Consider the following 55,397-nt stretch of genomic DNA (forward strand, 5'->3'; position numbering starts at 1 on the left):
TCGTGGCAAAGGCAAAGTTTGAACGTAATAAACCGCATCTTAACGTTGGCACCATTGGTCACGTTGACCATGGCAAGACGACCCTGACTGCAGCGCTGACAAAAGTATGTCACGAAGCATACGGCACCGGCGAAGCGCGCGCATTCGACCAGATCGATAACGCCCCGGAAGAGCGTGCCCGCGGTATCACCATTGCTACCTCTCACGTGGAATATGATTCCCCGACCCGTCACTACGCACACGTAGACTGCCCGGGCCACGCGGATTATGTGAAGAACATGATCACCGGTGCGGCGCAGATGGACGGCGCGATTCTGGTGGTATCGGCTGCTGATGGCCCGATGCCGCAGACCCGCGAGCACATCCTGCTGTCCCGTCAGGTTGGCGTTCCCTACATTGTCGTGTTCCTGAACAAGGCCGACATGGTAGACGACGAAGAGCTGCTGGAACTGGTTGAGATGGAAGTGCGTGAGCTGCTGAGCGCCTACGACTTCCCGGGCGACGACACCCCGATCATCAAGGGTTCTGCTCTGAAGGCGCTGGAAGGCGACCAGTCCGAGATTGGCGCACCGGCGGTACAGAAGCTGGTAGAGACCCTGGACGAGTACATTCCTGAGCCGGAGCGTGCTATCGACGGTGCCTTCCTGATGCCGATCGAAGACGTATTCTCCATCTCTGGTCGCGGCACCGTGGTAACGGGTCGTGTAGAGCGTGGCATCGTGAAAGTGGGTGAGGAAGTGGAAATCGTCGGTATCAAGGATACCGTGAAGACCGTCTGCACCGGCGTTGAGATGTTCCGCAAGCTGCTGGACGAAGGTCGTGCAGGTGAGAACGTGGGCGTGTTGCTGCGTGGCACCAAGCGTGACGACGTTGAGCGTGGCCAGGTACTGTCCAAGCCGGGCACGATCAAGCCGCACACCGGCTTTGAAGCTGAAGTGTACGTGCTGAGCAAGGAAGAAGGCGGCCGTCATACCCCGTTCTTCAACGGCTACCGCCCGCAGTTCTACTTCCGTACGACGGACGTGACCGGTGCGTGTGATCTGCCAGAAGGCGTTGAGATGGTGATGCCGGGCGACAACGTGAAGATGACGGTCAAGCTGATTGCGCCGATCGCCATGGAAGAAGGCCTGCGCTTCGCGATTCGCGAAGGTGGCCGTACCGTGGGCGCCGGCGTCGTCGCCAAGATCATCGAGTAAGCAGATTCAGCTGCCGGCAAAGGGGCCGAGGTGTCGTTGCAATGCACCTCGGCCTGCTGCGTTTGGCAGAAACAGGTTACAGGCCAGTAGTTCAATTGGTAGAGCACCGGTCTCCAAAACCGGGGGTTGGGGGTTCGAGTCCCTCCTGGCCTGCCAAGTTTTCCCGACGCCATGGATAGATGGCAGGGTGTATCGGTCATGAGTGAAAAGACAGAAACGCAGTCGGGCTCTTCGCCAGCGCAGGTCATCAAGTGGGCTGTGGTGGCGGTATTGCTTGGTGTGGGTATATGGGGCAACACCTACTACGGCGAAGATGTGTCGCCGTTGTATCGTGCCCTTGGCGTGGTGGTGCTCGCGTTGCTGGCGGCGTTTGTCGCACTGCAGACAGAGCAGGGCCGTGCTTTCAACCAGCTGCGCAAAGATGCAATGGTGGAAATGCGCAAGGTCGTATGGCCGACACGTCAGGAGACCGTACAGACCACCCTTATCGTGCTGGCCTTCGTGGTGCTGGTGGCGATCATGCTTTTCTTTTTTGACTGGATACTCAACGGGCTTATTTCCCGGGTCATCGGCTAAGAGGTAGACATGGCGAAGCGTTGGTATGTGGTTCATGCCTATTCCGGCTTTGAAAAGCATGTGAAGCGGGCACTTGAAGAACGCATCAAGCTGCGCGGCATGGAAGATGATTTTGGTGACATCCTGGTGCCCACCGAAGAAGTGGTGGAGATCAAGGGTGGCCAGAAGCGCAAGTCCGAGCGGAAATTCTTCCCGGGCTATGTGCTGGTACAGATGGAAATGAACGACGGCACCTGGCACCTGATCAAGGAAACGCCAAAGGTGCTGGGCTTCATTGGCGGTACCCCGGACAAACCCTCGCCGATCACGGATCGGGAGGCAGATGCCATCCTGCGTCGTATGGATGACAGCACCGACAAGCCGAAGCCGAAGACATTGTTCGAGCCGGGTGAAGTGGTTCGTGTCACCGATGGCCCGTTTGCCGATTTCAACGGTGTTGTCGAAGAAGTGAATTATGAGAAGAGCCGTCTGCACGTTGCAGTACTGATCTTCGGTCGCTCTACCCCGGTAGAGCTGGAATTTGGTCAGGTCGAAAAGAGCTGATCATGGCAGGTGTCGTACGCCCGCGTGTCGGGTTGCGACTTAAGACAAACCTCAGGGGAGCCATAGCCGGACACACCGGTGAGGCGTTTGCACCCAAGGGAGTTGAACATGGCTAAGAAAATCCAGGCCTACATCAAGCTGCAGGTTGCAGCGGGTGCGGCCAATCCAAGCCCGCCGGTCGGCCCAGCACTGGGTCAGCACGGCGTGAACATCATGGAGTTCTGTAAGGCGTTCAACGCCCAGACCCAGGAAATCGAAAAAGGCGCTCCGGTGCCGGTCGTGATCACGGTATACAGTGATCGCAGCTTTACCTTTGTGATGAAGACGCCGCCGGCCTCTTTCCTGCTGAAAAAAGCAGCAGGTATCAAGAGTGGCTCTGGCGTGCCGAACAAGAACAAGGTGGGCAAGGTAACCCGTGCCCAGCTTGAAGATATCGCCAAGGCGAAAGAACCCGACCTGACTGCTGCTGATATGGATGCGGCAGTCCGGACTATTGCTGGCAGTGCCCGATCCATGGGTCTGGACGTGGAGGAATAAGCGATGACCAAGCTGTCCAAACGCGCCCGAGTGATCCGTGAAAAGATTGAGCCGGGCAAGCAGTACGCAATTGAAGAAGCAGTGACCCTGCTGGGTGAGCTGTCCAAGGTCAAGTTCAAGGAATCCATCGATGTTGCGGTGAACCTTGGCGTTGATCCGCGCAAATCCGACCAGAACGTGCGTGGCGCTTCGGTGCTGCCGCACGGCACCGGCAAGACCGTGCGTGTTGCGGTTTTCGCCCAGGGCGCCAACGCTGATGCCGCGCGTGAAGCGGGTGCTGATGTGGTGGGTTTTGACGATCTGGCCGAGCAGGTACAGGCTGGCGAGCTGAACTTTGATGTGGTCATCGCGACCCCGGACGCCATGCGCGTCGTGGGCAAGCTCGGCACCATCCTGGGTCCGCGTGGTCTGATGCCAAACCCGAAAGTGGGCACTGTAACGGCGGACGTGACCACAGCGGTCAAGAATGCCAAAGGTGGCCAGGTGCGTTACCGCACGGACAAGGGCGGCATCATTCACTGCATCGTTGGCCAGGTCGGTTTCGACGCCAACGCAGTGAAAGAGAACGTCGAGGCGCTGCTGGCTGATCTGAAAAAGATCAAGCCGTCTTCTGCCAAGGGTGTGTATGTGAAGAAAGTCACTCTGTCGACCACTATGGGTCCGGGGCTGGCAATCGATCAGGCCACTCTGATTCTGTAAGCAGTTTTTACTTCTTTGATCTCGGCGGCGCTTCCCAGGAAGCAAAGCCGGGGCGTCAAAGACCGCAGGTCGCGCTGGAAACAGCGGGGTAAAGGTGCAAGTCGCCTGCGCAGGCGCGGTAGTTCAAACCTGGAAACTCAGGGGCAGGCTTCCGCGATACCGACCGGGTAACCGGTCATGGCAACCCTGTCGACGCTGTTTCAGATGTCGGTGTTGATGGGTGAGTTTGTGAATCCAGGAGGTTGTATGCCTTTGAATCTGGAGGACAAACGCGCGATTGTTGCTTCGGTTAACGCTGTTGCCGCCGATGCACTTTCAGCAGTGATTGCCGACTATCGTGGTCTGACGGTTTCGGAAATGACCGAACTTCGTCAGAAAGCGCGTGAAACCGGTGTCTACGTACGTGTTGTGCGTAACACACTGGCGAAACGAGCCGTTGAAGGTACTGAGTATGAGTGCCTGAACGATGCGCTGGTTGGCCCTACGATCCTGGCGTTCTCCCAGGAAGATCCCGGTGCTGCGGCCCGGCTCTTCAAGGACTTCGCCAAAGATCACAAGCTGCTTGAAGTGAAGGCGCTGGCAGTGGGTGGTGTGGCTTATGGTGCGGCGGATCTCGACATCCTCGCCAAGCTGCCGACTCGCGACCAGGCTCTCTCTACGCTGCTGTCCGTTATGCAGGCACCGATTGCCAAGTTTGTTCGTACGGCTAATGAAGTCCCGAGCAAGTTTGTGCGCGTTGTGGCTGCAGTGAAGGATCAGAAACAGGAAGCTGCCTGAATATTTCAGGTTGCTGAACTATCGAAACCCGGTTTCACCCTCACCGAAAGGTGAATGAGGAGATTGAAAATGGCTTTGTCCAAAGAAGATATTCTGAATGCAGTTGCTGAAATGAGCGTTATGGATCTGGTCGAACTGATCAGCGCCATGGAAGAGAAATTCGGCGTGAGCGCTGCTGCAGCTGTTGCTGTTGCTGCTCCTGCTGCTGGCGGCGACGCTGGTGCAGCTGCTGAAGAGAAGACTGAGTTTGACGTTGTTCTGACTGGCTTCGGCGACAAGAAAGTCGGCGTGATCAAGGCAGTGCGCGAAACTACCGGCCTGGGCCTGAAAGAAGCCAAAGACCTGGTAGAAGGCGCTCCGGCTGCAGTCAAGGAAGGCGTGAACAAAGACGAAGCTGAAGCGATCAAGAAGAAGATCGAAGAAGCTGGTGGTACTGCAGAACTGAAGTAAGCGCTTATGCGCCAGTCTTTCCGGCACATTGGAGAGACGCCGGCTGGCAGCCGTCTGGGCTGCCAGCCTTTTGTCGTTTCTGAACGATATATGAATGCGTAACACCTGATCACGTATTGCGTGGTCACGTATTAAAGAGACATCGCCGGCGGGTGATGGGTCAAACAGCCGAGGAACGCAGATGGCATACTCATTTACTGAGAAAAAGCGGATCCGCAAGAATTTCGGCAAGCTTCCGCAGGTTATGGAGGTTCCGTACCTCCTGGCGATCCAGCTTGATTCGTACCGGACCTTTTTGCAGCACGATAAAGGTACCGAGGTTCGCGAAGCAACTGGTCTGGAAGCTGCCTTCAAGTCCGTATTCCCGATCTCCAGTTATTCGGGTAATGCGGCGCTCGAGTATGCCGGGTATGAACTCGGTAAGCCGGTGTTTGATGTCAAAGAGTGTATGCTCCGCGGCGCGACCTATGCGGCCCCCTTGCGGGTGCGCATCCGTCTGGTGATTTACGATAAAGAATCATCCGGCGCGATCAAGGACATCCGCGAGCAACAGGTCTACATGGGCGAAATTCCGCTCATGACCGAGAACGGTACCTTTGTCATCAATGGTACCGAGCGGGTCATCGTGTCCCAGCTGCACCGTTCCCCGGGCGTGTTCTTTGATCACGACAAGGGCAAGACGCACAGCTCCGGCAAGCTGCTCTATTCCGCACGCGTGATTCCTTACCGTGGCTCCTGGCTCGATTTCGAATTCGACCCGAAAGACATGGTGTTTGTCCGTATCGACCGTCGCCGCAAGCTGCCGGCCACGGTACTGCTGCGCGCGCTGGGCTATAACTCGGATGAGATTCTCGAGATGTTTTTCGAGACCAACGAGATTGCCCACGAGAACGGCATTTACCGCATGCGCCTGATCGCAGAGCGCCTGCGTGGTGAGACGGCAACGTTCGACATCCTGGCCGACGGCAAGGTTGTTGTGGAAGCCGGTCGCCGGATTACAGCCCGCCATATCCGCGAGCTGGAAAAAGCCAATATCGAATTCCTGGATATCCCCGGTGAGTATCTGTTCGGCAAGGTGCTGGCACGTTCAGCCATTGACGAAAAGACCGGCGAAGTACTGGTTGAGTGCAACACGGAAATTACCGCCGACGTGCTGGCCAAGCTGGAAGCCGCTGGCGTCAAGGCGTTCGAGACGTTGTACACCAACGATCTGGATCATGGCGCCTTCATTTCCGACACGCTGCGCACTGACGCGACCCGCAGTCAGCTCGAAGCGCTGGTGGAAATCTATCGCATGATGCGTCCCGGCGAGCCGCCGACCAAGGATGCTGCAGAGAACCTGTTCAAGAACCTGTTCTTCACCGAAGAGCGTTATGACCTGTCCGGCGTTGGCCGGATGAAGTTCAACCGTCGTCTGGGCCGCGAAGAAATTGAAGGCCCCGGCATCATGTATGACGGTCGTTACTTCAGCTTGCGCAATGACGAAGAAGGCAAGCGTTACTACGAACAGCTTGGCGATGGCGTTTCCGACATCGTGGATGTGATTCGTACGCTGGTCGATATCCGTAATGGTAACGGCATCGTCGATGACATCGACAACCTCGGTAACCGTCGTGTGCGGTCCGTCGGCGAGATGGCAGAGAACCAGTTCCGTGTTGGCCTGGTTCGGGTAGAGCGCGCCGTCAAGGAGCGTTTGAGCCTGGCAGAATCCGAAGGCCTGATGCCGCAGGATCTGATCAATGCCAAGCCGGTGGCGGCTGCCGTGAAAGAGTTCTTTGGCTCTTCGCAGCTGTCCCAGTTCATGGACCAGAACAACCCGCTATCTGAAGTGACCCACAAGCGCCGTGTATCGGCACTGGGCCCGGGCGGTCTGACCCGTGAGCGTGCCGGCTTTGAAGTCCGTGACGTGCATCCGACCCATTACGGCCGTGTCTGCCCGATTGAGACACCTGAAGGTCCGAACATCGGTCTGATCAACTCACTGGCGGCCTACGCGCGCACCAACCCTTACGGTTTCCTCGAGAGCCCGTACCGGAAAGTGGTGAACGGTCAGGTTACCGACGAGATCGAGTACCTGTCGGCGATTGAAGAAGCCGAATGCGTGATTGCGCAGGCGGATTCCAAGACCCAAAACGAACGCTTCATCGAGGAATTCGTCGCGGTACGTCACCGTAACGAATTTACCGTGATGCAGCCGGACCAGATTACCCACATGGATGTATCACCGCGTCAGGTGGTATCGGTTGCTGCGGCACTGATTCCGTTCCTGGAGCACGATGATGCAAACCGTGCGTTGATGGGTTCCAACATGCAGCGTCAGGCTGTGCCGACCCTGCGTGCCGACAAGCCGCTGGTAGGTACCGGTATCGAACGCCACGTAGCGCGGGACTCCGGCGTTTGTGTGGTGGCGCGTCGTGGTGGTGTGATCGACAAGGTCGATGCCAGCCGTATCATCGTCAAGGTATTTGATGACGAGATCGCCGAAGGCGAAGCCGGCGTTGATATCTACAACCTGACCAAGTACACCCGGTCAAACCAGAACACCTGTATCAACCAGCGTCCGCTGGTGAAGGTTGGTGACAAGGTAGCTCGCCAGGACATCATGGCGGACGGCCCGTCCATCGACATGGGTGAGCTGGCGCTGGGCCAGAACATGCGCGTCGCGTTCATGCCCTGGAACGGTTACAACTTCGAAGATTCCATCCTGATCTCCGAGCGGGTGGTGCGTGAAGATCGCTTTACCACGATCCACATTCAGGAACTGACCTGTGTGGCGCGTGACACCAAGCTGGGGCCGGAAGAGATCACCTCTGACATTCCCAACGTGGGTGAAGCGGCACTCTCCAAGCTGGATGAGTCCGGCATCGTGTACATCGGTGCGGAAGTGGGCGCTGGCGACATTCTGGTAGGCAAGGTCACGCCGAAAGGCGAGACCCAGCTGACGCCAGAAGAGAAGCTGCTGCGTGCCATCTTCGGTGAGAAGGCGTCGGATGTGAAAGACACATCCCTGCGTGTTTCCTCCGGCATCAAGGGCACGGTCATCGACGTTCAGGTCTTCACCCGTGATGGTGTCGACAAGGACGAGCGCGCCAAACAGATCGAACAGCAACAGCTGGATCAGTTCCGCAAGGATCTGAAAGACGAGTACCGGATTCTCGAGCAGGATTTGCTTGAGCGTCTGCGTCGCGAACTGAAAGGCAAGAAAGTCAACGGCGGTGCTGGCCAGAAGCGTGGCGCAGAGCTGACCGACGAGCTGCTGGACAGCCTCAAGCCGGAACAGTGGTTCGAGCTGCGCCCGGCGGACGACGATGTTGCCGAGCAGCTGGAGCGTGCCCAGCAATACCTTGAAGCGCACAAGAAAGAGCAGGAAGAGCGCTACAAGGACAAGCAGGGCAAGATCTCCGGTGGCGACGACCTCGCCCACGGCGTCCTCAAGATCGTCAAGGTCTACCTGGCGATCAAGCGTCGCATCCAGCCCGGCGACAAGATGGCCGGCCGTCACGGTAACAAGGGTGTGATCTCCGTCATCATGCCGGAAGAAGACATGCCGTACGACGAGCATGGCGTGCCGGTGGATGTGGTGCTGAACCCGCTGGGTGTACCGTCGCGGATGAACATTGGTCAGATTCTGGAAACGCACCTTGGCTGGGCGGCAAAAGGCCTGGGCGAGAAGATCGGACGCATGCTCGACGAGCAGAAGAAGATCAGTGAAGTGCGTGAGTTTCTGGAGCGTCTGTACAACCAGACCGGCGATGTTCATAACCCGGAAGAAATTGCCAGCTTCTCCGATGCGGAAATTATCGAACTGGCGCAGAACCTGCGCGCCGGCGTGCCGATGGCGACACCGGTATTCGATGGCGCCAAGGAGCCTGAGCTCAAGGCGCTGCTGGAACTGGCTGATCTTCACCCGTCAGGGCAGTCCGTCCTGTGGGATGGCCGGACCGGTGACAAGTTCGATCGCGCGGTAACGGTAGGCTACATGTACATGCTCAAGCTCAACCACCTGGTGGATGACAAGATGCATGCCCGTTCCACCGGCTCTTACAGCCTGGTTACCCAGCAGCCGCTGGGTGGTAAGGCGCAGTTCGGTGGTCAGCGCTTCGGTGAGATGGAAGTGTGGGCGCTTGAAGCATACGGCGCGGCCTACACGCTGCAGGAAATGCTCACGGTGAAATCTGACGACGTAAATGGCCGTACGCGCATTTACAAGAACATCGTCGATGGCGATCACCGTATGGATCCGGGTATGCCGGAATCCTTCAACGTATTGCTGAAGGAAATTCGTTCCCTCGGTATTAACATCGAGCTGGAAAATGAGTGATCCGGCTTTCCTGAACAACGGAAAGCCTGGGTCATCCAGCACCCGGATTAACGCATAGCGAGCAAATGCTCCTATTGGAGGACTGGCCTTGAAAGACTTGCTGAATCTCCTTAAAAGTCAGGGACAAGTCACGGAGTTTGACAAGCTCAAAATTGGACTGGCGCCGCCGGATCTTATCCGGTCCTGGTCCTTTGGCGAGGTGAAAAAGCCCGAGACGATCAACTACCGCACCTTTAAGCCGGAGCGGGATGGTCTGTTCTGTGCGCGCATTTTTGGTCCGATCAAGGACTACGAATGCCTGTGTGGTAAATACAAGCGCCTCAAGCATCGCGGTGTGATCTGCGAGAAATGTGGCGTTGAAGTGACGCTGTCCAAAGTGCGCCGCGAGCGCATGGGCCATATCGAACTGGCCAGCCCGGTAGCGCACATCTGGTTCCTCAAGTCACTGCCCAGCCGTATCGGTCTGATGCTGGACATGACCCTTCGCGACATCGAGCGCGTGCTGTATTTCGAATCCTTTGTCGTGGTTGAGCCCGGCATGACGGATCTGGAAAAAGGCCAGCTGCTGTCCGACGAAGAGTACTTCGAGAAGCTGGAAGAGTTTGGTGATGAATTCGACGCCCGCATGGGTGCTGAAGCCGTTCAGCAGTTGCTCGCAGATCTGGATCTGGAGCAGGACATTGCCGAGCTGCGTCAGGATATCGAAACCACCGGTTCCGATACCAAGCTGAAGAAGCTGTCCAAGCGACTGAAGCTGATGGAAGCCTTCCAGGCCTCCGGCAACCGTCCCGAGTGGATGGTCATGACCGTGCTGCCCGTGCTGCCGCCGGATCTGCGTCCGCTGGTGCCGCTGGACGGTGGTCGTTTCGCGACCTCGGATCTGAACGATCTGTATCGCCGCGTCATCAACCGGAACAACCGCCTCAAGCGCCTGCTGGATCTGTCTGCGCCGGATATCATCGTGCGGAACGAAAAGCGCATGCTGCAGGAGTCCGTGGATGCGCTGCTGGACAACGGTCGTCGTGGCCGCGCCATCACCGGCTCCAACAAGCGCCCGCTGAAGTCCCTGGCCGACATGATCAAGGGCAAGCAGGGTCGTTTCCGTCAGAACCTGCTCGGCAAGCGCGTCGACTATTCCGGCCGTTCCGTGATCGTGGTAGGTCCGACGCTCAAACTGCATGAAACCGGTCTGCCGAAGAAAATGGCGCTTGAGCTGTTCAAACCGTTCATCTTCGCGAAGCTGGAAGCGCGCGGTTTGGCGACGACCATCAAGGCTGCCAAGAAGATGGTGGAGCGCGAAACCGCAGAAGTGTGGGATATCCTCGCTGAAGTGATTCGCGAACACCCGGTGATGCTGAACCGGGCGCCCACGCTGCACCGTCTCGGTATCCAGGCGTTCGAACCGGTACTGATTGAAGGCAAGGCGATCCAGCTGCATCCGCTGGTCTGTGCGGCCTTCAACGCCGACTTTGACGGTGACCAGATGGCGGTACACGTACCGCTGACCCTGGAAGCCCAGCTCGAAGCCCGTGCACTGATGATGTCCACCAACAACATTCTGTCTCCGGCCAGTGGTGAACCCATCATCGTGCCGACCCAGGACGTTGTACTGGGCCTGTACTACATCAGCCGTGACCGCGTGAACGCACAGGGCGAAGGCATGACATTCGTGGATACCCGCGAAGTCAGCCGTGCACTGGGCAACAAGGCGGTGCACCTGCATGCGCGCATCAAGGTGCGTGTGTCCGAGAAAGTACGTGACCGTCATGGTGTCGTGACCGAGCGGACGTACATTGCGGACACCACGCCGGGCCGCTGCAAGCTGTGGGACATCGTGCCGGAAGGCATGGCGTTCGAATCAGTGAACCAGCCGATGACCAAGAAAGCGATTTCGCGCCTGTTGAACCAGTGCTATCGCATCCTGGGCACCAAGCACACCTGTATCTTTGCTGACCAGTTGATGTATCTCGGTTTCCGCGAGGCCACCTATTCCGGTTCCTCCGTGGGCATCGAAGACATGGTCATCCCGGACGAGAAGGTCACCATCCTGGCGTCTGCCGAAGAAGAGGTGCACGAGATCGAGGAGCAGTTCGCTTCCGGTCTGGTAACCCGCGGCGAGCGTTACAACAAGGTGGTCGATATCTGGTCCCGCACCAACGACCAGATCGCGAAAGCGATGATGGACAACCTGAAGTTCGAGACCGTGGTCAACCGCGATGGCGAAGACGAGCAGCAAAGCTCCTTCAACTCCATCTGGATGATGGCTGACTCCGGCGCCCGGGGCTCCCCGGCGCAGATTCGTCAGTTGGCCGGTATGCGTGGTCTGATGGCGAAGCCGGATGGCTCGATCATCGAGACGCCCATTACCTCCAACTTCCGTGAAGGTTTGAACGTACTCCAGTACTTCATCTCTACTCACGGTGCGCGGAAAGGTCTGGCGGATACGGCACTGAAAACGGCTAACTCCGGTTACCTGACCCGTCGTCTGGTTGACGTGGCACAGGATCTGGTGGTGACCGAGGAAGATTGCGGCACCGAGAACGGCGTTCTGATGACCCCGCTGATTGAAGGCGGTGACGTGGTCGAGCCACTGCGTGAGCGGGTGCTGGGTCGCGTTGTGGCACGGGATGTGGTCAAGGCCGGTGCAGACAATGTGCTGGTGCCTGCCGGCACGCTGCTGGACGAAAACTGGGTCGAGATCCTCGAAGCCAATGCGATTGATGAAGTGCTGGTGCGCTCACCGATTGCCTGTGACACGCGCTTCGGTGTCTGTGCCAAATGTTACGGCCGTGATCTGGCTCGCGGGCATCAGATCAACATCGGTGAAGCGGTCGGCGTTATTGCTGCCCAGTCCATCGGTGAGCCGGGTACCCAGCTGACCATGCGGACCTTCCACATCGGTGGTGCGGCGAGCCGGGCGTCTGCGGTGTCCAGCATCCAGATCAAGCATGGCGGTACCATTCGTCTGCATAACATCAAGACAGTGGCGCACAAGGACGGCCTGGTGGCGGTATCCCGTTCTGGCGAGTTGGCCGTGGCTGATGAGCTGGGTCGTGAGCGTGAGCGCTACAAGGTGCCCTACGGTGCGCTGATTACCGCGAAAGAAGGTGATGTCGTTGAAGGTGGTCAGGTCGCTGCGACCTGGGATCCGCATACACACCCGATCATCGCGGAAGTGAAAGGTAAGGTGCAGTTCGGTGATATGGAAGAAGGTATCACCGTGAACTACCAGACCGACGAGCTGACCGGCCTGACCACCATCGAGATGATCGACAGCAAGGATCGTCCGGCGGCGGGTAAGGACATGCGCCCGGTAATCCGTCTTCTGGATGCCAAGGGCAAGCCCGTGAACATGGCCAATACCGATACGCCGGCGCAGTACTTCCTGCCTTCCGGCTCCCTGACCAGCCTGCGGGATGGTGTGGATGTGGGTATGGGTGACGTTATTGCGCGGATTCCCCAAGAATCGTCCAAGACACGGGATATCACCGGTGGTCTGCCGCGGGTTGCTGACCTGTTCGAGGCGCGCCAGCCGAAAGAGGCGGCGATTCTGGCAGAGAAGAGCGGTGCAGTGTCCTTCGGCAAGGAAACCAAGGGCAAGGTGCGGCTGGTGATCACCCCGGATGACGGCGGTGATACCCACGAAGAGCTGATTCCGAAGTGGCGCCAGCTGAACGTCTTCGAAGGGGAGCATGTGGAGAAGGGCGAGGTGATCTCTGATGGCCCGCTGAATCCCCATGACATCCTGCGCCTGCTGGGTGAAACCGAACTGGCTCGTTACATCGTCAATGAAGTCCAGGAGGTTTACCGCCTCCAGGGTGTGAAGATCAACGACAAGCATATCGAAGTGATCATTCGCCAGATGTTGCGCAAGGTGGAAATCACCGAGCCGGGCGAATCGACCTTCATCAAGGGCGAGCAGGCAGAGCTGTCCCGTGTGCTGATCGAGATCGACCGCCTCAAGGGTAACGACAAGATGCTGCCCCGCTACGATCGACTGTTGCTGGGTATCACCAAGGCGTCCCTGGCCACCGAATCGTTCATCTCTGCGGCCTCCTTCCAGGAGACCACCCGGGTGTTGACCGAAGCGGCGGTGACCGGCAAGGAAGACGATTTGCGCGGTCTGAAGGAAAACGTGGTAGTGGGTCGTCTGATCCCGGCCGGTACCGGCTATGCCTACCACATGGAGCGTCGTCGTCTGCGCGAACTGGGGCGTGCCCCGGATGCGCCGACCATGGATGAAGTGGAACAGGCCCTTTCCGAGGCGCTCAGCTCCTCGGATGAGGGTTAAAAAAGCCCGGTTTCGACCGGAAACAGGAAGACCCGACCCCCGCTGCTTGACTTGCGGCGGGGTCGTTCCTAGAATTCGCCCCCTTTCCGGTGTCGGATTCCCCTGGGGCAGTCCGGTCATCGTCACAGAATTGTAAGCGTGGAGCGTTAGTTTTCATGGCAACCGTAAACCAGCTGGTGCGTAAACCGCGCAAGAGCAAGGTCGAAAAAAGCGATTCGGTCGCCCTTCAGGGCAGCCCTCAGCGTCGTGGCGTGTGCACTCGTGTATACACCACGACTCCCAAGAAGCCGAACTCAGCGCTCCGTAAGGTGTGCCGTGTGCGTCTGACCAACGGTTATGAAGTGACTTCCTACATTGGTGGTGAAGGTCATAACCTGCAGGAGCACTCGGTGGTACTGATTCGCGGCGGTCGGGTCAAGGATCTGCCTGGTGTGCGTTACCACACCGTGCGCGGCACCCTGGACACCGCCGGTGTGAACGGTCGCCAGCAGCGCCGTTCCAAGTACGGCGCCAAGCGCCCGAAAAAGTAATCCGATCCGGGTGTCGGTGACCGCTTTGCGGTAGTGCCGGCAGGTCAGATCACACCGGGGCTCCGGCCCCGTGCCGATAGCCGCAGCGCGCGCGAGTGCTCTGCGGCGTATTGGTAAGTAAAAGGGGCATTTGCCCCGTTCAGACTACCGTACCGGGGCTCGGGCTTTGCCTGAGCCGCTTTACGGCGGGATGAGTAAGGTCCGGGCGCCCGTTAACAAACAGGCGTGGCTGTCCCGGTTAACCCTGAAGCCTTCCCCGCCCTGCGGGGGTGTTAGAGGAACACATCCGATGCCTAGAAGACGCGTCGCAGCAAAACGTGACATTCTCCCTGATCCCAAGTTCGGGAGTCAGCTCCTGGCCAAGTTTATCAACCACGTCATGGAGTCCGGCAAGAAGTCGGTCGCCGAGAGCATCGTTTACGGTGCCCTGGCGGTGGTAGAAGAGCGCAAGAAATCCGAGCCGCTGGAATTCTTCGAGAAAGCGCTGGATTCCATTCGCCCGATGGTGGAAGTGAAATCCCGCCGTGTCGGTGGTGCAACGTACCAGGTGCCGGTAGAAGTGCGCCCGAGCCGTCGTACCGCACTGGCCATGCGCTGGCTGGTGGATTCCGCCCGCAAGCGTGGCGAGAAGAGCATGGCTGCTCGACTGGCCGGCGAGATTCTCGACGCTGCCGACGGTAAAGGCTCTGCGATCAAGAAGCGTGAAGATGTTCACCGTATGGCGGAAGCCAACAAGGCGTTCTCGCACTACCGTTTCTGATTGGCACCATCTTTGTAACCGGCCTGATGTCAGGCCGGTTTTTGAATTCGCAGCATGACGCGAGGATAGCAACGTGGCACGCAAGACTCCTCTGAACCGCTACAGAAATATCGGCATCAGCGCCCACATCGACGCTGGCAAGACCACCACCACCGAGCGGATCCTGTTCTACACAGGCGTATCCCACAAGATCGGTGAAGTGCATGATGGCGCGGCCACCATGGACTGGATGGAGCAGGAGCAGGAGCGGGGTATCACCATTACCTCCGCTGCGACGACCTGTTTCTGGAGTGGCATGGCCAAACAGTTTGACGAGCACCGTATCAACATCATCGATACCCCCGGGCACGTGGATTTCACGATTGAAGTGGAACGGTCCATGCGGGTACTGGATGGTGCTGTGATGGTGTACTGCGCTGTGGGTGGCGTTCAGCCCCAGTCAGAAACCGTATGGCGTCAGGCCAACAAGTATCAGGTGCCGCGTCTGGCGTTCGTCAACAAGATGGACCGTACCGGTGCCAACTTCCTGCGTGTCGTTGAGCAGATGAAAGCACGTCTGGGTGCTAACCCGGTCGTGATGCAGCTGCCCATCGGTTCGGAAGAGAACTTCAAGGGCATCGTTGATCTGGTAACCCTGGAAGCGGTGTACTGGAACGAAGACGACATGGGCGTCACGTTCGAGCTGAAGGCGCCGCCGGAAGACATGGCTGACCAGGTTGCTGAATACCGCGAAAAGCTGGTGGAAAGCGCAGCAGAAACCGACGAAGAGATGATGGAAAAATATCTCGGCGGCGAAGAGCTGACCCCGGAAGACATCTACAAGGCCCTGCGTGGTCGTGTACTGACGGGTGAAATCATTCCGGCTTTCTGCGGCACCGCTTTCAAGAACAAGGGCGTTCAGGCGCTTCTGGATGCCGTGGTGCGTTACATGCCGGCGCCGGACGATGTTGAATCCATCCGTGGTGAGTTGCTGAACGGCGAACCGGCCGAGCGTCATTCTGCGGACGACGAGCCCTTCGCGGCGCTGGCGTTCAAGATCGCCACCGACCCGTTCGTAGGCTCGCTGACCTTCATTCGCTGCTACTCCGGCGTACTGGCCTCTGGTGACACCGTGCTCAACGCCACCAAGGACAAGAAGGAGCGCGTTGGCCGTCTGCTGCAGATGCACGCCAACACCCGCGAAGAAATCAAGGAAGTGCGCGCTGGCGATATCTGCGCCTGTGTCGGCATGAAAGATGTGACCACGGGTGAAACCCTGTGTGCCCTCGACAAGCCGATCATCCTCGAGCGTATGGAATTCCCGGAACCGGTAATCTCGGTTGCGGTGGAGCCGAAAACAAAGTCAGACCAGGAAAAAATGGGCCTGGCGCTGGGCCGTCTGGCACAGGAAGATCCGTCTTTCCGTGTGCGCACCGACGAAGAGTCCGGCCAGACCATCATTTCCGGTATGGGCGAGCTGCACCTGGAAATCATCGTCGACCGCATGAAGCGCGAGTTCAGCGTTGAGGCCAATATCGGTCAGCCGCAGGTGGCTTACCGCGAAACCATCACCAAGTCTGTTGAGGCGGAAGGCAAGTTCGTCAAACAGTCTGGTGGCCGCGGTCAGTACGGTCACGTGCGCGTACGCTTCGAGCCGCTGGGTCTGGATGCAGAAGAAGATTTCGTCTTCGTCGAGCAGATCCACGGTGGTGTGGTGCCGAAGGAATACTTCAACGCCATCGAGAAGGGTGTGCGTGAGCAGCTGCAGTCAGGTGTTCTGGCTGGCTTCCCGGTCCTGGGTGTGAAGGCGACACTGTACGACGGGTCCTACCACGAGGTGGATTCCAACGAAAACGCCTTCCGTATGGCGGGCGGTCTGGCAGTGCGCGAAGGCGCGCGTCAGGCAGGTATCGTGCTGCTTGAGCCGATGATGAAGGTCGAAGTGGAAACGCCGGAAGACTACATGGGCGATATCATGGGTGACCTGAACCGTCGTCGCGGTATTGTCCAGGGTATGGAAGACATGTACGGCGGCAGCAAGCAGATCCGCGCCGAAGTACCGTTGGCTGAAATGTTCGGTTATTCCACATCGCTGCGTTCTGCGTCCCAGGGGCGTGCAACCTACAGCATGGAATTCGTCCGTTACGCGGAAGCCCCCAATAACGTCGCAGAACAGGTCATCAAGAACCGGGGTTGATCCCGGTTCCTGAGAGTCAATCGAGTTTAAAGCGAAAAGATCAAGAGGATACAGATCGTGGCAAAGGCAAAGTTTGAACGTAATAAACCGCATCTTAACGTTGGCACCATTGGTCACGTTGACCATGGCAAGACGACCCTGACTGCAGCGCTGACAAAAGTATGTCACGAAGCATACGGCACCGGCGAAGCGCGCGCATTCGACCAGATCGATAACGCCCCGGAAGAGCGTGCCCGCGGTATCACCATTGCTACCTCTCACGTGGAATATGATTCCCCGACCCGTCACTACGCACACGTAGACTGCCCGGGCCACGCGGATTATGTGAAGAACATGATCACCGGTGCGGCGCAGATGGACGGCGCGATTCTGGTGGTATCGGCTGCTGATGGCCCGATGCCGCAGACCCGCGAGCACATCCTGCTGTCCCGTCAGGTTGGCGTTCCCTACATTGTCGTGTTCCTGAACAAGGCCGACATGGTAGACGACGAAGAGCTGCTGGAACTGGTTGAGATGGAAGTGCGTGAGCTGCTGAGCGCCTACGACTTCCCGGGCGACGACACCCCGATCATCAAGGGTTCTGCTCTGAAGGCGCTGGAAGGCGACCAGTCCGAGATTGGCGCACCGGCGGTACAGAAGCTGGTAGAGACCCTGGACGAGTACATTCCTGAGCCGGAGCGTGCTATCGACGGTGCCTTCCTGATGCCGATCGAAGACGTATTCTCCATCTCTGGTCGCGGCACCGTGGTAACGGGTCGTGTAGAGCGTGGCATCGTGAAAGTGGGTGAGGAAGTGGAAATCGTCGGTATCAAGGATACCGTGAAGACCGTCTGCACCGGCGTTGAGATGTTCCGCAAGCTGCTGGACGAAGGTCGTGCAGGTGAGAACGTGGGCGTGTTGCTGCGTGGCACCAAGCGTGACGACGTTGAGCGTGGCCAGGTACTGTCCAAGCCGGGCACGATCAAGCCGCACACCGGCTTTGAAGCTGAAGTGTACGTGCTGAGCAAGGAAGAAGGCGGCCGTCATACCCCGTTCTTCAACGGCTACCGCCCGCAGTTCTACTTCCGTACGACGGACGTGACCGGTGCGTGTGATCTGCCAGAAGGCGTTGAGATGGTGATGCCGGGCGACAACGTGAAGATGACGGTCAAGCTGATTGCGCCGATCGCCATGGAAGAAGGCCTGCGCTTCGCGATTCGCGAAGGTGGCCGTACCGTGGGCGCCGGCGTCGTCGCCAAGATCGTCGAATAAGGCAAAATATAGCGAAAGTTTGGCCGGGGCCTTGCCCCGGCCTTTCTTTCTCTATACAATTCGCGCCCTCTCGTCGGGACTTCTGCAGCAAGAAGCAGGTTCCGGGCCGATATAAAGGCACCTTTCAGGTATGGGAAAGGCGAGACCAACCGGGGCATTGTTCCCGGGACTGATTTGCCACTCACCGCCTCCTGAATGGAAGGGCGGGTGGGTTTTTTGCCATCTGAAGCATGGTTTGAACAGTCTGGAGCTAGTTAGCTATGGCTAACCAAAGAATCCGAATCCGTCTCAAGGCGTTTGATCATCGTCTGATTGATCAGTCTGCCCAGGAGATCGTGGATACGGCAAAGCGGACCGGTGCACAGGTTCAGGGTCCTATTCCTCTGCCTACGCGGAAGGAAAAGTTTACGGTTCTGGTCTCACCGCATGTGAACAAGGATGCGCGGGATCAGTACGAGATTCGCACCCACAAGCGCCTGGTGGATATCGTCGAGCCTACGGACAAGACCGTAGACGCGTTGATGAAACTGGATCTGGCTGCTGGTGTTGACGTGCAGATCAGCCTGGGATGACGGCACGCTGTGCGAACGCACGGCAGGTTGTGAAGAGGTAGACAATGGCTATTGGTGTAGTCGGTCGGAAATGCGGAATGACTCGGATCTTCACTGAAGATGGCGCCAGCATTCCGGTTACCGTTATCGAGGTGAGTCCTAACCGGATCACCCAGATCAGAACCGAAGAAACAGACGGTTATCAGGGGGTGCAGGTCACCACCGGTGAGCGTCGTGCGTCCCGGGTGACTCGTCCGGCCGCCGGGCACTTCGCGAAAGCGGGTGTTGAGGCAGGTCGTGGCATTTGGGAATTTCGCGCTGAGACAGGTGATCTCGAGGTTGGCGGTGCCATCTCTGTTGAGATCTTTGAGGCTGGTCAGATCATTGATGTGACCGGGACATCCAAGGGTAAGGGCTTCCAGGGCGTTGTAAAGCGCTGGAACTTCCGCACTCAGGATGCCACTCATGGTAACTCCCTGTCCCACCGTGCGCCGGGCTCCATCGGCCAGAACCAGACCCCGGGTCGTGTGTTCAAGGGCAAGAAGATGGCTGGTCACATGGGTGCTGAACGCGTCACCGTCCAGAATCTGGAAGTGGTGCGTGTAGACGCCGAAAAGAATTTGCTGCTGGTGAAGGGCGCAGTGCCCGGTGCCACAGGGGCCGATGTTATCGTGCGCCCGGCAGTGAAGGCGAAGGCCTGAGAGAGGATATAGAGGATGAATCTCAATACTGCCTCTGGAGGAACAGTTTCTGTGTCTGAAGTCGCCTTCGGCAAAGACTTCAATGAGCCGCTCGTGCACCAGGTTGTCGTTGCCTTTATGGCAGGCGGCCGGCAGGGCAGCAAGGCACAGAAGACCCGTTCAGAAGTAAGCGGCGGCGGCAAGAAGCCGTGGCGTCAGAAGGGTACGGGCCGCGCTCGTGCCGGCACCATCCGCAGCCCGATCTGGCGCAGCGGTGGCGTCACTTTTGCTGCCAAGCCGCGTGATTTCGAGCAAAAGGTGAACCGCAAGATGTATCGCGGTGCCCTGCAGTGCATTCTGTCTGAGCTGGTGCGTCAGGAGCGTCTGGTGGTGGTCGACGAGTTTGCGGTCGAAACCCCCAAGACCCGGGTGCTTCAGGAGAAGCTGAAAGCGCTGGGCCTGAGCAACGTACTGATCGTGGCGGACGAGGTGGATGAGAATCTGTTCCTGTCTGCGCGCAATCTGCCCCGTGTTGATGTGCGTGATGTTCAGGCAATCGATCCGGTCAGCCTGATCGCCTTCGAGAAGGTGCTGGTGACAGTGTCTGCTCTGAAGAAGCTTGAGGAGGCGTTGGCATGAACCAGGAACGTATTTTTCAGGTCCTTCTGTCGCCGCACGTGTCTGAAAAGGCCAGTGTCGTTGCGGACAAGAACGAGCAGTACGTATTCAAGGTGGCGCGCGACGCATCCAAGCGTGAGATCAAGATTGCTGTAGAGCAGCTGTTTGATGTCAAGGTTGAGGCGGTGCAAACCCTGAACGTGAAAGGCAAGAAGAAAGTCTTCGGCCGGGTTCAGGGTAAGCGCAGCGACTGGAAAAAGGCTTATGTCTCGCTGCAGGCTGGCCAGGACATTGATTTTCTGGCTGCAGAGTAGGGGTAACGCATCATGGCACTCGTGAAATGTAAACCTACTTCCCCGGGCCGTCGCTTTGTGGTCAAGGTGGTAAGTGAGGAGTTGCACAAAGGTGCACCTTACGGCCCGCTGACCGAAAGTCAGTCCCGGAATGGTGGTCGGAACAATAATGGCCGTATCACGACCCGTCATAAGGGTGGTGGTCACAAGCAGAAGTATCGGATTATCGATTTCCGTCGTAACAAGGATGGTGTCGTGGCCGAGGTAGAGCGTCTGGAATATGATCCGAACCGCTCTGCGCACATTGCTCTGCTGAAATATGCTGATGGTGAGCGTCGCTACATTCTGGCGGCGAAAGGCCTCAAGGCCGGCGACAAGGTTCGCTCGGGCCAGGACGCTCCGATCAAGACAGGTAATGCGTTGCCGCTGCGCAACATCCCGCTGGGCTCCACGGTACATAACGTGGAAATGCGCCCGGGCAAGGGTGGTCAGCTGGCACGTTCCGCCGGTACTTCTATTCAGGTACTGGCTAAAGACGGCGAGTTTGTGACCCTGCGTCTTCGCTCTGGCGAAATGCGCAAGGTGCATGCTGAATGTCGGGCGACCCTGGGCGAAGTCTCGAACAGCGAGCACAGCCTGCGGTCTCTGGGTAAGGCGGGCGCATCCCGCTGGCGTGGTGTTCGTCCGACCGTTCGTGGTGTTGCCATGAACCCGGTAGATCACCCGCACGGTGGTGGTGAGGGTCGTACTTCGGGTGGTCGTCACCCGGTATCTCCCTGGGGTGTTCCGACCAAGGGTTACAAGACCCGCACCAACAAGCGCACCCGCAAGATGATCCTTCGCGATCGTCGTGCGAAGTAATAGAGAGGGCTAGGCTGTGCCACGTTCACTGAAAAAGGGTCCCTTTGTGGATCACCACCTTCTGAAGAAGGTGGAAGAAGCGGTAGAGGCTAACTCACGTAAGCCGATCAAGACCTGGTCGCGCCGCTCCATGATTATCCCGGAGATGGTGGGTATGACCATCGCGGTACATAACGGCAAGCAACATGTTCCTGTGCTTGTTTCCGAACATATGGTTGGCCACAAGCTGGGCGAATTCGCCCTGACCCGCAATTTCCGCGGGCACATCGTGGACAAGAAAGCCAAGCGGTAAGGGTGACAACCATGGCGACTGAAGTTGCAGCCCGCCTTCGCGGGGCCAGAATCTCGGCACAGAAAGCACGTCTGGTCGCTGACCAGGTGCGCGGTCTGAAAGTTGAACAGGCACTGAATGTGCTGGGATTCAGCCCGAAGAAAGCGGCAAAGATAGTAAAGAAAGTGCTGGAGTCCGCAATCGCCAACGCGGAAAACAACGATGGCGCTGATGTGGACGAGCTGAAAGTGTCCGCGATCTTTGTGGATGAGGGTATGTCGCTGAAGCGCATCAAGCCGCGGGCGAAAGGCCGCGCTGATCGCATCACCAAGCGCACCTGCCACATCACCGTCAAAGTGTCGGAAGGCGAGGAGTAGTCAGATGGGTCAGAAAGTTCATCCGGTCGGCATTCGCCTGGGCATCGTCAAGGAGCATAACTCGCTCTGGTACGCCAGCCCGAAGCATTATGCTGACTATCTGGTTACCGACCTCAAGGTCCGTGACTACCTGTACAAGCGTTTGAAGAACGCCTCGGTCAGCAAGATCAAGATCGAGCGTCCGAGCGAGAACGTGCGGATTACCATCAGCACTGCTCGCCCGGGCATTGTGATCGGCAAGAAAGGCGAAGACGTCGAGCGTCTGCGCAAGGAAGTCGCCCAGCAGATGGGTGTGCCGGTACACATCAATATTGAAGAAGTGCGCAAGCCGGATCTGGATGCGCGCCTGGTAGGCGACAACGTCGCTGGCCAGCTGGAACGTCGTGTCATGTTCCGTCGTGCGATGAAGCGCGCGGTACAGAACGCCATGAAGGCAGGCGCAGAAGGTATCCGGATTCAGGTGTCAGGCCGCCTTGGTGGTGCTGAGATCGCGCGGACAGAATGGTACCGCGAAGGCCGTGTGCCGCTGCATACGCTGCGTGCGGATATTGACTACGCCAGCGTTCGTGCTGAAACCACCTACGGTACCATCGGTATCAAGGTGTGGATCTTCCGCGGGGAGATCCTTGGTGGCATGGAGCAGGCGCAGGAAGAGAAGCAGGTCAAGGCGCCCAAAAAGCGTGGCCGTGGCTAAAGGGTAGCGAACGATGTTGCAGCCAAAGCGTACGAAATTTCGCAAGATGATGAAGGGCCGTAACCGCGGCCTGGCACAACGGGGCAGCAAGGTGTCTTTCGGCACCATCGGTCTGCAGGCCACCGGCCGCGGCCGGCTGACTGCTCGCCAGATCGAGGCAGCTCGTCGTGCCATGACCCGTCACGTCAAGCGTGGTGGGAAGATCTGGATCCGGGTATTCCCGGACAAGCCGATTACCAAGAAGCCGCTTGAAGTGCGGATGGGTAAAGGTAAGGGTAGCGTCGAGTACTGGGTGGCACAGATTCAGCCCGGCAAGATGCTGTATGAGATGGAAGGTGTGTCGGACGAAGTGGCCCGTGAGGCGTTTCGCCTGGCTGCGGCAAAGCTGCCGGTCAGCACCCGTGTCGTTATCCGGACGGTGATGTAAGCCATGAAAGCAAGCGAGCTGAGAGACAAAAGTGTTGAGGAGCTGCAGGGTGAACTGCACGGCCTGCTGGAGCAACAGTTCAAGCAGCGCATGAAGCAGGCATCTGGCCAGCTTTCCAAGACGCATGAAATCGGGACGGTGCGCCGCGATATCGCGCGAGTACGTACCATCCTTAGTGAAAGGCAGGGTAAATAGTCATGGCTGAAGCTAAGCAGAAACTGAAGCGGACGGTTACCGGCAGAGTTGTTTCCAACAAAGCCGACAAGACCATCACCGTACTGGTTGAGCGTCAGGTGAAGCACGCGCTTTACGGCAAGTTCATTCGTCGCTCCACCAAGTTGATGGCGCATGACGAGGAAAATCAGTGCCGCGAGGGTGACCTGGTCACCATCGAAGAGTGCCGCCCACTGTCCAGTCGCAAGACCTGGATGCTGGTCAGTGTTGTAGAGCAGGCTCAACAAGCCTGATTTGGCGTTGCGGTGGCTGCCTGCAGAGGCAGGAGTTGGAGAGATAAGCGATGATTCAGACCGAAAGCATGCTCGAAGTGGCCGATAACAGCGGCGCGCGCCGGGTGCAGTGCATCAAGGTACTGGGTGGGTCACACCGCCGCTATGCTGGCATTGGTGACATCATCAAGGTCACAGTAAAAGAGGCGATCCCACGGGGTCGTGTCAAGAAAGGCGACGTCATGACTGCAGTAGTGGTCCGGACTCGCAAGGGCGTACGTCGTCCTGATGGTTCAGTAATTCGTTTCGACGAAAATGCCGCGGTCCTGTTGAACAACAACAAGGCGCCGATCGGTACTCGGATCTTCGGCCCGGTAACCCGGGAGCTGCGTAATGAGCAGTTCATGAAGATCATCTCCCTGGCACCTGAAGTTCTGTAAAGGCGGGTGAAGGTAATGCTCAAGATCAAGCGTGATGACGAAGTCATCGTAATCGCCGGGAAAGACAAGGGTAAGCGCGGCAAGGTCGCGAAAGTTCTGACCAACGGTCGGCTTATCGTCTCTGGCGTGAATATAGTAAAGAAGCACACGCGTGCTAATCCGCAGCGTGGTATTCAAGGTGGCATTCTCGAGCAGGAAGCCAGCATCGAAGCGTCTAACGTTGCGATCTGGAATCCGGCAGCTGAGAAAGCAGACCGCGTGGGCTTCCGGGTAGAGGATGACGGCAAAAAAGTCCGTTACTTCAAATCCAATGGCGAAGCACTGGACGCCTGACAGGTTGGGTGAAGCATGAGTACGCTGAAAGAAGTTTACGAAAAAGAGATCGTGCCCCAGCTCATCAAAGAGTTCGGGTACAAGAACGTGATGGAAGTGCCCAAGATCACCAAGATCACCCTGAACATGGGTGTAGGTGAGGCTGCCCAGGACCGTAAGGCGATGGAAGGTGCGCTTTCCGACATGACCGCGGTCTCTGGCCAGAAGCCGATCGTGAACAATGCCCGGAAATCGGTGGCAGGCTTCAAGATTCGTGAAGGCTGGCCGATTGGTTGCAAGGTCACCCTGCGCAAGCAGCGGATGTACGAATTCCTGGGTCGCCTGGTTGATGTGGCGATTCCCCGGGTTCGCGACTTCCGTGGCCTGAACCCGAAATCGTTCGATGGTCGTGGCAACTACTCCATGGGCTTGCGCGAGCAGATCGTGTTCCCGGAGATTGAGTACGACAAGATTGACAAGCTGCGCGGTATGGATATCACCATTACCACGACAGCGAAGACTGACGACGAAGCTCGCGCGCTGCTGCGCGCCTTCAACTTCCCGATGAAAGGCTGAGAGAAATGGCAAAAGTCTCGATGATAAACCGGGAGCAGAAGCGCGCCATGTTGGTGGCCAAGTATGCGACCAAGCGTGCTGAGCTCAAGGCAATTATCCAGGATCCCAATGCGGAGGCGGAAGCCAAGTGGGATGCACAGGTCCAGCTGCAGAAGCTGCCCCGTGATTCCGCCCGCACCCGTCAGCGTAACCGCTGCCGTATTACCGGGCGCCCTCACGGTGTATACCGTAAGTTCGGCCTGGGTCGTAACAAATTGCGGGAAGCGGCCATGCGCGGTGATGTACCGGGCCTGGTTAAGTCCAGCTGGTAAGAAGCCTGCAAAGGCATGAGTAGCGGAGCGACAGCAGCATGAGCATGCAAGATACCCTGGCGGATATGTTTACCCGTATTCGCAATGCGCAGATGGCAAACAAGGTCGCGGTGGACATCCCGTCCTCCATTAGCAAGGTGGCCATTGCCAAAGTGCTGCAGGATGAGGGTTACATCGCTGGTTACAAGGTGGACGGTGACGAAAAGAAGCCGACCCTGACCATCGACCTCAAATATTTCGAAGGCCGCCCGGTGATCGAAAAGATCAAGCGGGTGAGCTCCCCTGGTCTGCGCGTCTACAGAGGCGCAGATGAGATACCGAAAGTGAAGGCCGGTCTCGGCATCATGATCGTATCCACAAACCAGGGCTTTATGACAGATCGCGCAGCACGCAAGGCCAATGTTGGCGGCGAGCTGATTTGCGAAGTGTCCTGACGATAGCGGCATAGACGGGTTAGGTGCAGCAATGTCGAGAGTAGCGAAAGATCCGGTAAAACTGCCGCAAGGCGTCGACGTCAAGGTCGACGGCCAGCACGTGGCTGTCAAGGGTAGCAAAGGCGCCCTTGAGCACGTGGTACACGAGCTGGTGAAAGTGGCACTGGAAGATGGCGTCATCACGTTTGCGCCGGCCAAGGAGTCTCAGCAAGGCTGGGCCCTGGCAGGTACAACACGGGCGCTGCTTCAGAATATGGTGACCGGCGTGTCTGCAGGCTTCGAGCGCAAGCTTGAGCTGGTAGGCGTAGGTTATCGTGCTCAGGCACAAGGCAAGGTCCTGAATCTGTCTCTCGGGTTTTCTCACCCGGTGGCTTACGAGCTGCCAGAGGGTGTAACCGCTGAAACCCCGACCCAGACAGAAGTCGTGATCAAGGGTGTCGACAAGCAGTTGGTGGGCCAGGTGGCTGCCAATGTGCGTGGCTTCCGCCCGCCTGAGCCATACAAGGGTAAAGGCGTCCGTTATGCCGGCGAACAAGTTCGCCGCAAGGAAGCCAAGAAGAAATAACTGTCGAGACTGAAGTCATGAAAGACAAAAGAGTAGCACGTCAGCGCAGAGCGAAACGGACCCGGATGAAGATCCGCGAGTTGGGTGAGTTCCGTCTGTGTGTCAATCGCACACCGCGCCATATGTATGCCCAGATTACGACGGCTGCGGGTGACAAGGTGGTGGCAACGGCCTCCACTGTTGAAAAGGATCTGCGTGGTTCCGCCACCGGTAATGTGGATGCTGCGGTCTCCGTCGGCAAACTCATTGCCGAGCGTGCCAAGGCAGCCGGCGTTGAACGCGTCGCCTTTGATCGTTCCGGCTTTAAGTACCATGGTCGGGTGAAGGCGCTGGCCGATGCGGCGCGTGAAAACGGGCTTGAATTCTAAGGGTATTGGTTATGGCGAAGGTTGATCCCAACGAAGGTCTGCAGGAAAAGCTGGTTCAGGTGAACCGGGTTGCCAAAGTGGTTAAAGGCGGCCGTATTTTTGCCTTCACCGCGCTGACTGTTGTGGGCGATGGCAAAGGCAAGGTCGGTTTTGGTCGTGGCAAGGCGCGTGAAGTGCCGGCTGCGATCCAGAAAGCCCTGGAAGCCGCCCGTCGCAACATGATCCACGTAGATCTGGACGGCAGCACGATCCAGCACCCGGTGAAGGCCCGTCACGGCGCCTCCAAGGTGTACATGCAGCCTGCATCCGATGGTACTGGTGTTATTGCCGGTGGTGCCATGCGAGCAGTGCTGGAAGTGGCCGGTGTCCAGAACGTACTGGCTAAATGCTATGGCTCCACCAACCCGGTGAACGTGGTTCGGGCGACCTTCGAAGGTCTGCGCGCCATGTCGTCTGCCGAGCAGGTTGCGGCCAAGCGTGGCATGACAGTTGAAGAAATTCTGAACTGAGCGAATAACCGGAAGCAGAACGATGGCGGCTAACAAGATCAAGGTAACCCAGACGAAGAGCACGGCTGGTCGGCTGGAAAAGCACAAGGCCAGCGTCCGTGGCCTCGGCCTGCGCCGGATCGGCCATACGGTTGAGGTTGAAGATACGCCTGCTGTGCGCGGCATGATCAACAAGGTCTCGTACATGGTACAGGTGGAAGGAGAATGACGATGCGCCTGAATGAATTGAGCCCTGGCGCCGGTGCGCGCCCCTCGGCCAAGCGTGTAGGTCGTGGTATCGGTAGCGGCCTGGGCAAGACAGGCGGCCGTGGCCATAAAGGTCAGACCTCTCGCTCCGGCGGCACAGTGAAGCCCGGTTTCGAGGGTGGCCAGATGCCACTGCAGCGCCGTCTGCCGAAATTCGGCTTTGCGTCCCGCAAGGCAATGACAACGGCTGAAGTGCGTCTTTCCGAGCTGGCTGCTGTTGACGGTGATGTGGTTGATCTGGCTGCGCTGAAGAAGGCGAACATTATTCGTCACGACATGCTGCGCGCGAAGATCATGCTGAGCGGCGAAGTCACCCGTGCTGTAACGGTGCGCGGAGTGCTGGTAACTCGTGGTGCCCGTGAGGCGATCGAGAAAGCCGGCGGTAAAGTCGAGGAATAACAGGGCAGCCCACTCATGGCGAAAAACCGTGCACAGACATTGAACCAGAACACCCCTGACGGGTCCGCACTGCGGACCCTCTGGCGCCGTATCGGGTTCTTGTTGGCCGCGCTTGTGGTGTTTCGTATTGGTGCGCACATCCCCGTCCCGGGTATCAACCCGGACGCGATGGCGCGACTGTTTGACCAGAATCGCGACACCGTTCTGGCGATGTTCAACATGTTCTCGGGCGGCGCCCTGGAGCGGATGAGCATCTTCGCGCTCGGTGTGATGCCCTATATCACTGCCGCCATCGTGATTCAGTTGTTGACTGCGGTGAACCCGACCCTGGAACAGTTGAAGAAAGAAGGCGAGCAGGGGCGACGCAAGATTACGCAGTACACCCGTTATCTGACGGTGGTGCTGGCGCTGGTTCAGTCTTTTGGTGTTGCTGCAGGCCTTTACAGCCAGAACGTGACACTGGTGGCAGAGAATGCCGCCACCATGGAAATTGCGTCCTTCTACTTTGTGGCGGTCACGTCACTGGTAACCGGGACAGTGTTCCTGATGTGGCTGGGTGAGCAGATCACCGAACGTGGCATTGGTAACGGTATTTCGATGTTGATTTTCGCCGGTATCGTGGCTGGCTTGCCGGGTGCGATTGCCCAGACATTTGAGGCCTCCCGCGAGGGTGAGCTGAATCTGCTGGTGATGCTGCTGGTGCTGATTGTTGCCATATCAGTCGTGTACGCGGTGGTGTTCTTTGAGCGTGGTCAGCGACGGATAACGGTGAACTACGCCCGTCGCCAGCAAGGTCGCCGGATGTACGCGGCGCAGCAGAGCCATCTGCCGTTGAAAGTGAATATGGCGGGCGTAATTCCGGCCATCTTTGCCAGTTCCATTCTGCTGTTCCCGGCGTCTATCGCCCAGTGGACCGGCGGAACCGGAGACGGATGGTGGGCGAACGCAATGCGCGCCACGACTGACGCGCTGATGCCGGGTTCGCCGCTGTATATCCTGCTGTTTACGCTGGGTATTGTGTTCTTCTGCTACTTCTATGCGGCGTTGATGTTCAACCCGAAAGATGTAGCGGATAACCTGAAGAAGTCGGGTGCCTACATCCCGGGGATTCGTCCGGGGGAGCAGTCCGCACGTTATATCGATACAGTCATGGGCCGGTTGACCCTGGTGGGTGCCACCTACATGACGCTGGTATGCCTGCTGCCCCTGTTCTTGCAGGGGATCTGGAACGTGCCCTTCTATCTGGGTGGCACGTCCCTGCTGATCGTAGTTGTGGTGGTTATGGACTTCTGGGCCCAGGTCAATGCTCAGCTGATGTCCACCCAGTACGAGAAGATGATGAAGAAGGCGAATATGAAAGGCTATGGCGGCACCGGTCTGGTGCGCTAACGCTAACGAAAGAGGCGAGAGCAATGAAGGTTCAGGCGTCAGTCAAGAAGGTATGCCGTAACTGCAAAATCGTGCGCCGTAAGGGCCGTGTGATGGTGATTTGCAGTGCCGAACCGCGGCACAAACAGCGTCAGGGCTGATCCGGTGGGCTCCTCCGGAGCTCCTGACTCAAGGTTAAGTTGAAAATATGCCGGTCTGCGGCTACTATGCGGCGCCTTCCCGGGCCCTTAGACCTCAGGTCTAGTACGACCGGCATTGAACAGTTGCGTAAAGCGGAGAAATTTGGATGGCCCGTATAGCTGGCGTAAACATCCCGGACAACAAGCACGCGGTAATCTCGTTGACGTATGTCTTCGGGGTTGGCCGTACTACGGCACAGAAGATCTGTGTCGCCAGCGGCATCGCGCCGACCGTCAAGATCCGTGAGCTGTCTGAAGAGCAGCTGGACGTGATCCGTGGCGAGATCGCCAAACTGTCGGTGGAAGGTGACCTGCGCCGGGAAGTGAGCATGAACATCAAGCGATTGATGGACATGGGTTGCTACCGTGGCATTCGCCACCGTCGCGGCCTGCCGCTTCGTGGTCAGCGCACCAAGACCAACGCCCGGACCCGTAAGGGCCCGCGGAAACCGATCCGCAAGTAAATTCTGATTTCGGGTAGGCATCATGGCAAAGTCAAAGAAAGACAGCGGCGCACGTCGCAAGAAAGTGACCCGGACGGTAGCGGACGGGATTGCGCACGTACACGCGTCGTTTAACAACACCATCATCACCATCTCTGATCGCCAGGGCAATGTACTGTCCTGGGCGACCTCTGGCGGTGCTGGTTTCCGTGGCTCTCGCAAGAGCACCCCGTTCGCAGCGCAGGTAGCGGCTGAGAACGCGGGTAACGCGGCCAAAGATTACGGTCTCAAGAACCTGGAAGTTCGGGTCAAAGGCCCGGGTCCGGGTCGTGAATCCTCGGTGCGCGCACTGAATGCCTGTGGTTACAAGATCACCAGCATTTCAGACGTGACGCCGATTCCGCATAACGGCTGCCGGCCGCCGAAAAAACGCCGCGTGTAACGGGAGTTAGAGCAAGATGGCAAGATACATCGGTCCCAAGTGCAAGCTTTCCCGTCGTGAAGGCACCGACCTGTTCCTCAAGAGTGGTATCCGCCCGCTGGATTCCAAGTGCAAGGCGGAGCAGGCCCCGGGGCAGGCAGCAGCCAGCCGTCGGATGGGTCGTCTGTCCGACTATGGCGTGCAGTTGCGCGAAAAACAGAAAGTACGTCGTATGTACGGCGTGCTGGAAAAGCAGTTCCGCAGCTACTACAAGAAGGCTGCCCGCTCACGCGGCGCAACCGGCGAAGTACTGCTGCAACTGCTGGAAGGGCGTCTCGATAACGTCGTTTACCGCATGGGTTTCGGCGCTACGCGCTCCGAGGCACGCCAGCTGGTCAGTCATCGCGCGATTCTGGTTAACGGCCAGATCGTCAACGTGGCGTCCTACCAGGTGCGTCCCGGTGATGTAGTGTCCGTGCGTGAGAAAGCCATGAACCAGCTGCGTGTCAAAAACGCGATGGAACTGGCTCAGCAGCGTGGTTTCGCAAGCTGGATCGAAGTCGACGAGAAGAAGCTTGAGGGTACCCTCAAGGCGCTTCCCGAGCGTACTGATCTGCCTGCTGAAATCAACGAGAACCTGATCGTCGAGCTGTATTCCAAGTAACGGACAGCCTGAGGGAGCCCTATGACCGCCGTGAATGACTTTCTCACGCCACGCTCGATCGCTATCAATGCGATCAGTCCTACTCACGCCAAAGTCGTGCTGGAGCCGCTTGAGCGTGGTTTTGGCCATACTCTGGGCACGGCGCTGCGTCGTATCCTTCTGTCCAGCATGCATGGTGCTGCGATCACCGAAGTCGAAATCGACGGTGTGCAGCACGAGTACTCCTCCGTTGAGGGGATTCAGGAAGATGTCATCAACATCCTGCTGAACCTCAAAGGGGTCGCTCTGCGTCTGAACGACCGTAGCGAAGCCAACCTGGAGCTATCCAAAAAGGGCCCGGGCGTGGTGACCGCTGGTGATATTCAGAGCGATCACAGCATTGAAATCGTCAACCCGGATCACGTGATCTGCAACATCACCGGTGATACCGAGCTGAAGATGAAGCTCAAAGTGACTTCTGGCCGTGGCTACGTTCCGGCAGATGCGCGCTTGAGCGAAGATGATGAAACCCGTGGTATCGGCCGTCTGCAGATCGACGCCAGCTACAGCCCGGTGTTGCGCGTCGCCTATGTCGTTGAAGCGGCACGGGTCGAGCAGCGCACCGATCTGGACAAACTGGTTATCGATCTGGAAACCAACGGTACCATTGATCCGGAAGATGCGATTCGCAGCGCCGCGACCATTCTGCAGCAACAGATTGCTGTATTTGTGGACCTGGAGCAGGACCGCAAGCCGGAGCCGAAGCAGGAGCGCGAAGAAGTCGATCCGATTCTGCTGCGCCCGGTAGACGATCTGGAGCTGACAGTGCGTTCCGCCAACTGTCTCAAGGCGGAAAACATCTACTACATCGGTGATCTGGTACAGCGCACCGAAGTAGAGCTGCTCAAGACGCCGAACCTCGGCAAGAAGTCCCTGACCGAGATCAAGGACGTGCTGGCATCCAAAGGCCTGTCACTGGGCATGCGCCTGGAAAGCTGGCCGCCGGCAAGCCTGCGGGACGATGATCGCCTGACGCACAAACTGCGTTGATCATCGAGCGCTCGCGCCACTGGCGCGGGCGCCGACTGCAGCACAACATTAATTCGAGAGTGAGGGCGTCGTGAGACGCCCCGAATGAAGGAAACGGAACCATGCGTCATCGCAAAAGTGGCAGAAAATTCAACCGGACCAGCGCGCATCGTGCGGTGATGTTCCGCAACATGGCGGTGTCGCTGTTCGAACATGGTGCGATCAAGACGACCTTGCCGAAAGCCAAGGAACTGCGTCGTGTTGCAGAGCCGCTGATCACCCTGGCCAAAGTCGATTCGGTAGCGAACCGTCGTCTCGCGTTCTCCCGTACGCGCTCCAAGGAAATCGTGGGTATCCTGTTCAATGAACTGGGTCCGCGTTACAAAGAGCGTCCGGGCGGCTACATGCGCGTCCTGAAGATGGGCTTCCGTGCCGGCGACAACGCGCCTATGGCGTACGTCGAGCTGGTGGATCGTCCGCAGGCTGGCGCTGCTGCCGAGACTGCTGAGGCCGAATAAGTCTCAGCAAAGGACGCTGTGCAGGCGTCCATCGGTGTGAAATAGCGTCAAGACTGCGCTTCAAGACAGCACTTCAAGAAAAAGGCCGGGCACTCGCCCGGCCTTTTTCGTTTTTGTGATCTCCCGTCGTGCCTCTCCTGTCTGAGCTCCCCTGTCTGACCTCCCCGAATGTTTCCCGGTATGCAACGCCGCTCGCGGCCGATGCGCCCGGCCTCACGGTCTGATGCCTGTCGCATCCCGTCGATCAACGCTGGCCGGAGTATGGCCTTGTTCGTGGCCGCCCTGTTCGCCCTAATCAGGACTAATGAAGGTCAGGACTCAGGAAGGTCAGGACTCAGGAAGACGTGAGCGGACTACTGGAGACATCATCGTGATAACCGCAGCCGTAATGGATAACCGGCACCCCCTGGGCTATTTGCGCCACATGCTTCTGCTAAGCGTCGCTGTCACGATCCTGACGGGCTGCGGCGGCGGTTCTTCCGGTGGTGGGAGTGACGCACCGCCAGACCCCGCGGGCCCCTGTGAAAGCCAATGGGGCGATTTCGACTGGGACGGCAATAGCTGGTGCTGAGCTCAGCCGTGATACAGGCCACAACACAAGGGAGTAAAGGCTCATGAATGGACAGCCAATTTGGTCAGCAGCGGTGCTTGCCCTGCTGGTGATACCCGCGCTGAATGCCGGGGCGGCGGGCATGCCGCATATTTTTTCTCCCGGTGATCCGGCGCTGGCCGATGAGGTCAATGAGAATTTCGAGTACGCGGCCCCGCGCAACATCATCAACGTCAATCGGGTACCTGGTGCCAGCGATACGGTCAGTGGGAGCCTTCTGCTGGATGCGCTGGATCCGGCGTCTCTCTCGGCCATCAATGGGGCGCCGAGCGCCAGCAATCAGTATCTGGTCCGCCTGGCGCCTGGCGTGTTCAACATTGGCGGCAGCGCCGCGACGCTATCGCCGCATGTCTATCTTCAGGGGGCGGGTCCCGGCGCGACGCGCATCACCGGTAACGGGTCTAACACCGTGATATTGGCGAACAACTCCGGGGTCAGTGATGTGACGCTGGCCGCCACCGGTAGCGCCACGGGTGCGGCGCCACTGCGTGCCACGAGCATCGCCAATGCGAGCGTGACCAACGTCGAGATACTGGTAGGTGGAACGGGCACCTCGGTGCAGCCCGGAATAGCCGTAAGCGGCGCGTCGCTGCTGGTACGCAACTCGCGTATCCTGCACAACCTCAGTGGCAACACCCAGGCGTCGCTATCCATAGCGGGCAGTAATTCGGTGGTCAATATTGATGGTTTGCGCATCGATATGGCTGGCAGCAGTGCCACCACCGCCTATGCACTGGAAATGATCACGGGCAGCAATAACGCCATCAATGCCAGGAACCTGCGTGTTGTCGCGCACAATAATGGCGGCACACTGATGGGCGTGCGGCTGGGCGGTAGCAACCCGATCGTCAACCTGGATCAGACGCGCATTACCCTGACGGGGTCAGCCACGCGAGACCCCTTGTTTGTGGGGTCGTCCACGGCGCGCATCAATGTTAACCACTCAGTGCTGATCAGCGGCAATGGTGGCGCCAGCGATCATTTCTTGCGCCTGTCCGATGCCGGGGGCATTGTCCGGGTAGGCGCAAGTCAGCTGGGTTCTACCAATTACACGCACAGCGCAGGGGCGAGCGGCGTCAACGTCCAGTGCGTATACGTTTATGGCACCAACTATACGACAGGCAGCTGCCAGGGCCCGCTTTTCTAGAGCATAACCATCGGTTGTCGCCCCGCCTCTTTCTGCCGATGTCGCTCAACGAGCGGCGCGGCGCTGAGCGAGGGCGGCGTTATTAACCGGGTTGTAGTAGCGGGCGATGATGCTGCGCCATCTGGCTGGATCGTCCGGACCGATCAGGCGCGCAGACCAGAGAATTGCCCCGCTTTCCACATCGATCACTGCGGCGTCGATCACCGCATCGGCGGTAGCATTGAAACCCCTGGCGCCGGTACCAAAAGAATGGGAAATGGCGTCAGCGATCTGGCTGCTGGTGGCACTGCCGCGGGTCAGCCTCCAGCCCCGATGGCGTGTGATCATCAAACAGCAGTGTTGATCAGGCAATATGGCTCGCAGGTCATCGTCAAGGGATACCTGCTCCACTTGGGTAGGTGCCCCGAGGTCCTTGCTGGCAAAGGGGTTCGCGCTTTGCCCCCTGCGTAGCTGTTCTACCTGAACTTCGTCTGCCCAAATGGCGGCGTGCAGTGCCGCAACAGGTGCTGCATGGTCTTCGGAGTAGGGCAGGTAGCTTTGCGTGAAGCCGTAGGCGTTCCCGTGTCGCTCCACAGTTTCCCAAAAATCCAGGCCGGCGTGCTCCATGCGTGTAATACGCTCCAGAACCTCGCCGTTACCCGCACGGACTTCCGTGACAAAATCGGGTTCCAGTACGACCAGAGTATTCAGTTCGGCCAGCACGGCCTGGTCTTCCGGAAATGAGGGATGGTCCTGAACACAGATTTCGTTGCAACTCATGTTCTCGGACAGGTTGCCGAGCCCCTGGCAGCCGCCCAGGAGTACGAGGCCGCCAATTACGGGCAGCACAGTTCGGATATGAAATGACATGATGATCCCCATAGCTTGTATCTGACAGCAGCCCCCGGTTCTCCCCGCCGGGGGCTGTTCAGTGTAGCGTCGAGTGGCGCTGATGGGTATAGAGGCGATAGCGTGTTGCGCCGCTCAGGCCTGCTTCTTGCGTCTGGAAGGAGATGCCGCCGGCAGCATACCTTTCAGAAAACGCCCTGTATGACTGCCCTTGGCCTTTGCCACATCCTCCGGCGTACCTTCGGCGATGATCTGCCCGCCACCGTCGCCCCCTTCGGGGCCCAGGTCTACGACCCAGTCCGCTGTCTTGATCACGTCCAGGTTGTGTTCGATCACGACGATGGTGTTGCCGTGGTCGCGCAGACGGAACAGCACGGTCAGTAGCTGCTGGATGTCATGAAAGTGCAGCCCGGTGGTGGGCTCGTCGAGGATGTAAAGCGTCCGTCCGGTGTCCCGCTTGGACAGTTCCCGCGCCAGCTTGACCCGTTGTGCTTCACCGCCGGAAAGCGTGGTGGCGGCCTGCCCCAGAGTGATATAGCTCAGGCCCACATCCATCAGGGTCTGCAACTTGCGCGCCAGCGCCGGGACAGCGTCAAAGAATTCCCGAGCGTCCTCGACCGTCATTGCCAGCACCTCATAGATGCTGCGGCCCTTGTAGAGAATCTCCAGCGTTTCCCGGTTGTAGCGCTTGCCGTGGCAGACCTCGCAGGGCACGTAGATATCTGGCAGGAAATGCATCTCTACCTTGATGACGCCGTCGCCCTGACACGCCTCGCAACGGCCGCCACGCACGTTGAAACTGAAGCGCCCGGCCTTGTAGCCTCGGGCGCGGGCTTCCTGGGTGCCAGCGAACAGGTCGCGGATCGGCGTAAAGAGCCCGGTGTAGGTGGCCGGGTTAGAGCGTGGTGTGCGGCCGATGGGGCTCTGGTCGATATCGATAACCTTGTCGAACTGATCCATGCCATCAATGTGCGAATGGGCCGCCGCTCGCAGGGTGGTGGCGCCATTGAGTTCCGTGGCGGCGACGGGGTAGAGCGTGTTATTGATCAGTGTGGATTTGCCAGACCCGGAGACGCCGGTCACACAGGTAAACAGCCCGAGAGGCAGCTTCAGGGTGACATCCTTGAGATTGTTGCCGGTGGCGCCTTCCAGGGTCAGCCAGCGACCGTCCGGTTTGACCCGGTTGGCCGGGATGGCGATCCCCTTGCGGCCGGACAAATAATCGCCGGTGAGTGATTTGCGATTCGCGGCAATCTGTTTGGCCGTACCCTGGGCAATCACTTCGCCACCGTGCACACCGGCCCCGGGGCCGATATCTATGACATGGTCTGCACCGCGGATGGCGTCTTCGTCGTGCTCCACCACCAATACGGTATTGCCCAGATCACGCAGTCGCGTGAGGGTGCCCAGCAAGCGCTCATTGTCGCGCTGATGCAGGCCGATGGAGGGCTCGTCCAGCACATACATGACGCCCACCAGCCCGGCGCCGATCTGGGATGCCAGACGAATACGCTGCGCCTCGCCGCCGGACAGGGTGTCGGCGTTGCGCGCCAGCGACAGATAGTCGAGGCCCACATTGACCAGGAACTGCAGCCGCTCACGGATCTCCTTGAGAATCTTGTCGGCGATTTCACCTCGATGACCGGCCAGTTTGAGCTTGCCGTAGTAGTCGCAGGCCTTGCCGACGGGCATGGCAACGATATCCGGCAGATTGCGACCGTCGATGAATACGTGCCGGGAGGCTTCGCGCAGGCGAGAGCCGCCGCAGTCCGGGCAGTCGGAGGTGCTCAGGTAGCCCGCCAGATCTTCCCGCACCGCATCGGATTCTGTTTCCCGATAGCGGCGCTCCATGTTGGGGATGATGCCCTCGAACGGGTGTTTGCGTTTGACGATGTCACCGCGGTCGTTGAGGTAGCGGAACTCGATAGCCTCGGTGCCCGTGCCATAGAGAATCTTGCGACGCACGCTTTTCGACAACTTGCTGTAAGGCGTGTCCAGATCAAAACCAAGGTGTGTCGCCAGCGAGGTGAGCATCTGGAAATAGTAGACATTGCGCCGGTCCCAGCCGCGGATAGCACCGCCGGACAGCGACGCCTCCTGTGACACCACCACCTTGTCCTCATCAAAGAACTGCTTCACGCCCAGGCCATCACAGGTGGGGCAGGCCCCCGCAGGGTTGTTGAACGAAAACAGGCGTGGTTCAAGTTCCGGGATGCTGTAGCCGCAGTGCGGGCAGGCGAAGCGGGCCGAAAACACGACCTCCGCATCATTGCCTTCCATCGGGGCGATGACGGCAATACCGTCGGCCAGCTCCAGGGCGGTCTCGAAAGACTCGGCCAGACGGTTTTGCAGGTCGGCACGCACCTTGAAGCGGTCCACCACGACCTCGATGGTGTGTTTCTTGTTCTTGTCCAGTTCGGGCACGTCATCCAGATCCGTCACGCGGCCGTTCACTCTGGCGCGCACAAACCCCTGGGCGCGCAGCTGATCGAACAAGTGCAAATGCTCGCCTTTCTTGTCCCGTACCACCGGCGCCAGCAGCATCAGCTTGCTGCCTTCCGGCATGGCCAGGACCTGATCCACCATCTGCGTCACGGTCTGGGCCGCCAGCGGAGCATCATGCTCCGGGCAGCGGGGCTCGCCAGCGCGGGCGAACAGCAGACGCAGGTAATCGTAGATCTCGGTGATGGTGCCTACGGTGGAGCGCGGGTTATGACTGGTGGATTTCTGCTCGATGGAAATCGCCGGAGACAAGCCCTCGATATGGTCCACGTCCGGTTTTTCCATCATCGACAGGAACTGCCGGGCGTAGGTGGAGAGCGATTCCACATAGCGTCGCTGGCCTTCCGCATACAGCGTATCGAAGGCCAGCGATGACTTGCCAGAGCCGGACAGACCGGTGATGACCACCAGCTTGTCGCGGGGGATATCCAGATCAATATTCTTGAGGTTGTGCGTGCGTGCGCCACGCACCAGGATCTTGTCCATGGGCATCCGGGTACTGTTCAAAATGACAGCATAGTATAGGGAAAGGAAACCGCAGGCGCCATTGCGCCAATCCCGGTTCGGGAAGACGAGCGTCGTCGGTCAGCCGTGAAGAACGTGAGAGCATGCCGGCGGCGCGTCCTGGAGCAACGCGGGGCCGCCGTGATATGCCGGGGAAGAGTGTGAGGGAGGCTGATGACAGAAGCTGGCAGCAGCCTCTGGTCAGCGCGGGTTACAGGTTTTCCTGCGCCCAGTTCACAGCCTGCAAGCGGTTGGAGGCATTGATCTTTTTGAAGATGTTGTAGATGTGCGTCTTGATGGTATGCGGGCTCAGATTCAATGAGCGGGCAATGTCGGAATTTTTGGCGCCGGTGGCCATGACCTTGAGCACCTCCACTTCGCGGTCTGTCAGATTGACTTCGCTGCGGGAGAACGTCTTGTTGAAGGCGCGGCTTTTCATCAGGTACTGCTGCAGCACCTTGCGTGGCAGCCAGAGCTCGCCCTCGAACATGGCCTTGATGCCCTTGAGCAACAGCTCCTGAGGGCAGTCATGCAGAAAGCCGCCATTGACCATGGGCAACCCGGCCAGCCGTGACAGGGAGTCTTCTTCGTCGACATTGAACACGGCAATGAAGATATCGTTGTCGATTTTCGGGTCGATTTCGAGCAGATGGCTGATGGTGTCGTTGATGTCCACGGTGCTGAAATCCACCAGGAAAAGTGACTGGCCAACCCCTTCCAGCTCATCCGCGAGCACATCCTGAACACGCTTGATACTGCGCGCTTTGACATCCTTCTTGCCGAGAAACTCCGCCAGAAGAGAGTTCTGCAGTTGTTGGCCGCCGGCGACGTAGACCTGATGATCACTGACAAAGGGGGGCATCTGTTCTGTTCCCTGTTCTTCAATTATAGGGTCCGCTGTCCAGCGGACGCGTGGTCTGGAGAGCCATCCTGCCGGGGCGTTGCGCCAGGACCTTTTTGATGGACATCATGCCAGCCTCATACTTTACTACGAATAAACACTTATTGGCGCCTAATTTATCACCAGTCGCGAGGCGGTTCAATTTGATCAGGTCAGGGCGCCTCTCTTCGCCCCTTCCGGTGATCCTTTCTGCTACACTCGGCGGCTTTCCCTGGCAGCCCGTTGAAGGTCATGAGCAGCTCATCCCCTCGATCAGTCCTGGTGCGCACCGAGTTGCGTGTCACTGGCGCCCTCGCTTCCATTTTTGCCCTGCGGATGTTCGGTCTGTTCATGCTGTTGCCGGTGTTCGCGGTCTATGGCGCGGCGCTTCCCGGTGCCACCCCTTTCCTGATCGGGGTGGCGGTGGGGGCTTACGGTCTGATGCAGGCACTGCTGCAATTGCCCTTCGGCATGCTCTCGGACCGCCTCGGCCGGCGCCCTGTGATCCTGGCCGGGTTGTTGTTGTTCGTGCTGGGTGGCGTGGTGGCGGCGCTGGCGGACAGCATTTACGGGGTCATTGCAGGGCGCGCCTTGCAAGGCGCGGGGGCCATCGCTGCAGTGGTCATGGCGCTGGTGGCTGATGTGGTGTCCGAGCAGCATCGCACCCGCGCCATGGCGGGTATCGGCATGTCCGTGGGGGCGTCCTTTTTGCTGGCGCTGGTGCTGGGGCCGATTCTGGCGGCCTGGCTGGGTTTGTCCGGATTGTTCTGGTTTTCTGCGGTGCTCGCTCTGGCGGGCATTGTGGTGGCGCTGGTCTGGGTGCCTGATCCGCGGGTGCGGGTGAGCGAGCCTGTGCTACCGCTGGGCCCGCGTCTGGCTCGTATCCTGCGGGATCCCATGCTGTTGCGGCTGAATGCCGGTATTTTTGTACTGCACATGGTGCTGACGGCCATGTTCGTGGTGGTGCCGGGGCTGTTGCTGGATGTCGGCTTGCCGCTGGCACGCCACAGCATGCTTTATCTCGGTGTCCTGCTGGCCAGTGTGCTGGTGATGATACCGCTGATCATTGCCTCGGAACGTCGCGGGGTACGCCCGGTCAAAGCGGTTGCCGTGGTGTTGCTGGGACTGTCCATGGTGGGGTTGGCGCTGGCGGGCAATCAGTTATGGCACTTCGTGCTCGCGCTGTTCCTGTTCTTTTCCGGCTTCAATCTGCTGGAGGCCCTGCTGCCTTCGCTGGTGGGCCGGGTTGCGCCAGCAGGTACGCGGGGCACCGCATTGGGTATATATTCCAGCAGTCAGTTTCTCGGCGTATTTGCCGGGGGCGCTCTCGGCGGCCTGTTGTGGCAGCAGGCAGGCGCGTCGGCCGTGTTCTGGACCGGCAGTGTATTGGTGCTGCTGTGGTTGGCGCTGGTGTTGACCATGCGAGTGCCGCCGAAGTCAGACAGTCGCGTGGTCACCTTGCGTGACCCGGTGACCAGTGCCGATGCAGCGGCCCGGCGGTTGCTTGACGTGCGTGGCGTGCTGGAAGCGATGGTCATGCCGGAGACCGGTCTGGCGGTACTGAAGGTGGACAGCGGCAACCTGGATCAAGCGGCCCTGGATCAGATGGCGGATGGTGCAGCGCAGGACCCGGGTAGTAGACAATAACGTAGCGGGACGATAACAGGCAGCCTGAGCGGCCCGCGTGACGCGGATTGCATCAGGTATCCCAACTGGCCGATAAAACTGCCAGAATGGAGCACTTTTCACGGATGAACAGATAAGACGGAGACGCAAGATGGCACGTGGTATCAACAAAGTGATTCTGATCGGTAATCTGGGGGCGGACCCGGAGACGCGCTTCATGCCAAGTGGCGGCGCCGTGACCAACGCCAATATCGCTACCAGTGAATCCTGGAAAGACCGCAACAGCGGTCAGATGCAGGAGCGCACCGAGTGGCATCGCGTGGTGTTCTTCAACAAGCTGGGCGAAATTGCCGGTGAGTATCTGAAGAAGGGCAGCAAGGTGTATATCGAAGGCAGCCTGCGCACCCGCAAGTGGCAGGGGCAGGATGGCCAGGACCGCTATACCACGGAAGTGGTTGCCAGTGAGATGCAGATGCTCGACAGCCGCGGTGGTAGCCAGGGCGGCGGGCAGGACAGCAACTACGGCAATCAGGATAGTGGTTACGCCGGTTACGAGAGCCAGGCGGCCCCCCAGGGTGGCAGACAGCCAGCGCCAGGTAATGCTGGCGGGGCTGCAGCAGGGGGCAACGCAAACAACAATGCCGGCAAGCAAGGGGGTGGTTTTTCCTCCCCTGCGGATGATTTCGACGACGACATCCCGTTCTGATCATGCCTCGCCTTCTGACGCTGACAGGCGTTTTCGTTGCCAGCCTGGTGATATTTCTTGTCTGGCTTATGCCAGCGCAACCGCTGGTGCGTAAGCTGGATGGCGTTGTCCTGGGTGATGCGCCATTACAGCTGCATCAGATCCGGGGCCGGATCTGGCAAGGCGAGGCGCGTTGGCGCTGGCAGGGTTATCGCGGTGAATTGCGCTGGGAGACGCGCTGGCGCGGCTTGAGTCCGGGTCTGCGGGTCGATGTCGCCGGCGGGGGGCTCGAACTGGACGGCTGGGCCGGCGTGTCGCCGGCCTCACTGACGGTGCGGGATCTGGCGCTGCGTGTGCCGTTGGCAGAGATCAGCCGGAATATGCCCGAAGGCCGCGCAGACGGTGTTCTCACGGGCAATATCGAGCAGCTTCGCTGGCACCGGCGCAGTGGTGATGTGTTCGCCAGCGGTGCCTTGCGCTATGGTGGCGGTCAGGTCAGTTGGCCGCCGGACGGTAGTGCCAGAGTGCCACCACTGGAAGGACGACTGTACACCGAAGATAATGTGGCGCGGGTAGAGATTACCGACCCCCAGGGCGTGCGCCTGATGGATGGTGATGTGGGCAATGGCGAGGCCGTGTTGCGCGTCTACCGGGCCTGGCCGCGGTTGCTTGGTGTCAGTCAGGGGGGTAACGACGGTGACGTCGTGTTTCAGGTCAGTCAGCAGCTGTAGTTTGCCATCTGCGGACGTTCGATGGTCATCATAGTCACACAGGTTGTCAGTACTGTCGTCACGAGGAATTAACGTTCGTTTGATGACAGGCTGTCGCACTGCCTGCTTCGCGGGCAGTCAGCAGTCAGGATGGAACATGGCTTTTACGCTTGACCAGACACAGCTCAATCGCCTCACTGGCGTTGCCCGGTGGTTGGTTGCTGTGCTGGTGGTCATTTGGCTTGCAAAGGTGATGGCTGACAGCGCGCTGCTCTGGCTGGCGGGGCCCCAGCAGGTGCCGCCGCCGGATCCGTCATTGCAGCGGCTTTCGGTGGTGGAGAACCGGCAAAACGGTACCTTGTCCCGAGAGCACGTAGAGCGCTGGAACCTGTTCGGCGTACCACCGGAGGAGGCGCCGGAGGAGCGCGTGGTGGATGCGCCGGAAACCCGGCTGCGGCTTGAATTGCTGGGGCTGTTCCAGCATCGTGATCAGTCTCTGGCGCGCGCCATTATTGCGGAGCAGGGCCGCGACGCGGCCCTGCTCAAGCCCGGTGACAAGGTGCCGGGCAATGCCGAGTTGGTCGAGGTGCTGGCAGATCGGGTGATCCTGCGGCGCCAGGGGCAGCTTGAAACCTTGCGTTTCCGCGAGCCGGAGCTGTCCGGGGGCGGGGTGTCAGTGACACCGTCCGGCCGCCAGGGGCAGGCTGCCGCGCGCAGGCCCGGGCGTACCGCTACGCCCCAGGCGCAGGAGTGGCAGCAGGATCAGGGGCAGAATCTGTTTGAGGGTGATGCCGGCCAGCAGCGCAACATGATTATTTCCCAGCTGGCTCTGGAGCCAGTGAGTGAGGGCAGCGCCGAAGGGTATCGCATTACCGAAGGCGCTCCGGCGGATGTGATAGGCAGCGTCGGGTTGCGCCCCGGGGATCAGCTTCTGTCGGTCAATGGTCATGCACTGGGCGACGAGGCAGGGGACATCAGGGCAATAGAGGAGGCGTTGGCCGCCGGGTCTGCCACCATAGAAGTGCAGCGCGGTTCACGCCGGTTTACGGTTAACTATCCGCCATAACGCGATAAAGGCGAGCGAAGAATGAAGACAATACTGCGGCTTGTCGCAGTCGTATGGATCGGGGGGCTGCTGACAGTGTCCCAGGCCATGGCTGACGATGAAAAGACCTGGACAGTGAATATCCGGAATGCGGATATTCAGGCATTCATCGGCCAAGTGGCGGATATGACCGGCAAGAATTTCGTGGTCGATCCTCGCGTGCGGGCGCGCGACGTCACCGTCATCTCCCGGCAGGCACTGACGGCCCCGGAAGTCTACGAACTGTTCTTGTCTGTGTTGCAGGTGCATGGTTACGCAGCAGTTCAGGCCGGTGAGATCATCAAGATCGTGCCCAATACCACGGCCAAGCAGAGCAACTTGCCGTTGACGCAGGAGATGGCGAGTGGCGAGGCACTGATTACGCGCGTTATCAGCGTGGACAACTCGCCGGTAGAAGAACTGGTCCCGGTACTGCGCCCGCTTGTTCCCCAATACGGCCATCTGGCCGCTGTCGGATCGGCCAACGCCCTGATTATCAGTGACCATGCGGACAATATTCACCGCATGGAGGCAATCATCGCGCATCTTGATGGCGCCGAGGCGGAAGAGGTCGAAATTATTTCGCTGCAGCACGCCTGGGTGGGTGACGTCATCAAACTGCTCGACTCGCTGGCGCCACAGCAACAGGCCCAGCAGGGGCGGCGCGCACAGCCCCGCGACGGCCGTCTGAGCCTGGTGGCGGACGAACGGACCAACCGGCTGATCATCAAGGGCGACACCATTGCCCGGCGCAGAATCGTGGAACTGGTATCGGAACTGGATGTGCGTCCGAGCCAGAGCGGCAGTGTGCAGGTGGTGCGCCTGAGCCATTCTGACGCTGAGGGTATGGCGGAGTTGCTGAAGAATTTTTCTGACGTGGCGATGGAAGGCGGCGGAGGCAGTGGCGAAGGCGGCAAGCCGCCCGGAGCCCGGGTGTCGATTCAGGCGGATCCCTCGCTGAATGCCCTGGTGATCCGTGCCGAACCGGCGCTGATGCAGGAACTGCAGTCGATTATCCGTCAGCTGGACATTCGGCGTTCCCAGATTCTGATCGAAGCGGCTATTGTCGAGGTGGGCGGCGATCTTGGGCTGCAGCTCGGCGTGCAGTTTGCCGCAGGCAACGAAACCTCGGGTGTCGGCGGGACCAATTTCAGTAACGTGGGTCTCAGCGTGAATGATGTCATCGCCAGCATTCTCTCCGGGCAGCCGCAGGGCAACCTGAATGATGGTATTACCATCGGCGGCGGCCAGCGCGATAGCCAGGGGAACTTTCGATGGGGCGGATTTCTGCAGGCGCTGGCAAGCACCACCAACGTCAACCTGCTCTCCACGCCCAGTATATTGACGCTGGAGAATCAGGAAGCGTCCATCATTGTCGGTCAGAATGTACCGTTCGTTACGGGGCAGAGCAGCAGTACCGGCTCCGGGGTGGATAACCCCTTCCAGACCATTCAGCGCCAGGATGTCGGGGTCACTTTGGTGGTCACGCCGAGTCTGGCCGGTGAAGGCACGGTACGTCTCGAACTGGAACAGGAGACGTCAGCGGTTCAGGCGGCCGCTGAGGGCGTCAACTCGGTGGATCTGATCACCAGCAAGCGCTCTATCAAGACCACGGTGCTGGCGGATGATGGCGAAACCATCGTGCTCGGCGGGCTGATTCAGGATGATGTGCGCCGCGTGGTGCGCAAAGTGCCGTTGTTGGGCGATATTCCCGTTCTGGGCGTGCTGTTCCGCTCAACCAGCGACACCCGCGAGAAGCGCAATCTGATCGTTTTCCTGCGGCCTACCATTCTGTCGGATAACCAGCGCCTTCTGGAACTGACCCGTCAGCGCTATCTGGGCATCACTGCAATGCAGTTCCGGGTCAACCGGCGCGGCGATCTGGAGCGTGTTGTGGCGCAACCGCTGCCCACGAGTGTCGATGCACTGTTTGACGGCCGCAATCCGCCACCAGAGGAATTGCGCCGCTACATGGAGCTGGATCAGCTGCCTGACGACAAACGCACCATGCAGGATGAAGCGCTGGAGTGAGTTGTCTGACACTGGGGTTGTCTGCGCTGCAGCCTCGTAGCACAATGGTGCCAGTCTCGGAGTTGAGTGACATGCGTCACATTCCGGGGTGGGCCCTGTGCCCGATATCACAACAATATCGGCATACGAAGAACAAAGGACGCCCGCATGTCGCCCTGGGGGGGAGGCGTGCAGGGCCGGAAAAGGAAGGCTGCAATGTTGCAATTGCGATTCAACGATCGTCGCGAAGACAGCGGCATCTGGTTATCCGAGCCCCGCTATATCATCGGCCGTGATGCGGCGAACACCATCGTTATCGACGAGCCTGGTGTGAGTGCATTTCATGCTGAACTGATTGTCGAGGCGGATAATCGTGTTTATCTCACCGACCTGGGCAGCCAGAAAGGTACCTTTCTCAACGGCGCCCCCGTGGATCTGCCTACCCGGGTCATGCCAGCCGACGTTATTCGTCTCCATGATGTGGAGCTTGAGCTGACGGACCCCTCACACCGATTGATGCGCATGCCGGACGATGCGCTGAGTGTGATGTTCCCGGAGTTTCGGCGCGTCACGGGCAACGCCTCGCCCTACGACACCTGGACACTCTACGCCACGGCCGGCCCGCTGCTGGGGCAGCGCTTTCCGGTGCCGCCGGCAGGCAATCTGGTGCTCGGACGTTCCCAGAACAGCGATGTCGTACTGGCTGGCGTGCATATCTCCCGGCGCCATGCCCAGATATGGTCCAGCAATGGCCGCTTGTTCGTCTGCGATATGGATTCCGCCAGCGGCACCTGGGTCAACCGGAACAAGATCAGCGAGACAGAGTTGCATCCCGGTGACGACATGCGTATCGACAACGCGGTATTCCGTATTGAAAGTCCGCGCCCTGATGCCGCTGCTACGCATTCGGATGTGGCAGGGGATGTGGGTGGCGTAGCGGAGCCGCAGGCCGTCTTTGCGCGCCGGGGACGGCGGCGAGACAGCGCCCCTGTGTTGTCGGCGGGGGTTATTGCTCGCTTTGCAGGGCGTAACTGACAAGCCCGATATCGTGCGTCATGCCTGGCTATCTTACGGTTGCCGGAGCTGCTCGAGAGACGTGAGCACGCGACGGGTGCGCTCGAGCTTCTTTTCCAGTTCCCGGTCACCGGGCATCAAGGGCGCAATGGCGCTCCAGTGACGGTAGGCGCCCTGGTAGTCACCGCTGGCATACAGGGCATCGCCACGCGCCAGGTCCAGCTCGAAGCGCTCCTTGCACAGGGCGTCCACCTGGCTCGCTTCCTGCTGCAGATTGCCGCGTTGGCGGTGTTGATGGATATAATCCCGCGCTGCCAGCAGGTCCTCCATGGCACCGCTGCGCTCGTAGCGAGTAAGACGTGCCCTGGCTTCGCGTTGTAATGTCGCACTGCGGCGCTGCTGTGCTTCGCGAGTACTGCTGGCGAGAGCCTGTTCGGCCTGTGCCAGTTGCGGGTGGGCGGGCGCGTCAGGCATCAGTCTGTGGGCCGCGCGCAGGGAATCACGCGCCAGCGCAGCATCGCCCGCGGTGAAATGCCATTCCCCCAGCATGCTCAATTCCTCGGCCAGTTCGGCGCGCCGCCGGGCGAGCCGTTGGTGTAGCGATGCTGCCGAAGGGTCGGCAAAGCGTTCCAGGTCACTTGCGGCATCTTGCTGCTGCCGCAGCCACTCTGCCTCGCTGATCAGTAACCGGGACCGCGTTGCCAGCAGCTCGCGCAGCTGTCGCTGATCGATATCGGCCCGGGCGTCCGGGATGGCATAACCGTGGGCCCAGTGCTTGCGGGCCTGATCCAGGCTGTCCAGCGCTTCCCGCCATTGCCCCGCGTTGGCGAGCTGTCGAGCGCGCGTGATACGGGTGCGCTCAAAACGGATGATATCCTGGTCAAGCGTATCCAGACGTTGCCGCAGCTCGGGCGAGGCCTGTTCACGATCAATCCGCGCGGCGGTGCGCCAGGCGCTGTTGTAATCCTGCGCTTCGATGCTTTGATCCAGGGCGACAATCGGGTCCTGGGCCGGGCGCAGCAAAGCGCAGCCGCCGAGCACCAGCTGAGCGAACAGGGACAGAGCAAGCAGCAGCGCAAACCGCTGCATCGGAACAGGGCGGGATTCAGGATGCCGGGCTTCAGGAAACATGGCGCACCCGGGGGATGGGGGTGTCCGTACACTCGCTGAGAAAGCGCGCGATGCGTTGCTCCATGAGTGCTTCTGATTGCGGATGCACACCTTCCAGCTGGTAAGTGAGCACCGGCTCGCTCTTGCCCCGGACGCGCATGGTACCGGCGACGCGGGTGCGTACACGCGGTGCAACATTGGGGTCGTTGACCAGATGGTCGGGCATGATGATTTCGCCTGCCGCGGCCATGGTCGAGAGGCGCGAGGCCAGATTCACGGAATCACCGACCACGGTGTACTGCATGCGGTCCTGTGAGCCAAGGTTGCCCGCCAGCATCGGTCCCGAGTTCAGACCGACGCGGAAATCGACGACCACCTGGCCGCGGGCCTGACGCTGTGCGTTGACGCGCTGTACCAGGCGCTGAATCATGACGGCGCAGCACAGGCCGTGATACAGATGCTCGTTGTCCTCTTCCGGCACGCCAAAGACCAACATGGCGCAGTCGCCCATGAACTTGTCGATATTGCCGCGATAGAAGTCGGCTGCGGTGGAGATGGCATTGAAGTAGTCATTCAATAGCGCGGCGACGGCATCCGGCGCCATGCCCTCGGACAAGCTGGTAAAGCCGACGATATCGGCAAACAGCACTGTTGCGTGGACCTCCCGGCCGCCCAGCTGCACCTCGCCAAGATCGGCCATCATCTGCTCTGCTACCCGGGGGCTGACAAAGCGCGACAGGGCCCGTTCAACCTGGGTCTTTTCCAGCAGGCCATGAGCCATGTTGTTGTAGGCGTCCAGCAGCTGGCCGATCTCGTCATTACTGCGGCCCGTGAGGCGCACATTCAGGTCGCCGGCGCGCAGCGCGGTGGTGGCGGCAACCAGATCGCTGAGCGGCTGCGCCAGGCGGCGACTGATCAGAAAAGCGGCGATGACCGCGATCAGGCTCATCAGCACTGTGGCGGTGATCATGGTGCGGCGCGCCTGCGCCTGGGCCGCAACGATGGGGGCGCCGGAGAGCGTTACTGCAGCATAGCCGGCGGTGGCCTCTGCGGCGCGAATCGTTGCGAAGTAAGTCGTCATCGGGGCGCCGGTGTCGCGCCATTGGCGCACCGGGCCGCTGATTGTCGGGACGGCATCGGTGGGCAGGCGGCCCGCACGGTATTTCAGTCGCAGATCGCGGTCAAACAGCGCAGCGCCTTCCAGATTTTCGCTGTCAGCGAGATTCGATACCAGCACGTTCAATGCCAGAGGGTCATCCGCCAGCAGCGGCTCCCGGGCACTGTCTGCCAACTGCGTGGCGATGGTGCGTCCAAGCCTGTCCGCCTGGCTCTGCATGGTGGTGAGCTGGGTGCTGAGGATGATCGAGCCGAGCACGCTCATGCCAATAAGCACCAGCGCAGAAAAAGTCAGCCCGAGCTTCCATGCTACCGGGAGATAATCGGGCAGCAGTGTACGCAGGCCACCAAACAGATGGCGGCCGGCAAAACCTGCAGTGTCTCGCCAACGGGATGTCACGGTGGTTCGGGCCTCGGTTTATTGCCTCAGCAGTGCCTGGGCCCAGAGAGAGCGGGCACTGCGATCGGTTCCTGAGGGCAACCATACCACTTTGTTATGCCTTCGTAACGATTCTGTAAGCCCGCAGGGACTACTGGCGCCGCCGCCGGCGCAGCGGCCGCACATTGTCACCATAATCGCCGTCACCCACCGGTTTGCGAGGTGTTTTGCCCCGCGCGGCGGCGGACTCCGGTGTCATCTGGTATCCCATGTTGACGATGGCTTCGCTGAGCTTCGGCAGGCTCATGTGCATGAGCGTGGCCAGTTGCGCGGAGACGCCGCCAACCCGCTTCTGTCGCGTGATGATTGCCTGGCAGATCCAGTCCACGGCCTGTGCCGGTGTCAGCGCCGGGGAGTAACGGTAGATCTCTGTCGGGGCGATCATCGGCGTGCGCACCAGCGGAAAATTGACCAGCGAAAAGTGGATGTTCTCGTGCCCGAGTTCATTGGCCGCCACCTGGGTCCACATTTCCAGTGCCCCTTTGGAGGCCAGATAAGCAGAAAAGCGAGCCGGCAGTGTCTGCACGCCCAGCGTGGAAATGTTGATGACCTGGCCGCCGCCCTGCTCACGAAAGCGTGGCAGTAGCGCCATGGTCAGGCGAATGGCACCGAAATAATTCAGCTGCATGGTGCGCTCGAAATCATGGAAACGTGCCAGGGAGTGGATCACCGGGCGACGGATCGAGCGTCCTGCATTATTGATCAGGATATCGACATGCGGATGCTCTGCGAGAATCTCGGCCGCCATGCGCTCACAGTCGTCCGGGTTGGCGATATCGCATGGATAGGCGTCCGCCTGGCCGCCTGCATCGACGATGGCGGAAACCACCTGCTCCAGCTTTTCGGTGCTGCGAGCACTCAGCAGCACCCGCGCCCCGGCATCTGCCAGACGGTAGGCCAGTGCCTCACCGATGCCGGTGCTGGCGCCGGTGATCAGGACCGTCTTGCCCTGGATTCTCCTGCGCAGATGCATGCCCGGAAACAGCGTGGCATCCAGGCGCCGGACCAGCGTACCGGCGAGTTCGCGCGCATGGGGGCGGATGTCGGGAAGCTTCAGATGCAGTCTGCGGGCCATAGGGTTGCCTGATACAGGTAGTCTGTGGGAAGTCCAAAGATACCCCCGGAGTTCGGGAACGGGAACCACCGCATAGACAAAATGCAACCCGGGCACGGAATTCGGGTCAATCTGCAGGCATGCTTTGTGGCGCTCATCTCATGGAGCGTCGGCCACGTGTCAGCCGCCATGTGTCAGCCACAGAGAAATTCATACCCATTCATAGCGAGATCAGGCCCTTGTCCATGTTTCGAGAATATCTGCCGGGTTACCTGGCGACCTGTTTGATGACCTGCCTGCTGGCCGGCATACCCACGTTCGCGCTGGCGGCATCCGTCAGTTCGGAGGTGGCGCCCCGTCCGGACTGGCGCGCGCTGTTTGAGGCCCGGGATGTCGTGGGCACCTTCGTGCTGTGCCAGCGCGGGGGCGCGTGTCAGGCCCACGATACCGAGCGCGCAATGACACCTTATATTCCGTCCTCCACGTTCAAGGTCGCGCATACGCTGATTGGGCTGGACGTCGGTGCCGTGGCGGATGTCGACGAAGTGCTGCCTTACGGCGGCGGCCCGCAAATGTTCTCGGTGTGGGAACAGGATCTGCCCTTGCGTGAGGCCATGCCGGTATCCAGCGTGCCGGTCTATCAGGCGCTGGCGAGCCGCATCGGGCTGCCGGATATGCGCCGCCTGCTGGCGGAGCTGGACTACGGGAATGCCGAAACCGGCGAGCACCTGACCCGGTTTTGGCTGGACGGGCCGCTGATGATATCAGCGCTGCAACAGGCGCATTTTCTGTTGCGCCTGGCGTCCGACGATTTGCCTGTGAGCCCGGAGCACCAGCGCGCAGCACGCGACATCCTGTTACTGGAAGGTGGCGACGGGTATGCGCTGTACGGCAAGACCGGCTGGGTCTTTACCCAAAACGAGGAGTTGGGCTGGTGGGTAGGATGGGTCGAGCAGCGAGGGCAAATGCATGCTTTCGCCCTGAATATCGATTTGCGGCAGGCCGGGGATGCGGACAAACGCCAGTCCCTCGGGCGCGCCATTCTGGCGGCCGAGGGACTGTTGCCCTGGTCGGGTGCTTACCAGTGAATGCCTTTGAACAGACGAGAGAAGGCGCGCTGTTCACGGCTGATGCGTTTGGGCGTGTCCTCCTTTTCGCCCCGCGCAGCTGCCGAGTCGGCAAACAGCTTGTAGCCCGTGTTCATGATGGTTTCCGTCACCTTCGGGGTCAGGAAGTGCATCACCGACCCGAGAATCCCCAGCTGTGTGGCAATGCGCTTCGGCTGGCGGATGATGGCATCGCAGATCATGTCGGCGGCCTGGTTCGGGCTGATGGTCGGCACATGATTGTAGATCTTGGTCGGTGCAATCATCGGTGTGCGAACCAGTGGCATATTGATCGTGGTGAAGCGAATGCCCTGGTGCGCCATTTCTGATGCAGCACAGCGGCTGAAGGCATCCAGTGCGGCCTTGGAGGCCACATAGGCCGAGAAACGGGGTGCATTGGTGAGCACGCCGATGGACGAGATGTTGATGATGTGCCCGCCCTGGTTCTCTGCCATGCCCGGCAACAGTTTCATGATCAGGCGCAGTGAGCCGAAATAATTCAGCTGCATGGTGCGCTCGAAGTCGTGGAAGCGATCGAAGGAGTGCATCACAGAACGGCGTATCGAGCGGCCAGCATTGTTCACCAGGACATCGACATGGCCGTGATCCTTGAGAATCTGCTCTACCAGGCGGTCGCAATCCTCGAGATCTGACACGTCGCAGCTGTAGGCTTCCGCCCGCCCGCCGAGCTTCTCGATTTCCTGCAGGGTCTCATCCAGCTTTTCCCGGGTGCGTGCGACCACCAGCACGTGGGCGCCAGCCCGCGCCAGCTTCAGCGCTGAGGCCTTGCCGATGCCCGACGTGGCGCCAGTGATCAATACGATCTTGCCGTCGACGCGTTCTTCCAGCGTCGGCAGTGGCATGGTGTCGTCCTTGCGCCCTTCGCGGTCCGGGTCCAGATGGTTGGCCCAGTAATCCCACAATACCTGGGTGTAGGACTCCAGTTCGGGAGCCTCGATGCCGCTACCCGCCAGTGCCGCCTTGGTCCGCTCATTGCTGTAGGTGGTCGGGAAGGTGAGGAATTTCAGGGTCGCCTCAGGAATGTCGAGGCTTTCCATGGCCTGATGCAGCATGTAACGCGAGGGCGGCATATTGCCAACCCCGCGGCTGAGCGCGCCCAGGCCGGGGATCGAGCGGAACAGGCTGTTGTCCAGACGTACCGCCATTTTCGGTGCGTCGGCGACACTGGCGAACAGGTTCATCACCTGACCCAGGCTGTAGTGACGGTCGGCAGTCAGGTGGAAGCACTCACCATCCAGATCCGGCTGATGCGCCAGGTAGTCGATGGCGTCGGCAACATAGTCCACCGGTACGATGTTGAAACGTCCGCCTTCGATGCCCAGCAGCGGAATCCAGGGCGGCAGCAGATCGTGCAGGCGCTGGATCAGCTTGAAGAGGTAGTAAGGGCCGTCGATCTTGTCGATTTCGCCGGTGCGCGAATGCCCGACCACCATGGAGGGCCGGTATATGCGCGTGGCGATGCCGGCGTCGCGAACCAGGCGCTCGGATTCGTGCTTGGTGTAGAGGTAGGGGTCATCCAGCGGGCCGGCTTCCTCGAACATGGTTTCATCGAAGGTGCCTTCATACAGGCCGCCGGCGGCAACCGAACTGATGTGGTGGAAGCAGCCTGCGCCCATTTCTTCGGCCAGCGCGAGTGCATTGCGTGTGCCTTCGATATTGGTCAGTTGCTGGCTGTCCGCGTCCTTGCTCAGATCGTAAATCGCGGCCAGATGCATGAAATGCTGTATCTGGCCGTGCAGGTCATCCCGGTCGCGCTTGCTCAGGCCCAGATGCTTTTTGGTCATATCGCCCTTGATGGCGATCAACTCATCCGGCTTGGCGTTGAGACGTTTGCGCAGCGCATCCAGTTTGTATTCCGAGCCTGGTCGCACCAGGGCAAAAACGCGGGCGCCTTCTCGACGCAGCAGGCGAGCGACCAGAATACGGCCGATAAAACCAGTGGCTCCGGTGACGAAGTAATTCATGAACTGACCCCTTTGCTTCCCTGTTGTGTTCCGCTGCGCGCACAGCGGTGTCTGTCGTAGTCGTGTCTTGCAAAATCCTGTTGGTGATCACTATGATGTAGATTGCGACGTACAGTTGTGAGTTGAATTGTCTGTATCTCGCGGTAGTATGTCAATAATTCGTACAAAAAAAGAACATTTTAATCTGACGAGCTGTTTTTTTAGTCAAAACCAGCTTACAAGTGTTCTTCGTAATGGCATGATATGCAGCATGATCAGCGCCGCAGCGACACAAGCAGCGACATAACGTGCGGCGTGAACCTGGCGCCAGGTGCCAGTCCAGGGCCAAGTGTCAGCATAGACGTTTGATGGGCATCCATACTCATTGTTTCGCAATAACAGGTTTGGTTATGGCAGCGATTCCGATTGATTCTCCTCCTCGCCGCCCCGGCTCTCAAGATGCCGGGCCGCAATCCGGTGCCGTTAACGGGCCTGACAAGCCTGGCAAACTGTCCCGGGCCGAGAGGAAGCTGCATACCCGCGAGCGAATTCTCGACGCGACGCTGTCCCTGGTGGCGCAGGGGCGGGGCCTGGACAGTCTCGGGCTCCGGGAAGTGGCCCGGGCGGCGGGCCTGGCGCCGACATCCCTCTATAACCATTTTCCGGATATGGAGGCCCTCGGGCTGGCGGCGGTAGAGCAGGCCTGCAGGCGTCTGCGCAGCACCATGCGCGAAGGGCGGGCAAGCCTGATTGCCGGCAGCGCGACCTCGGCCATTCGCAGCATGATCGAGCGTTTTATCGCCTATCTCGAGGATCATGAGGCGGAATTCAGGTTGCTGGTCATCCAGCGCATGGGCGCCTCCCGGCTGTACCGGCGGCGGATCCATCGGGAGTTGCAGTTGCTGGTGGAGGAGTTGGCAGAAGATGTGCGGCAGGTGGTCATGGCCCGGGTTGCAGTGCCGGTAGATGTACTGCGCGAGGCGGAGGCAGCGGTGGCTATCATGTTCGGTTTCGGCATTCTGGCCCAGGACATGGCGCCCGAAGCCCGCGTGCAGGAGTTGCCCCGGCTGGAGGTGCAACTGCAGATGGTGTTCCTGGGGGGGCGGGCGCTGGCGGCAGGAATGCGGCTGGATGCGTGAAGGCCTCCCGCCATCCCGGATAAACCCAGATTACTTTAACTTTCGTGCGTAACTTTTTGACTTGTATCACATAAAGCCGACAGGCGGCATTGTCTTTGTGCATGAGTTACTTTAAAAAAGCCTTATAACTCATTGATGCATGGAGGCAGGGCATGGCTTTTGATCCCCGCGACCCCTACGACGCAGCGGCACTTTACGACATGTGGCTCAATTGCCAGGCTTGCCCGGCGACCTTCGATTTCGAGCCAGAGCGCCCGCTGGGGCTGGATTACTACCACGACATCGGTCAACGCGCGAAGACAGAGGGTTGGGTGGTGCGAGAGCAGCCGCCAGAGGAGGGTGATCAGGACGTCAGCTATCTGGTCTGCTGCCCTCAATGTGCCAATCGTCTGGGTCTGTCTCCCACGCATACGCACCACCAGCGCCATGGTCGAGCGCCGGGCACGATCATGGACATCTGTGCCGCCGTCCGCGCAGCGGAGAGCGAAATCGCGGCCTGACTGGCGCGCTCTGGCACACCCGTGGCACGACGTGTGGCACGACGTGCGTTATGTTGAGCAATCTGGCCATGGTTGAGACGTGTCCCCGCCTCCTATACTCCCTGCTGCCTGTCCTGCCACGCCATGTGCCAGAGACCATCACAGACAGAGGGGAGTGAGTATGTCCGCCACCGAAATGAGCCTTGAACAAGCCCTGCACAACCGTCGTTCGGTGCGGGGCTTTCTGGATAAGCCTGTGCCGCAGAAGGTGCTGGAAGAGGTTTTTTCCCTGGCCCAACTGGCGCCCAGCAACTGCAATATCCAGCCCTGGCGGGTGCTCGTGGCCTCCGGCGACGTGCGTGATACCTTGCGGCAGCGCATGGTGGACAGCGCCACGCAAGGCAAGCCCATCAGCCCGGATTTCGAACATCTGCCCAATTTCGAGGGGGTTTACCGCCAGCGCCAGGTGGATTGCGCCGTGGAGCTGTACAACAACATGGGGATTGCCCGGGATGACAAAGCCGGGCGGATGCGTGCCACCTTGCGTAATTTCGAGCTGTTTGATGCCCCGCATGTGGCATTTATCGGCATGGACCGCCAGTTCGGTGTGACCGTGGCGCTGGATGTCGGCATGTACATCCAGAGCCTGATGCTGGCCATGACCGCGCACGGTATTGGCTGTTGTGCCCAGGGCAGCATGCGCTACTACCCGGATGATGTGCGGCAGATATTCTCCGAGCCGGAGTCCACGGCCATTCTTTGCGGCATCAGCTTTGGCTATGAGGATACCGATGTGGCCGCCAACCGCACCCGGGTTGGCCGGGCGCCGCTGGGTGACTCGGTCACCTTCCTGTCGTAACAGGGGGGGCTGGCTGTATTGCCTTGGCTATAGCGTAAGTGCGCGCTCACTATTGCCGGGAGGAAATGCGCGGCGCTCTGTGCTATACTGCCGCGCTTTCCGCAGACGCAACCATGAGTAATGTGTGGGTGATATGACAGGCGCCATGATTATCGTCAAAGGTTCTATTCCGGTCCGGTCCGACTGCCGTGAAGACGCAGTGGCATTGGTGCAGGCGCTGGCGGAAGCCTCGCGCACGGAAGACGGCTGTCTGGCCTATGAGGTGCTCGTTCAGGCTGATCAGCCTGAAGTCATTGTGATCTGGCAACAGTGGCGCTCCATGGACGCCCTGGAAGTGCATTTTGCCTCCGCGCACGTGGACGCATTCCTGGATGCGATCCCCGATATGATCGACGGCCAGGTACGGTCGACGCGCTACGAAGTG

60 protein-coding genes and 1 tRNA gene (1 of these 61 running past the window's edge) are annotated in these 55,397 nt (G+C 59.4%); 54 read left to right on the plus strand and 7 right to left on the minus strand.

The genetic code is table 11. The features are described from left to right. Nucleotides 1-2: 2 nt before the first annotated feature. The 43 genes from tuf (K8B33_RS15115) (at nucleotide 3) to K8B33_RS15325 (ending at nucleotide 33,864) form a co-directional block, all read left to right on the plus strand. Complete coding sequence (gene tuf / locus K8B33_RS15115) at nucleotides 3-1,196, plus strand: elongation factor Tu (protein WP_223428029.1); 1,194 nt, start codon at nucleotides 3-5, stop codon at nucleotides 1,194-1,196. An 80-nt stretch (nucleotides 1,197-1,276) separates the two neighbouring features. Next, nucleotides 1,277-1,352: transfer RNA gene (locus tag K8B33_RS15120), tRNA-Trp, on the plus strand. A gap of 42 nt (nucleotides 1,353-1,394) precedes the next feature. Further along, nucleotides 1,395-1,772 (plus strand): preprotein translocase subunit SecE, encoded by a 378-nt coding sequence (gene secE / locus K8B33_RS15125; protein WP_223428030.1) that lies wholly within the window; start codon nucleotides 1,395-1,397, stop codon nucleotides 1,770-1,772. Nucleotides 1,773-1,781: 9 nt separating this feature from the next. Next, nucleotides 1,782-2,315: a transcription termination/antitermination protein NusG gene (gene nusG / locus K8B33_RS15130; RefSeq protein WP_223428035.1), complete on the plus strand. Its 534-nt coding sequence runs from the start codon at nucleotides 1,782-1,784 to the stop codon at nucleotides 2,313-2,315. A 108-nt stretch (nucleotides 2,316-2,423) separates the two neighbouring features. Beyond that, entirely contained in the window at nucleotides 2,424-2,852 is a 429-nt protein-coding gene (gene rplK, locus K8B33_RS15135) for a 50S ribosomal protein L11 (protein WP_223428036.1), read from the plus strand. A gap of 3 nt (nucleotides 2,853-2,855) precedes the next feature. Further along, nucleotides 2,856-3,551, plus strand: coding sequence for a 50S ribosomal protein L1 (rplA, locus tag K8B33_RS15140; RefSeq protein ID WP_223428037.1), 696 nt, complete (start codon nucleotides 2,856-2,858; stop codon nucleotides 3,549-3,551). Between the two features lie 246 nt (nucleotides 3,552-3,797). After that, nucleotides 3,798-4,328: a 50S ribosomal protein L10 gene (gene rplJ, locus K8B33_RS15145; protein WP_223428294.1), complete on the plus strand. Its 531-nt coding sequence runs from the start codon at nucleotides 3,798-3,800 to the stop codon at nucleotides 4,326-4,328. A 69-nt stretch (nucleotides 4,329-4,397) separates the two neighbouring features. Beyond that, nucleotides 4,398-4,778: a 50S ribosomal protein L7/L12 gene (rplL, locus tag K8B33_RS15150; protein WP_223428039.1), complete on the plus strand. Its 381-nt coding sequence runs from the start codon at nucleotides 4,398-4,400 to the stop codon at nucleotides 4,776-4,778. Nucleotides 4,779-4,959: 181 nt separating this feature from the next. After that, entirely contained in the window at nucleotides 4,960-9,099 is a 4,140-nt protein-coding gene (rpoB, locus tag K8B33_RS15155) for a DNA-directed RNA polymerase subunit beta (protein ID WP_223428041.1), read from the plus strand. 88 nt (nucleotides 9,100-9,187) lie between these two features. After that, nucleotides 9,188-13,390: a DNA-directed RNA polymerase subunit beta' gene (rpoC, locus tag K8B33_RS15160; protein ID WP_223428043.1), complete on the plus strand. Its 4,203-nt coding sequence runs from the start codon at nucleotides 9,188-9,190 to the stop codon at nucleotides 13,388-13,390. A 155-nt stretch (nucleotides 13,391-13,545) separates the two neighbouring features. Continuing rightward, complete coding sequence (rpsL, locus tag K8B33_RS15165; RefSeq protein WP_223428044.1) at nucleotides 13,546-13,920, plus strand: 30S ribosomal protein S12; 375 nt, start codon at nucleotides 13,546-13,548, stop codon at nucleotides 13,918-13,920. A gap of 289 nt (nucleotides 13,921-14,209) precedes the next feature. Beyond that, on the plus strand, nucleotides 14,210-14,680 hold the full coding sequence (gene rpsG, locus K8B33_RS15170) for a 30S ribosomal protein S7 (protein WP_223428047.1): 471 nt from the start codon (nucleotides 14,210-14,212) through the stop codon (nucleotides 14,678-14,680). A 73-nt stretch (nucleotides 14,681-14,753) separates the two neighbouring features. Continuing rightward, nucleotides 14,754-16,856, plus strand: a complete 2,103-nt coding sequence (fusA, locus tag K8B33_RS15175) for an elongation factor G (protein ID WP_223428051.1) — start codon at nucleotides 14,754-14,756, stop codon at nucleotides 16,854-16,856. Nucleotides 16,857-16,913: 57 nt separating this feature from the next. Next, nucleotides 16,914-18,107: an elongation factor Tu gene (gene tuf / locus K8B33_RS15180; protein WP_223428052.1), complete on the plus strand. Its 1,194-nt coding sequence runs from the start codon at nucleotides 16,914-16,916 to the stop codon at nucleotides 18,105-18,107. 260 nt (nucleotides 18,108-18,367) lie between these two features. Further along, complete coding sequence (gene rpsJ, locus K8B33_RS15185) at nucleotides 18,368-18,679, plus strand: 30S ribosomal protein S10 (RefSeq protein ID WP_008739947.1); 312 nt, start codon at nucleotides 18,368-18,370, stop codon at nucleotides 18,677-18,679. Between the two features lie 44 nt (nucleotides 18,680-18,723). Further along, entirely contained in the window at nucleotides 18,724-19,359 is a 636-nt protein-coding gene (gene rplC / locus K8B33_RS15190; protein WP_223428054.1) for a 50S ribosomal protein L3, read from the plus strand. Nucleotides 19,360-19,374: 15 nt separating this feature from the next. After that, complete coding sequence (rplD, locus tag K8B33_RS15195) at nucleotides 19,375-19,977, plus strand: 50S ribosomal protein L4 (RefSeq protein ID WP_223428056.1); 603 nt, start codon at nucleotides 19,375-19,377, stop codon at nucleotides 19,975-19,977. Further along, the gene (gene rplW, locus K8B33_RS15200) at nucleotides 19,974-20,270 is read left to right on the plus strand and encodes a 50S ribosomal protein L23 (protein ID WP_223428057.1); all 297 of its coding nucleotides are present in this window, start codon (nucleotides 19,974-19,976) and stop codon (nucleotides 20,268-20,270) included. Before rplD ends, rplW begins: the two co-directional genes overlap by 4 nt. Before the next feature lie 12 nt (nucleotides 20,271-20,282). Next, a complete protein-coding gene (gene rplB, locus K8B33_RS15205; protein WP_223428058.1) occupies nucleotides 20,283-21,110 on the plus strand; it encodes a 50S ribosomal protein L2 in 828 nt (275 codons plus the stop codon). 16 nt (nucleotides 21,111-21,126) lie between these two features. Next, nucleotides 21,127-21,402, plus strand: coding sequence for a 30S ribosomal protein S19 (rpsS, locus tag K8B33_RS15210; RefSeq protein WP_223428059.1), 276 nt, complete (start codon nucleotides 21,127-21,129; stop codon nucleotides 21,400-21,402). 11 nt (nucleotides 21,403-21,413) lie between these two features. Further along, complete coding sequence (gene rplV / locus K8B33_RS15215; RefSeq protein ID WP_223428066.1) at nucleotides 21,414-21,758, plus strand: 50S ribosomal protein L22; 345 nt, start codon at nucleotides 21,414-21,416, stop codon at nucleotides 21,756-21,758. A gap of 4 nt (nucleotides 21,759-21,762) precedes the next feature. Further along, entirely contained in the window at nucleotides 21,763-22,452 is a 690-nt protein-coding gene (rpsC, locus tag K8B33_RS15220) for a 30S ribosomal protein S3 (RefSeq protein WP_223428072.1), read from the plus strand. Between the two features lie 13 nt (nucleotides 22,453-22,465). Beyond that, nucleotides 22,466-22,879 carry a 50S ribosomal protein L16 gene (rplP, locus tag K8B33_RS15225; protein ID WP_223428076.1) on the plus strand — a complete coding sequence of 138 codons (414 nt, stop codon included), beginning with the start codon at nucleotides 22,466-22,468 and terminating at the stop codon, nucleotides 22,877-22,879. A 3-nt stretch (nucleotides 22,880-22,882) separates the two neighbouring features. Beyond that, a complete protein-coding gene (rpmC, locus tag K8B33_RS15230; RefSeq protein WP_223428077.1) occupies nucleotides 22,883-23,074 on the plus strand; it encodes a 50S ribosomal protein L29 in 192 nt (63 codons plus the stop codon). A gap of 2 nt (nucleotides 23,075-23,076) precedes the next feature. After that, nucleotides 23,077-23,346 carry a 30S ribosomal protein S17 gene (gene rpsQ / locus K8B33_RS15235; protein ID WP_223428087.1) on the plus strand — a complete coding sequence of 90 codons (270 nt, stop codon included), beginning with the start codon at nucleotides 23,077-23,079 and terminating at the stop codon, nucleotides 23,344-23,346. A gap of 50 nt (nucleotides 23,347-23,396) precedes the next feature. Continuing rightward, nucleotides 23,397-23,765 carry a 50S ribosomal protein L14 gene (rplN, locus tag K8B33_RS15240; protein ID WP_223428090.1) on the plus strand — a complete coding sequence of 123 codons (369 nt, stop codon included), beginning with the start codon at nucleotides 23,397-23,399 and terminating at the stop codon, nucleotides 23,763-23,765. Nucleotides 23,766-23,780: 15 nt separating this feature from the next. Beyond that, nucleotides 23,781-24,098 (plus strand): 50S ribosomal protein L24, encoded by a 318-nt coding sequence (gene rplX / locus K8B33_RS15245; protein ID WP_223428092.1) that lies wholly within the window; start codon nucleotides 23,781-23,783, stop codon nucleotides 24,096-24,098. A 15-nt stretch (nucleotides 24,099-24,113) separates the two neighbouring features. Continuing rightward, on the plus strand, nucleotides 24,114-24,653 hold the full coding sequence (gene rplE, locus K8B33_RS15250) for a 50S ribosomal protein L5 (protein WP_223428094.1): 540 nt from the start codon (nucleotides 24,114-24,116) through the stop codon (nucleotides 24,651-24,653). A gap of 5 nt (nucleotides 24,654-24,658) precedes the next feature. Then, complete coding sequence (gene rpsN, locus K8B33_RS15255; protein ID WP_223428104.1) at nucleotides 24,659-24,964, plus strand: 30S ribosomal protein S14; 306 nt, start codon at nucleotides 24,659-24,661, stop codon at nucleotides 24,962-24,964. A 38-nt stretch (nucleotides 24,965-25,002) separates the two neighbouring features. Further along, nucleotides 25,003-25,398, plus strand: a complete 396-nt coding sequence (rpsH, locus tag K8B33_RS15260) for a 30S ribosomal protein S8 (RefSeq protein WP_223428106.1) — start codon at nucleotides 25,003-25,005, stop codon at nucleotides 25,396-25,398. A 31-nt stretch (nucleotides 25,399-25,429) separates the two neighbouring features. Further along, complete coding sequence (gene rplF / locus K8B33_RS15265) at nucleotides 25,430-25,963, plus strand: 50S ribosomal protein L6 (protein ID WP_223428108.1); 534 nt, start codon at nucleotides 25,430-25,432, stop codon at nucleotides 25,961-25,963. A 17-nt stretch (nucleotides 25,964-25,980) separates the two neighbouring features. Next, nucleotides 25,981-26,331: a 50S ribosomal protein L18 gene (rplR, locus tag K8B33_RS15270; protein WP_223428111.1), complete on the plus strand. Its 351-nt coding sequence runs from the start codon at nucleotides 25,981-25,983 to the stop codon at nucleotides 26,329-26,331. Nucleotides 26,332-26,342: 11 nt separating this feature from the next. Then, nucleotides 26,343-26,840, plus strand: coding sequence for a 30S ribosomal protein S5 (rpsE, locus tag K8B33_RS15275; protein WP_223428113.1), 498 nt, complete (start codon nucleotides 26,343-26,345; stop codon nucleotides 26,838-26,840). 22 nt (nucleotides 26,841-26,862) lie between these two features. Next, the gene (gene rpmD, locus K8B33_RS15280; protein ID WP_223428116.1) at nucleotides 26,863-27,048 is read left to right on the plus strand and encodes a 50S ribosomal protein L30; all 186 of its coding nucleotides are present in this window, start codon (nucleotides 26,863-26,865) and stop codon (nucleotides 27,046-27,048) included. Nucleotides 27,049-27,050: 2 nt separating this feature from the next. Then, nucleotides 27,051-27,485 carry a 50S ribosomal protein L15 gene (gene rplO, locus K8B33_RS15285; RefSeq protein ID WP_223428117.1) on the plus strand — a complete coding sequence of 145 codons (435 nt, stop codon included), beginning with the start codon at nucleotides 27,051-27,053 and terminating at the stop codon, nucleotides 27,483-27,485. A gap of 15 nt (nucleotides 27,486-27,500) precedes the next feature. Continuing rightward, nucleotides 27,501-28,874 carry a preprotein translocase subunit SecY gene (gene secY / locus K8B33_RS15290; RefSeq protein ID WP_223428118.1) on the plus strand — a complete coding sequence of 458 codons (1,374 nt, stop codon included), beginning with the start codon at nucleotides 27,501-27,503 and terminating at the stop codon, nucleotides 28,872-28,874. 23 nt (nucleotides 28,875-28,897) lie between these two features. Further along, on the plus strand, nucleotides 28,898-29,014 hold the full coding sequence (gene rpmJ, locus K8B33_RS15295) for a 50S ribosomal protein L36 (RefSeq protein ID WP_008740001.1): 117 nt from the start codon (nucleotides 28,898-28,900) through the stop codon (nucleotides 29,012-29,014). A gap of 146 nt (nucleotides 29,015-29,160) precedes the next feature. Beyond that, nucleotides 29,161-29,517: a 30S ribosomal protein S13 gene (rpsM, locus tag K8B33_RS15300; protein WP_223428120.1), complete on the plus strand. Its 357-nt coding sequence runs from the start codon at nucleotides 29,161-29,163 to the stop codon at nucleotides 29,515-29,517. Nucleotides 29,518-29,539: 22 nt separating this feature from the next. Continuing rightward, a complete protein-coding gene (gene rpsK, locus K8B33_RS15305) occupies nucleotides 29,540-29,938 on the plus strand; it encodes a 30S ribosomal protein S11 (protein ID WP_111658241.1) in 399 nt (132 codons plus the stop codon). 16 nt (nucleotides 29,939-29,954) lie between these two features. Beyond that, nucleotides 29,955-30,581, plus strand: a complete 627-nt coding sequence (gene rpsD / locus K8B33_RS15310; RefSeq protein ID WP_223428125.1) for a 30S ribosomal protein S4 — start codon at nucleotides 29,955-29,957, stop codon at nucleotides 30,579-30,581. Between the two features lie 21 nt (nucleotides 30,582-30,602). Then, a complete protein-coding gene (locus K8B33_RS15315; protein WP_223428128.1) occupies nucleotides 30,603-31,610 on the plus strand; it encodes a DNA-directed RNA polymerase subunit alpha in 1,008 nt (335 codons plus the stop codon). A 101-nt stretch (nucleotides 31,611-31,711) separates the two neighbouring features. After that, nucleotides 31,712-32,107 (plus strand): 50S ribosomal protein L17, encoded by a 396-nt coding sequence (rplQ, locus tag K8B33_RS15320; protein WP_223428130.1) that lies wholly within the window; start codon nucleotides 31,712-31,714, stop codon nucleotides 32,105-32,107. A gap of 614 nt (nucleotides 32,108-32,721) precedes the next feature. Beyond that, entirely contained in the window at nucleotides 32,722-33,864 is a 1,143-nt protein-coding gene (locus K8B33_RS15325; protein ID WP_223428133.1) for a hypothetical protein, read from the plus strand. A gap of 45 nt (nucleotides 33,865-33,909) precedes the next feature. Here K8B33_RS15325 and K8B33_RS15330 read toward each other — a convergent pair whose 3' ends face one another. The 3 genes from K8B33_RS15330 to K8B33_RS15340 form a co-directional block, all read right to left on the minus strand. Continuing rightward, entirely contained in the window at nucleotides 33,910-34,713 is an 804-nt protein-coding gene (locus K8B33_RS15330; RefSeq protein WP_162925904.1) for a hypothetical protein, read from the minus strand. 114 nt (nucleotides 34,714-34,827) lie between these two features. Then, the gene (uvrA, locus tag K8B33_RS15335) at nucleotides 34,828-37,680 is read right to left on the minus strand and encodes an excinuclease ABC subunit UvrA (RefSeq protein WP_223428136.1); all 2,853 of its coding nucleotides are present in this window, start codon (nucleotides 37,678-37,680) and stop codon (nucleotides 34,828-34,830) included. 229 nt (nucleotides 37,681-37,909) lie between these two features. Beyond that, on the minus strand, nucleotides 37,910-38,560 hold the full coding sequence (locus tag K8B33_RS15340) for a LuxR C-terminal-related transcriptional regulator (protein ID WP_223428137.1): 651 nt from the start codon (nucleotides 38,558-38,560) through the stop codon (nucleotides 37,910-37,912). 270 nt (nucleotides 38,561-38,830) lie between these two features. Between K8B33_RS15340 and K8B33_RS15345 the strand changes: the two genes are divergently transcribed. From K8B33_RS15345 to K8B33_RS15370, 6 genes are all read left to right on the plus strand, one after another. Continuing rightward, nucleotides 38,831-40,225, plus strand: coding sequence for an MFS transporter (locus K8B33_RS15345; RefSeq protein ID WP_223428140.1), 1,395 nt, complete (start codon nucleotides 38,831-38,833; stop codon nucleotides 40,223-40,225). A gap of 130 nt (nucleotides 40,226-40,355) precedes the next feature. Next, nucleotides 40,356-40,910, plus strand: coding sequence for a single-stranded DNA-binding protein (ssb, locus tag K8B33_RS15350; RefSeq protein ID WP_223428142.1), 555 nt, complete (start codon nucleotides 40,356-40,358; stop codon nucleotides 40,908-40,910). A 2-nt stretch (nucleotides 40,911-40,912) separates the two neighbouring features. Continuing rightward, nucleotides 40,913-41,620, plus strand: coding sequence for a type II secretion system protein N (gene gspN / locus K8B33_RS15355; RefSeq protein WP_223428144.1), 708 nt, complete (start codon nucleotides 40,913-40,915; stop codon nucleotides 41,618-41,620). 136 nt (nucleotides 41,621-41,756) lie between these two features. Then, a complete protein-coding gene (locus tag K8B33_RS15360) occupies nucleotides 41,757-42,665 on the plus strand; it encodes a type II secretion system protein N (RefSeq protein ID WP_223428146.1) in 909 nt (302 codons plus the stop codon). Nucleotides 42,666-42,686: 21 nt separating this feature from the next. Continuing rightward, entirely contained in the window at nucleotides 42,687-44,714 is a 2,028-nt protein-coding gene (gene gspD / locus K8B33_RS15365) for a type II secretion system secretin GspD (RefSeq protein WP_223428148.1), read from the plus strand. 195 nt (nucleotides 44,715-44,909) lie between these two features. Then, nucleotides 44,910-45,728, plus strand: a complete 819-nt coding sequence (locus K8B33_RS15370) for an FHA domain-containing protein (RefSeq protein WP_223428149.1) — start codon at nucleotides 44,910-44,912, stop codon at nucleotides 45,726-45,728. 33 nt (nucleotides 45,729-45,761) lie between these two features. Here K8B33_RS15370 and K8B33_RS15375 read toward each other — a convergent pair whose 3' ends face one another. The 3 genes from K8B33_RS15375 to K8B33_RS15385 form a co-directional block, all read right to left on the minus strand. Next, nucleotides 45,762-46,838 (minus strand): coiled-coil domain-containing protein, encoded by a 1,077-nt coding sequence (locus K8B33_RS15375; RefSeq protein WP_223428150.1) that lies wholly within the window; start codon nucleotides 46,836-46,838, stop codon nucleotides 45,762-45,764. Next, on the minus strand, nucleotides 46,828-48,333 hold the full coding sequence (locus K8B33_RS15380; RefSeq protein ID WP_223428151.1) for an adenylate/guanylate cyclase domain-containing protein: 1,506 nt from the start codon (nucleotides 48,331-48,333) through the stop codon (nucleotides 46,828-46,830). The genes K8B33_RS15375 and K8B33_RS15380 overlap by 11 nt, the downstream gene beginning before the upstream one ends. Nucleotides 48,334-48,463: 130 nt before the next feature. Then, nucleotides 48,464-49,447, minus strand: coding sequence for an SDR family NAD(P)-dependent oxidoreductase (locus K8B33_RS15385; protein ID WP_223428155.1), 984 nt, complete (start codon nucleotides 49,445-49,447; stop codon nucleotides 48,464-48,466). A 224-nt stretch (nucleotides 49,448-49,671) separates the two neighbouring features. On the opposite strand from K8B33_RS15385, the gene blaOXA reads away from it, so the two are divergent. Then, nucleotides 49,672-50,514 (plus strand): class D beta-lactamase, encoded by an 843-nt coding sequence (gene blaOXA / locus K8B33_RS15390; RefSeq protein WP_223428156.1) that lies wholly within the window; start codon nucleotides 49,672-49,674, stop codon nucleotides 50,512-50,514. Here blaOXA and K8B33_RS15395 read toward each other — a convergent pair. Continuing rightward, nucleotides 50,505-52,517: an SDR family oxidoreductase gene (locus K8B33_RS15395; RefSeq protein WP_223428157.1), complete on the minus strand. Its 2,013-nt coding sequence runs from the start codon at nucleotides 52,515-52,517 to the stop codon at nucleotides 50,505-50,507. The two genes, blaOXA and K8B33_RS15395, sit on opposite strands and share 10 nt — an antisense overlap. 389 nt (nucleotides 52,518-52,906) lie before the next feature. Between K8B33_RS15395 and K8B33_RS15400 the strand changes: the two genes are divergently transcribed. From K8B33_RS15400 to K8B33_RS15415, 4 genes are all read left to right on the plus strand, one after another. Next, nucleotides 52,907-53,635, plus strand: coding sequence for a TetR family transcriptional regulator (locus tag K8B33_RS15400; protein WP_223428158.1), 729 nt, complete (start codon nucleotides 52,907-52,909; stop codon nucleotides 53,633-53,635). Nucleotides 53,636-53,787: 152 nt separating this feature from the next. Then, nucleotides 53,788-54,135, plus strand: a complete 348-nt coding sequence (locus K8B33_RS15405) for a hypothetical protein (protein WP_223428159.1) — start codon at nucleotides 53,788-53,790, stop codon at nucleotides 54,133-54,135. Nucleotides 54,136-54,295: 160 nt separating this feature from the next. Further along, nucleotides 54,296-54,973, plus strand: a complete 678-nt coding sequence (locus K8B33_RS15410) for a nitroreductase (RefSeq protein WP_223428161.1) — start codon at nucleotides 54,296-54,298, stop codon at nucleotides 54,971-54,973. Nucleotides 54,974-55,106: 133 nt separating this feature from the next. Beyond that, a protein-coding gene (locus K8B33_RS15415) for a putative quinol monooxygenase (RefSeq protein ID WP_223428297.1) crosses the window boundary here: on the plus strand, nucleotides 55,107-55,397 show its 5' portion. Its footprint extends 96 nt past the window's final position; only the first 291 of its 387 coding nucleotides appear in the window; it begins with the start codon at nucleotides 55,107-55,109; the stop codon falls past the right edge of the window.

Origin of the sequence: Alcanivorax limicola (assembly GCF_019931215.1) — a bacterium.
Lineage (GTDB): Bacteria > Pseudomonadota > Gammaproteobacteria > Pseudomonadales > Alcanivoracaceae > Isoalcanivorax > Isoalcanivorax limicola.

Excerpts from the sequence above, each read along its gene's own strand:
- secE (WP_223428030.1), top strand. The coding sequence starts at position 1,395 with ATGAGTGAAAAGACAGAAACGCAGTCGGGCTCTTCGCCAGCGCAGGTC.
- nusG (WP_223428035.1), top strand. The coding sequence starts at position 1,782 with ATGGCGAAGCGTTGGTATGTGGTTCATGCCTATTCCGGCTTTGAAAAG.
- rplK (WP_223428036.1), top strand. The coding sequence starts at position 2,424 with ATGGCTAAGAAAATCCAGGCCTACATCAAGCTGCAGGTTGCAGCGGGT.
- rplA (WP_223428037.1), top strand. The coding sequence starts at position 2,856 with ATGACCAAGCTGTCCAAACGCGCCCGAGTGATCCGTGAAAAGATTGAG.
- rplJ (WP_223428294.1), top strand. The coding sequence starts at position 3,798 with ATGCCTTTGAATCTGGAGGACAAACGCGCGATTGTTGCTTCGGTTAAC.
- rplL (WP_223428039.1), top strand. The coding sequence starts at position 4,398 with ATGGCTTTGTCCAAAGAAGATATTCTGAATGCAGTTGCTGAAATGAGC.
- rpoB (WP_223428041.1), top strand. The coding sequence starts at position 4,960 with ATGGCATACTCATTTACTGAGAAAAAGCGGATCCGCAAGAATTTCGGC.
- rpsL (WP_223428044.1), top strand. The coding sequence starts at position 13,546 with ATGGCAACCGTAAACCAGCTGGTGCGTAAACCGCGCAAGAGCAAGGTC.
- rpsG (WP_223428047.1), top strand. The coding sequence starts at position 14,210 with ATGCCTAGAAGACGCGTCGCAGCAAAACGTGACATTCTCCCTGATCCC.
- rpsJ (WP_008739947.1), top strand. The coding sequence starts at position 18,368 with ATGGCTAACCAAAGAATCCGAATCCGTCTCAAGGCGTTTGATCATCGT.
- rplC (WP_223428054.1), top strand. The coding sequence starts at position 18,724 with ATGGCTATTGGTGTAGTCGGTCGGAAATGCGGAATGACTCGGATCTTC.
- rplD (WP_223428056.1), top strand. The coding sequence starts at position 19,375 with ATGAATCTCAATACTGCCTCTGGAGGAACAGTTTCTGTGTCTGAAGTC.
- rplW (WP_223428057.1), top strand. The coding sequence starts at position 19,974 with ATGAACCAGGAACGTATTTTTCAGGTCCTTCTGTCGCCGCACGTGTCT.
- rplB (WP_223428058.1), top strand. The coding sequence starts at position 20,283 with ATGGCACTCGTGAAATGTAAACCTACTTCCCCGGGCCGTCGCTTTGTG.
- rplV (WP_223428066.1), top strand. The coding sequence starts at position 21,414 with ATGGCGACTGAAGTTGCAGCCCGCCTTCGCGGGGCCAGAATCTCGGCA.
- rpsC (WP_223428072.1), top strand. The coding sequence starts at position 21,763 with ATGGGTCAGAAAGTTCATCCGGTCGGCATTCGCCTGGGCATCGTCAAG.
- rplP (WP_223428076.1), top strand. The coding sequence starts at position 22,466 with ATGTTGCAGCCAAAGCGTACGAAATTTCGCAAGATGATGAAGGGCCGT.
- rpmC (WP_223428077.1), top strand. The coding sequence starts at position 22,883 with ATGAAAGCAAGCGAGCTGAGAGACAAAAGTGTTGAGGAGCTGCAGGGT.
- rpsQ (WP_223428087.1), top strand. The coding sequence starts at position 23,077 with ATGGCTGAAGCTAAGCAGAAACTGAAGCGGACGGTTACCGGCAGAGTT.
- rplN (WP_223428090.1), top strand. The coding sequence starts at position 23,397 with ATGATTCAGACCGAAAGCATGCTCGAAGTGGCCGATAACAGCGGCGCG.
- rplX (WP_223428092.1), top strand. The coding sequence starts at position 23,781 with ATGCTCAAGATCAAGCGTGATGACGAAGTCATCGTAATCGCCGGGAAA.
- rplE (WP_223428094.1), top strand. The coding sequence starts at position 24,114 with ATGAGTACGCTGAAAGAAGTTTACGAAAAAGAGATCGTGCCCCAGCTC.
- rpsN (WP_223428104.1), top strand. The coding sequence starts at position 24,659 with ATGGCAAAAGTCTCGATGATAAACCGGGAGCAGAAGCGCGCCATGTTG.
- rpsH (WP_223428106.1), top strand. The coding sequence starts at position 25,003 with ATGAGCATGCAAGATACCCTGGCGGATATGTTTACCCGTATTCGCAAT.
- rplF (WP_223428108.1), top strand. The coding sequence starts at position 25,430 with ATGTCGAGAGTAGCGAAAGATCCGGTAAAACTGCCGCAAGGCGTCGAC.
- rplR (WP_223428111.1), top strand. The coding sequence starts at position 25,981 with ATGAAAGACAAAAGAGTAGCACGTCAGCGCAGAGCGAAACGGACCCGG.
- rpsE (WP_223428113.1), top strand. The coding sequence starts at position 26,343 with ATGGCGAAGGTTGATCCCAACGAAGGTCTGCAGGAAAAGCTGGTTCAG.
- rpmD (WP_223428116.1), top strand. The coding sequence starts at position 26,863 with ATGGCGGCTAACAAGATCAAGGTAACCCAGACGAAGAGCACGGCTGGT.
- rplO (WP_223428117.1), top strand. The coding sequence starts at position 27,051 with ATGCGCCTGAATGAATTGAGCCCTGGCGCCGGTGCGCGCCCCTCGGCC.
- secY (WP_223428118.1), top strand. The coding sequence starts at position 27,501 with ATGGCGAAAAACCGTGCACAGACATTGAACCAGAACACCCCTGACGGG.
- rpmJ (WP_008740001.1), top strand. The coding sequence starts at position 28,898 with ATGAAGGTTCAGGCGTCAGTCAAGAAGGTATGCCGTAACTGCAAAATC.
- rpsM (WP_223428120.1), top strand. The coding sequence starts at position 29,161 with ATGGCCCGTATAGCTGGCGTAAACATCCCGGACAACAAGCACGCGGTA.
- rpsK (WP_111658241.1), top strand. The coding sequence starts at position 29,540 with ATGGCAAAGTCAAAGAAAGACAGCGGCGCACGTCGCAAGAAAGTGACC.
- rpsD (WP_223428125.1), top strand. The coding sequence starts at position 29,955 with ATGGCAAGATACATCGGTCCCAAGTGCAAGCTTTCCCGTCGTGAAGGC.
- K8B33_RS15315 (WP_223428128.1), top strand. The coding sequence starts at position 30,603 with ATGACCGCCGTGAATGACTTTCTCACGCCACGCTCGATCGCTATCAAT.
- rplQ (WP_223428130.1), top strand. The coding sequence starts at position 31,712 with ATGCGTCATCGCAAAAGTGGCAGAAAATTCAACCGGACCAGCGCGCAT.
- K8B33_RS15325 (WP_223428133.1), top strand. The coding sequence starts at position 32,722 with ATGAATGGACAGCCAATTTGGTCAGCAGCGGTGCTTGCCCTGCTGGTG.
- K8B33_RS15330 (WP_162925904.1), bottom strand. The coding sequence starts at position 34,713 with ATGTCATTTCATATCCGAACTGTGCTGCCCGTAATTGGCGGCCTCGTA.
- uvrA (WP_223428136.1), bottom strand. The coding sequence starts at position 37,680 with ATGGACAAGATCCTGGTGCGTGGCGCACGCACGCACAACCTCAAGAAT.
- K8B33_RS15340 (WP_223428137.1), bottom strand. The coding sequence starts at position 38,560 with ATGCCCCCCTTTGTCAGTGATCATCAGGTCTACGTCGCCGGCGGCCAA.
- K8B33_RS15345 (WP_223428140.1), top strand. The coding sequence starts at position 38,831 with ATGAGCAGCTCATCCCCTCGATCAGTCCTGGTGCGCACCGAGTTGCGT.
- ssb (WP_223428142.1), top strand. The coding sequence starts at position 40,356 with ATGGCACGTGGTATCAACAAAGTGATTCTGATCGGTAATCTGGGGGCG.
- gspN (WP_223428144.1), top strand. The coding sequence starts at position 40,913 with ATGCCTCGCCTTCTGACGCTGACAGGCGTTTTCGTTGCCAGCCTGGTG.
- K8B33_RS15360 (WP_223428146.1), top strand. The coding sequence starts at position 41,757 with ATGGCTTTTACGCTTGACCAGACACAGCTCAATCGCCTCACTGGCGTT.
- gspD (WP_223428148.1), top strand. The coding sequence starts at position 42,687 with ATGAAGACAATACTGCGGCTTGTCGCAGTCGTATGGATCGGGGGGCTG.
- K8B33_RS15370 (WP_223428149.1), top strand. The coding sequence starts at position 44,910 with ATGTTGCAATTGCGATTCAACGATCGTCGCGAAGACAGCGGCATCTGG.
- K8B33_RS15375 (WP_223428150.1), bottom strand. The coding sequence starts at position 46,838 with ATGTTTCCTGAAGCCCGGCATCCTGAATCCCGCCCTGTTCCGATGCAG.
- K8B33_RS15385 (WP_223428155.1), bottom strand. The coding sequence starts at position 49,447 with ATGGCCCGCAGACTGCATCTGAAGCTTCCCGACATCCGCCCCCATGCG.
- blaOXA (WP_223428156.1), top strand. The coding sequence starts at position 49,672 with ATGTTTCGAGAATATCTGCCGGGTTACCTGGCGACCTGTTTGATGACC.
- K8B33_RS15395 (WP_223428157.1), bottom strand. The coding sequence starts at position 52,517 with ATGAATTACTTCGTCACCGGAGCCACTGGTTTTATCGGCCGTATTCTG.
- K8B33_RS15400 (WP_223428158.1), top strand. The coding sequence starts at position 52,907 with ATGGCAGCGATTCCGATTGATTCTCCTCCTCGCCGCCCCGGCTCTCAA.
- K8B33_RS15405 (WP_223428159.1), top strand. The coding sequence starts at position 53,788 with ATGGCTTTTGATCCCCGCGACCCCTACGACGCAGCGGCACTTTACGAC.
- K8B33_RS15410 (WP_223428161.1), top strand. The coding sequence starts at position 54,296 with ATGTCCGCCACCGAAATGAGCCTTGAACAAGCCCTGCACAACCGTCGT.